The organism is Mycolicibacter engbaekii, assembly GCF_002101585.1.
Lineage (GTDB): Bacteria > Actinomycetota > Actinomycetes > Mycobacteriales > Mycobacteriaceae > Mycobacterium > Mycobacterium engbaekii.
The window spans coordinates 56,614-113,267 of the sequence record NZ_LQOT01000031.1 but is presented as its reverse complement, the minus strand read 5'-3'; the positions used below and the strand labels follow the sequence as shown (position 1 = coordinate 113,267).

Sequence of the window (56,654 nt, the reverse complement as noted above, 5' to 3'; positions counted from 1 at the left end):
GCGCGGCGAACAACGCTGTGTCGTTGGGGAATTCACGAACTTTCGGCAGCGCGCAGCGCCCCACCGCGGTAGGCGCGGGGAAACCCGCAACCCGGCCGACGGTCAGCCCGGTGCAATGCCGCACGACCGCGCTCAGGTTGGAGTCGTCCCAGGCCAGGGCCGTCGCCTCGGTCACGGCCAGCGTCGGCTTGTCCTCCGCGCTCATGGCGTAGTCGCCCACCGCGAGTCCCTCGGGCAGCGCCCCCGCCAATGCCCAGTAGACCCCCCGGTCAGAGCGTGCCACGGAGTCGGGGGCGAAGATCGCCAGGAACCGGCCGGTGAAACCCGGCACGACGGTCAGCTCGCCGGCGTCCAGTCCTGGAACCGGGTCGGCGACGGCCTCGATGCGCACTGCGGCGCCGGTGCTGCGCAGGGCGCTGGCATACAGGTGTGCCAGGACCTGCGCCTGCGGATCCGGGGCCATGCCCACGGTCAGCGGCGACGGGGCCGGGTGAGCGCCGCAACCGGCGATCAGCAACGCCGCCCATCCCAGCGCCCAGCGGCGCAGGTGATGTCCGAGCGGCCTGCGCACGGTGAACTCAGGAGACGGTGTCGGCGGCTGCCGCGACAGCGGCCGCAACGGCCGGCTCGACTCGGGGATCCAGCGGGCTGGGCACGATACGGTCCGGGGCCAGTTCGTCGGCGACAACCGAGAAAATCGCTTCTGCGGCAGCCAACTTCATCGCCTCGGTGATCCGGCGCGCACCGGCGTCCAGCGCACCACGGAACACTCCGGGGAAGGCCAGCACATTGTTGATCTGGTTGGGGAAGTCGCTGCGTCCGGTCGCCACCACCGCCGCATACTTGGCCGCCAGGTCGGGGTGGATCTCCGGGTCGGGATTGGACAGGGCGAACACCACGCCGCCCGGTGCCATCGATGCGATCAGCTCCTCGGGCACCACGCCCCCGGACGCGCCGAGGAAGACGTCGGCGCCGGCCAGTGCCTCGGCGAGACCACCGGTGACGCCCCGCGGGTTGGTCCGCTGCGCCAGCTCGAGCTTGACCTCGTTCATCCCCGAGCGCTCCGGATGCAGCACGCCCTGCGAGTCCAGCACGATCATGTCCGTGACGCCCCGGGAGAGCAGGATGTTCGCGCAGGCAACGCCCGCGGCACCCGCACCGGAGACCACCACCCGCAGCGACGCGATCTCACGGTCGACCACCTTGGCCGCCCCCAGCAGGGCCGCCAATGCCACGATCGCGGTGCCGTGCTGGTCGTCGTGCATCACCGGGCAGTCCAGCGCCTCGATCACCCGGCGCTCGATCTCGAAGCAGCGCGGAGCGGAGATGTCCTCCAGATTGACCGCCCCGAACGACGGACGCAGCCGCACCAGGGTTTCGACGATCTCGTCGGGATCCTTGGTGTCCAACACGATCGGGATGGAGTCCAGGCCGGCGAACGTCTTGAACAACGCCGCCTTGCCCTCCATCACCGGCAGCGCCGCCGACGGTCCGAGGTCTCCCAGCCCGAGCACCGAGGTGCCGTCGCTGACCACCGCCACCAGCCGGTGCGCCCAGGTGTACCGAGCCGCCAGTGTGTGGTCGGCGGCAATGGCCCGGCTTACCTGCGCCACACCGGGGGTGTAGGCGATCGACAGCGCACGCTGGCTGTCCAGCGGCGACTTGAGTTCGACGGAGATCTTCCCACCCGTGTGGGCTTCGAAGATCTCTTCGTCTCCGATCACGATCGGCGAGCTGTTCATCGCTAGGTTCTCAGGCATCGATAGTCCAGGGTACTGCGCTGCATTTGCGTTCTTTCTTTCGGCCGCGGCGGCCGATGCACCGCAGTTTCCAACAACGCCTTACGAGTCAGCGCCTCAGATCAGACCCAGCGAGGTGACCGCTTCGCGCTCGTCGGCCAGCTCAGCGGTGGAGGCGTCGATCCGGCTGCGGGAGAAGTCGTCGATCTCCAGACCCTGCACGATGCTCCAGTCGCCACCGGAGGTGGTGACCGGGAACGAGGAGATCAGGCCCTCGGGCACACCGTAGGAGCCGTCGGAGACCACCGCCATCGACACCCAGTCACCGTCCGGGGTGCCCAGCAGCCAGTCCCGGGCCGCGTCGACGGTGGCCGATGCCGCCGAGGCGGCCGACGACGCACCGCGCGCGTCGATGATCGCCGCACCGCGCTTGGCGACGGTCGGGATGAAGTCGTTCTCGATCCAGGCCTGGTCGCCGACCACCTCGGCGGCGTTACGCCCGCCGACCTCGGCGTGGAAGATGTCGGGGTACTGGCTCGCCGAGTGGTTACCCCAGATCGTCATCTTCTTGACGTCGGTGACCTTGGCGCCGGTCTTGGCGGCCAACTGCGAGATCGCCCGGTTGTGGTCCAGACGGGTCAGCGCCGAGAAGCGCTCCTTGGGGATGTCGGGCGCGTTGGTCATCGCGATCAGCGCGTTGGTGTTGGCCGGATTGCCCGTGACCCCGACCCGGATGTCGGAGGCCGCAACCGCGTTGAGCGCCTTGCCCTGCGCGGTGAAGATGGCACCGTTGGCCTCCAGCAGGTCGCTGCGCTCCATGCCCGGTCCACGCGGGCGGGCGCCGACCAGCAGCGCCAGATTGGCGCCGTCGAAGATCTTGTTCGCGTCCGAGCCGATCTGCACACCCGACAGCAGCGGGAACGCACAGTCGTCGAGCTCCATGACGACGCCCTCAAGCGCCTTGAGCGCCGGCTCGATCTCCAGCAGGCGCAGTTCGATCGGCCGGTCGGGGCCCAGCAGCGAGCCACTGGCCAGGCGGAAAAGCAGGCTGTATCCGATCTGGCCGGCGGCGCCGGTGACGGCGACCTTGAGTGGGGTTGTGCTCACGTCAAGCGCTCCTCGAACGTTCGGCTGGTCTGGCGTTGGTCCGGGTCGAAACTAGCGCACCGGCGCCGTCACCGAAACTCCGGGACCCCGCCGATGAACCCCGCTCACCGCGCAGGTCGATGCCGGGCGCGTAGCATTTGACCGGCACCTGCGCCGGAGGGAGAGCCGCCATGACGGCGTTGCACGACCCGACACCTCGAGTGCTGGTGGACTGCGGTGTTTACGCCGACGGCAAGCGAGTCCCGGGCCGGTTCACCCCCGCCGGCGCCCGGGCCAAGGTGCGTGAAATCGAGGCCGACGGCCGCGACGCGTTCGTGTGGGTCGGTCTGCACGAGCCGGGCCAGGCCCAGATGCAGGGCGTGGCCGCGACCTTCGAACTGCACCCGCTGTCGGTCGAGGACGCCGTTCAGGCACACCAGCGGCCGAAGCTGGAGCGCTACGACGACAGCCTGTTCCTGGCACTCAAGACCGTCAACTACGTCGCGCACGAATCGGCGGTGGTGCCCCGGGAGATCGTCGAGACCGGCGAGATCATGATGTTTGTCGGCAAGAACTTCGTGGTCACCGTCCGGCACGGCGAACACAGCAGCCTGACCGACGTGCGCAGGCGGATGGAAGCCGATCCCGAGCAGATGCGGCTGGGGCCGTTTGCGGTGATGCACGCCATCGCCGACTACGTGGTGGACCGCTATGTCGAGGTGACTGCCCGCATGGAGAGCGACATCGATCTGATCGAGGAGGCCGCGTTCGCACCGGGCACCCGTACCGATGTCGAACCGATCTACCAGATCAAACGCGAAGTGGTCGAGCTGCGGCGGGCGGTGGCGCCGCTGTCCGGGCCGTTCGAGCGGTTGCAGAACGAGTGCCGGGACCTGATCTCCAAAGAGGTGCGGCGGTATCTGCGCGACGTCGCCGATCATCAGACGCGCGCCGCCGAGCAGATCGCCGGCTACAACGAGTTGCTCAGCTCGCTGGTGCAGGCCGCGCTCGCGCGGGTGGGCATGCAGCAGAACACCGACATGCGCAAGATGTCGGCGTGGGCGGGCATCATCGCCGTCCCGACCATGATCGCCGGCATCTACGGGATGAATTTCGACTACATGCCGGCCCTGCACTGGGCATTCAGCTATCCGGTTGTGGTGGCCGGCATGTGCGCGATCTCCGCGGTGCTCTACCGCGCGTTCCGCCGCAACGGCTGGCTGTGAGCTAAGGGGCGGAGGCGCGACGGTCCGGGTCGAACACGTCCACGCCGTCCGCGCGCCAGGCCTCCCGCATCGCCTCAGCGCCCTTGAGCCGCACCCAGGCGGCCTCCGTCGCGGTGATCGGGGTGGCCGTAAGAAACCGCACCGGTTCCCGCGGGGGCTCCAGCGCGAGCTCGGCGATGTCGCTGTCGCCGAGCAGCACGGCGGTGAACGGCGCCGGGCCCGCAGGTCCGGTCCACAACGGCCCCCCGAGGTCGATCAGCGCGTCGGGCGCCAGCACCACCCCTTCGACCACCGGCGCCGCGGCCACGGCCGCGATGCTGCGGGCCAGGCCGGCATCGGACGCCGAAGCACGCAGGTGCACAACGATTTCTGCGCGCGGGCCGTGCACCGGGTCGGCAAGCATATGGCCGGGGTCCCCCATGGGGTGGCGCGAGCAACCCGCCGAGACGTAATGCACCATCCGGTCGGGTCCGGGCCCGAACCGCAACACCTCGATGGGCTCGACACCCAGAAATGTCACCCGGGCGACGTCCGGCTCACCGGCGGCACCGGCCGCGGCGAAGTGCTGCTGTACGTGCTGACGCACCCGATCCAGGTCGTGGGTCACCGGGGGTTCACCGCCCGGCGGGTGCGACGCTGAGGTTCACCCCGGTCTTGGCGTCGAACGCGACCGCCTTGTCCGGCAGCAGGGCCAGTTCGATCGGCTGCCCGCCGACGGCCTTCGACGCCGAGGGGACCCGGGCCACCAGGCTGCCTTCGGCCGGCGCTCCGGCGGACTCGTTCGGCGTGAAGTACAGGTACTTGTCCGCACCCAGCGATTCCACCAGGTCGACGCGGGCCGTGAAGGTCACCGCGTTGCGCCGCCCGGCATCGTCGAGCAGCGCAGCATCCACCAGGTGCTCGGGGCGCACCCCGATGACGACCTCCCCGCCCTGCGGAGCGGGATGCGCAGCGATCGTCTGACGAGTCGCCGCATCGAGCGGGACTTCGCCGAACGGCAGGCGGGCACCGGTGGCGGTCAGGGTGCCGGGAAAGAAGTTCATCGCCGGCGAGCCGACGAACCCGGCGACGAACAGATTGACGGGACGCTCGTAGAGCTCGGCGGGGGTCCCGATCTGCTGGGCGACACCGCCCTGCATCACCACCACCCGGTCCCCGAGCGTCATCGCCTCGGTCTGGTCGTGCGTGACGTAGACGGTCGTGATGCCCAGCCGGCGCTGCAACCGCGCGATCTCGCTTCGCATCTGTACGCGCAGCTTCGCGTCGAGGTTCGACAGCGGCTCGTCCATCAGAAATGCCTTGGGGTGCCGGACGATCGCCCGGCCCATGGCGACCCGCTGACGCTGGCCGCCGGACAGCTGCGACGGCTTGCGGTCCAGCAGGTCGGTCAGGTCGAGGATCTTGGCCACGTCGGCGACCTTCTCGGCGATCTGCGACTTCTTCATCTTGGCCAGGGTCAGCGGGAAGGCGATGTTGCCCCGCACCGTCATGTGCGGGTAAAGGGCGTAGGACTGGAACACCATGGCGATGTCGCGGTCCTTGGGGGCACGCTCGTTGACGCGCTCGCCACCGATGCGCAGCTCCCCCGAAGTGATCTCCTCCAGGCCGGCGATCATGTTCAGGGTGGTCGATTTTCCGCAGCCCGAGGGTCCGACCAAAATGATGAACTCGCCGTCGGCGATGCTCAGCGACAGGTCGTTGACCGCCACCGCACCATCGGGGTAGCTCTTGGTGACGTGTGACAGTTCGATCTCGGCCATCCCGCTATCCCTTCACCGCGCCGGAGGTCAGTCCCGCCACGATCCGTCGTTGGAAGATTAGAACAAAGGCGATGATCGGCACGGTGATCACCATCGCTCCCGCCGCGATCGATCCGGTGGGCTCCTCGAATTGCGAACTGCCGGTGAAGTTGGCGATGGCCACGGGCGCGGTGACCGAGGCTTTCGTGGCCGTCAGCGACAACGCCAGCAGCAGATCGTTCCACGCGAAGATGAACACCAGAATGGCAGCGGTGACGATGCCCGGCGCCGCCAGCGGCGCGATCACCTTGCGGAACGCCTGCCCCGGCGTGGCGCCGTCCATCTTGGCGGCCTTCTCCAGATCCCACGGGATCTCGGCGAAGAACGCCGACAGCGTGTAGATCGCCAGCGGCAGCGCAAACGTGATGTAGGGGATGATCAGGCCCAGCCAGGTGTCGAACAGCCCGGTAGCGCGTTCGATGTTGAAAATCGGTGTCACCAGGGAAATCTGGGGAAACATCGCGATCAGCAGGGCCGCCCCCACCAGCACCCGCTTACCGGGGAAGTCCAGGCGAGCCACCGCGTAGGCGGCCATCGCCCCGATGACCACCGCGATCACCGTGGTGATCAGGCCGATGCCCACCGAGTTGATCAGCGCCGAACCGAAGACGTCACCGGCAAAGATCCCGCGGTAGTTGTCCAGCGTCACCGACGAGGGAATGAACCTGCCGTCCTTGACCGTTGAGGTCGGCTTGAGCGACAGCGACAGAATCCACAACACCGGGACCAGTGCATAGACCAGCACGGCCAGGTCGATGATGACCCATGCGGTTCGGCGCCGAAGACCGGTCATCGCTGGTCCGATCCCGGCGCCGCGGCGCCGAACACCTTGACGAACACGAACGCGATCAGCGCCACGCAGATGAAGATCAACACCGAGATCGCCGACCCCAATCCCACGTTGAATCCTTTGAAGAGGTTGTCGTAGCCCAGGATCGACACCGAGCCGGTGTTGTTGGAGCCGTTGGTGAGCACGTAGATGTTGTCGAAGATCCGAAACGCGTCCAGGGTGCGAAACAGCACCGCCACCAAGATCGCGGGTTTCATGATCGGCAACGTGACCGAGACCAGGCGCCGCCACGGGCCGGCGCCGTCCACCTGCGCGGCCTTGAGCAGGTCCTCGGGCACCAGCGCCAGCCCGGCCAACAGCAGCAGGGCCATGAACGGCGTCGTCTTCCACACCTCGGCCAGCACCACGATGCCCAGCGAGGGCAACTGCTGGGTCAACGGCGCGCTTCCGGTGGGCAGCAGGTCGGCCAGATACCCCGTGCCCGGCGTCCAGGCGTAATACCAGCTGTAGGCGGCGGCGACCGTGACGATGCCGTAGGGCACCAGCACCGCGGTGCGCACCATGCCCTTGGCGAACAGACTGCGGTGCATCACCAGCGCCAGCGCCAGGCCGAACACGAACTCGAAGGCCACCGAGACCACGGTGATCCCCAGGGTCACCGCGAACGCGGTCCACCAGTAGGAGTCGGTCAAGGTGGTCTGGTAGTTGGCCAGGCCGACGAACGCGGTGTCCTCCGGGGTGGCCAGGTTGTAGCGCTGCAGGCTCAGCCAGATCGCGTAGCCGATGGGGTACGCCGTCACCGCCAGCATCAGGATCACCGCCGGGGCGACCAGCAACACCGCCAGCCGGCGCTGCGAACGGACGTCGTCGACCCGCGTCACGGGATCAGCCCCTTGCCGTCGATGGCCTTCTGCACCTGCACGGCCAGCTCGTCGGCGGTGCGTTCGGGGTCGATGACGCTGATCGGCGCCAGCGTCGCCGATATCCGGGTCGACACCGCCTGATACACCGGGGTCGCCGGGCGCACCGCCGCGTCGGTGAGCTGCTGGCGGATCACATTGTGTTGCGGATATTTCTCCTGGAACTGCGGGTCGTCGTACACCGAGGCGCGCACCGCGGGCAGGCCGCCCTCGATCGCGAGATATTTCTGGTTGGCCGGATTGCGCAGGCAGCGCACCGCTTCGAAGGCCTCGGCGCGATGCCGGGTGGTCCGGGCCACCGCCAGGTTCAGCCCGCCGAGCGTCACCTTGGCCGGGTGGCCTTCCCGCACAGCCGGATACGGCGCGAAGCCCAGCACCGAACGACTGGCGTCGTAGGCGAGCCGATACTGCTCCTCGGTGGGTTTGAACGCGCCGCCCTCGACGCTGCCGGCCAGCTCCGGGCGCCCCTGCAACGGCAGGAAACCCACCCCGCCTTTGACCGCGTTCTCCAGCATCGACGGCAGCACGAACGGCCAGTTGACCTCCAGCGCCGCCCGGCCCTGCTCGAAAGCCAGCCGGGCGGTGGCCTCATCGGTCTGGGTGATCGACGGGTCGGCCCCGGGCGCGGTCGCCACCGCCTTCATGACCCGCAGCGCGGCCACGGTGGCGGCCCGGTGTTCGTCGGTGTCGACGAGGGTGACGGCCTTGCCGTCATCGCTGAGGACCCGGCCGCCGGCGCTTTGCAGCAGGGTGTTGAACCACACCACCAGGCCCTCGTACTGCTTGGCCTGCACCGCGATCCAGCTGGGCCCGCCCGCGGCGTGCAAGCGGGTTGCCTCGGCCACCATCTGGTCCCAGGTGGCCGGCGCGGACGCCATCAGATCCGGCCGGTACCAGAGCAACTGGGTGTTGGTAACGATGGGCGCGGCGTAGAGCCGCTCATGCCACCGGGCGCTTGCGAGCGGACCCGGCAGGGTGTCCGCGACGGCGTCGGCTTCGGCTTTGCCGGCCGGGTCGTCCGACAGCGGCAAGGCCCAGCCGGCCTCGGCGAATTCGGCCGTCCACACCACATCGAGGCCCATCACGTCCAGGGTGCGGTCGTTGCCGGTGAGCCGCCGGGCCAGTTGCAGGCGCTGATCGTCGGCGGCGCGCGGCAGACTGAACTGCTGCACCCGGTACCGGCCGCCGGCCTGTGCGGTGCAGCGCGCCGCGATGACGCGAAAGGTCGCGGTGTCGTTGGCGGGGGTGTAGACGCTGATCACCGGGACACCGGCGGACGAGTCCGGCGATCCGCAGGACGATCCCGCCGACGCCACGGTCAGCGCGATCAGCCCGGCCGCGCCCAGCCGGCCCACGCGACCGCGCCGACTCCCCACGCCACCCGCCTCCCGTTGCCGATCCGTGCCACGACGGTAAGGCCGTCCGCGGGCGCTACGCAAACACCGCAGCGCTACAGCGTCAGCTTCGCCAGCAGATCCCGGCCCTGCTCGGCGCTCTGCGGGTCGCACAGCACGTCATAGCGTCCCGCGACCAGCTGCATGGTGGAGCTGAAGTCCCTTGTACCCCGGGCCATCGCGTAGGGCACCGAGGAGGTGATCAGGCCGAAGAACACCCCGGCGATCAGACCCGTCACCAGCGCCTGGGTCGGGTTGGCGCTGAAGATTCCCAGCACCAGGCCGATGAACAGACCCAGCCAGGCGCCGCTCAGCACCCCGCCGCCGAGCACCTTGGGCCAGGTGAGCCGGCCGGTGACCCGCTCGACCTGCATGAGGTCGACGCCGACGATGGTCACCTGGTGGACGGGGAACTCCTGATCGGACAAGTAGTCCACCGCTCGCTGCGCCTCGGCGTAGGTCGGGTACGACCCGATCGGCCAGCCTTTCGGCGGCGTCGGCAGCCGGGCCGGATCACGACGAGCGGGCGCTCCGGCCGCGCCGAGCGGATCGGGACGCTGTCCAGGCTGGAAGGGGCTGGTCATGGGAATTCTCTCTCCTCGCCCCGAGAAGCGGCTGTCGGACGACAAGCCGGTCGCGGCGCATCGGCTAGGTTGAACAGCATGACAGCTCCCGGCGGGGATTCTGAACAGAATCCACGAGGCAATCCCGACCAGCCCTGGGCCAACCCGGGTGCTACCGGGCCCGATCAGGGCGGCTGGGCTTACCCGTCGGGCTTCGAGGGCTATCCCCCCGGCCCGGTGTACCCCGCGCCCGGATTCCCGCCGCCTCCGGCCGGTGGCGGCTTCCCGCCACCCCCGCCTACCAGCGGATATCCGGCTGGCCCACCGCCCGGCAACTACCTGCCGCCCGGCGGTTATCTGCCTCCTCCGCCGCCCGCTCCGGGCGAGTACCCGGGACCCGGCGGTCCGATCGGCTACCCGCCGCCGGGCTACACCCCGGGTTACCCGCCGGCGGGTTATGGCGCGCCGTATTCCGGCGGCTACCCCCTGCCGGGCCAGGCGCAGAAGACCAACGTCCTGGCCGTCACCTCCCTGGTGCTGGCCCTGCTCGGACTGGTGTTCTGGCCGCTGGCCCTGGCCGGGTTCATCGTGGGAGTCGTCGCGCTGAACCAGATCAAGTCGACCGGTGAGGGCGGGCACGGCCTGGCGGTGGCCGGCACCTCGATCGCCGGCGTGGCGATGATGCTCTCGTTGATCCTGGCGATGATCGCCCTGAACTAGCCCGACGGCGGCGTGAACGGCGGCGCCTCGCGGCGCATCCCGGCCGCGCGGCCCTTGCCCGCCACCACCAACGCCATTTTGCGGCTGGCCTCGTCGAGCATCTCGTCACCGAGCATCACCGCGCCGCGGGCTCCACCGGCGTGCGAGGTGTGCCACGCGTAGGCCTCCAGAATCAGCTCGGCGTGGTCGTATTCGGCCTGCCGCGGACTGAAGATCTCGTTGCCCGCTGCGATCTGGTCGGGATGCAGCACCCATTTGCCGTCGAAGCCGAGAGCGGCCGAGCGGCCCGCAACCCGCCGGAATGCCTCGACGTCACGGACTTTCAGATACGGCCCGTCGACGGCGGCGATCCCGTGCGCGCGCGCCGCCACCAGAATCGTCATCAGCACATGGTGGTAGGCGTCGCCCTCGGTGTAGCCCTCGGGCTGTTCGCCGACCTCCAGGGTCCGGGTGTTGAGGCTGGCCATCAGGTCGGCCGGTCCGAGCACCAAGGCCTGCACCCGGGGCGCTGCGGCAATCGCGTTGATGTTGGTCAGACCGCGGGCGTCCTCGATCTGGGCGTCGATGCCGATCTGGCCGACCGGCAGACCGTGGACGGTCTCCAGCTGGGTGAGCAGCAGATCCAGCGCCTGCACGTGCGAGGCATCCGACACCTTGGGCAGCACGACGACATCCAGCCGGGTACCGGCGGCACCGACCGCCGAGACCACCTCGATCAGGTCGGCATGGGTCCACGGCGTGGTCCAGTCGTTGACCCGAACGCCCAGCAACGGCGCCGTCCAGTTCGTCTCCGTCAGCGCTTCGGCCACCAGGGTGCGGGCCTGGTCTTTGGCCGCTGGGGCGACCGCGTCCTCCAGATCGAGAAAGACCTGGTCGGCCTGCAGACCCTTGGCTTTGTCGATCATCTTCTGGCTGCTGCCCGGTACGGACAGGCAGGTACGGCGGGGGCGATACGCGTTGGTCACCTAAATACTCCTACCCTTTCAATCATGGCGTCGAGCAACAGGGTTTATGCAGCGCGGCTCGCGCGGATGGTGGTACTGGGCCCGTTCGGCGAATCCGTCGGGCGGGTCCGCGATGTGGTGGTCAGTCTCAGCATCGTTCGCCAGCAACCCCGTGTCCTGGGTCTCGTCGTCGAATTGCCTACCCGCAGAAGGATATTCGTACCAATTCTACGGGTCGCCTCGATCGAACCCAACGCCGTCACCCTCAACACCGGAACCGTCTCGCTGCGCAAGTTCAACCAGCGTCCCGGTGAGGCGCTGGTGCTCGGACAGGTGCTGGACACCAAGGTCCGGGTCAACGACCCCGAGCTGCCGGAACTGGCCGGCGTCGATGTCGCGATCACCGACTTGGCGATCGAGCAGAGCCGCACGCGGGACTGGCTGGTGACGCGGGTGGCGGTGCGCCACTCCCGGCGGCTGGGCCGCCGCGGCGCGGTGCACATCGTGGACTGGCACAACGTGCAGGGCCTGACCCCGTCGGCGCTGGCGATGCCCGGGCAGGAAGTGGCGCAGCTGCTGGCGCAGTTCGAGGGCTGGCGGCCGATCGAAGTCGCCGACGCCATCCGCGAGCTGCCGCCCAAGCGCCGCTACGAGGTGTTCAACGCACTGGACAACGCCCGCCTGGCCGACATCCTGCAGGAGCTGCCCGAAGAACGGCAGGCCGTCGTGCTCGCCCAACTCGGCACCGATCGGGCCGCCGACGTGCTGGAGGAGATGGACCCCGACGACGCCGCGGACCTGCTCGGCGTCATGAACCCGACCGAGGCCGAGACGCTGCTGGCGCGGATGGACCCCGATGACTCCAATCCGGTGCGCCGCCTGCTGGAGCACTCCCCGGACACCGCGGGCGGTCTGATGACCTCCAACCCGGTGGTGCTGACCGCCGACACCTCGGTCGCCGAGGCACTGGCCCGGGTGCGCGATCCCGACCTGACCCCGGCGCTGTCGTCGCTGGTGTTCGTGACGCGAGCACCCACCGCCACCCCGACCGGCCGCTACCTGGGTTCTGTCCCGCTGCAGCAACTGCTGCGGGTCCCCCCGGCCGAACTCATCGGCGGCTTCGTCGACTCTGATCTGCCGGCCTTGAACCCCGAGGTGTCGTTGGCCGAGCTGACCCGCTACTTCGCGGCCTACAACCTGGTCTGCGGCCCCGTGCTCGACGAACAGAACCACCTACTGGGCGCGGTGACGGTCGACGACGTGCTCGACCACCTGCTGCCCGCCGATTGGCGCGAAACGCCCGAGCCGGACCTTGGACCGAAACTCGCCGGGAGGCCGTCGTGACCGACCGCTCGTCATCGCAGCGTCTCTCCACTCCCCGCACCTCACGGCTGCCCAGCTTCCAGCTCGATCCCGACGCGCTGGGCCGCTTCACCGAGTCGGTGGCGCGGTTCTTCGGCACCGGGCGCTACCTGGCCATCCAGACCCTGATCGTGGTGGCCTGGATCCTGCTGAACGTCTACGCGCTGCGCCTGCAGTGGGACCCCTACCCGTTCATCCTGCTCAACCTGGCATTTTCCACGCAGGCCGCCTACGCCGCGCCGCTGATCCTGCTGGCCCAGAACCGGCAGGAGAACCGCGATCGGGTCAGCCTGGATGAGGACCGCCGGCGCGCCGCCCAGACCAAAGCCGACACCGAGTACCTGGCCCGGGAACTGGCGTCGCTGCGATTGGCGGTCGGCGAGGTGGCAACCCGCGACTACCTGCACCACGAACTCGAGCGGCTGCGGGAACTGCTCGAAGCGCTGCGCCCGGCGCCCGACCCCGGCGCGCCGTAGCCGGTGCCCGGGGTGGTCCGCCTGTGGACGCGGACCATATAACGGTCACCAGCAGGACCGACGTTCGGTATGGTGACCTAGTTCACGAAGCGCGAGCGGTATCACCACAGCGAAATTAGGGACGGTCGAGTGCTAAAAGGGGGCGACGCCGGGGAACGCGTGTCCCGTGGCGCCAAAGTGCGCCGGGCCGCGCGTGCGGCCCTGCGGCCGGCGTTCGGCCTGATGTTCATCACCCCGCTGGTGTTCGCCGGCGCCGTGGGCGCCACACCCCGCTCCCCCTCGACCTCGCTACCGCTGCGCAACACCGCGGTCACCCCGCTGGCAGCGTCGGTGAACACCCCGTCGACCGGACGCTCGTCGGGGCCCGCCGTCGTCGCGGTGCACCGCCCGCCGGCGGCCCTGCGCGTGGCCGCCGGAGCCCCGTCGGCGCCGCCGGCGGCCGTCGTCTACGCACCCGGCACCCTCGGAATCCCCCAGACCGCATTGGCGGCCTACCGCAACGCCGAACACCAGATGTCGGTCGCCGCACCCGAGTGCGGGGTCAGCTGGAACCTGCTCGCCGGGATCGGGCGCATCGAGTCCGGCCACGCCAACGGCGGGGCCACCGACGCCCGGGGCAATGTGCTGCAGCCGATCTACGGGCCGGTGCTGGACGGCACCCTGCCCGGCAACGAAATCATCGTGGCCAGCAGCGCGCCCGGCCGGGTGGTCTACGCCCGCGCCTTGGGACCGATGCAGTTCCTGCCCGGAACCTGGTCGCGCTATGCCGCCGACGGCGACGGCGACGGCCGTGCGGACCCCCAGAACATCTACGACGCGACATTGGCGGCCGCCCGGTATCTGTGCAGTGGCGGGCTGAACCTGCGCGAGCAGTCGCAGGTTCTGACCGCCATCCTGCGCTACAACAATTCGATGGCCTACGCGGAGAACGTGATGGGCTGGGCGGCGGCCTACGCCACCGGAGTGGCGCCGGTCGACCTGCCGCCGATCGTCGGGCCGGCCCCGCCGATCGCCGACCTGCACCTCGAGCACCTGGAACACCCCGAGGGGCTCGGGCCGGAATCGCTGGCCCTGCACGGCATGTCGCATTTCGAACACACCACGGGCTCCGCGCTGATCGACCTGGGTCAGCCGAGCATGGAGACGCAGCTGGCAAACCTGCCCTGGCTCCAGCCGTGGATGACCGCCCCCGAGCAGCAGCAGCTGCCGCGTCCCTCGGCGGCCTGCCGGATGATCTGCCTGGAGCCGCAGGCAGCGCCGGCCCCGGCGGCCGCGCCGGCCCCGCCCAACGGCCTGCCCCCGTTCCCGTTCGCGCCCCCGGAAGCCCCACCGGCCGCGCCCGCGCCGATGCCGCCCTATGCGGTGGCACCGTTGCCGCCGGATTCCCCGGATCAGCCGGCCCCGGCACCGCCGGCTCCGGTGTTCCCCGGCACCCCGCCGGGTGGGCCCCAGGCATTGCCGCCGGCCTGACCGACAGCGCAGGCCGGCACCTCGCCGCACTGCCTTAGACTCGGTTGCGATGCCCGAGAACCACGATGACACCGCAGCCCTGCACGACGCGATCTACGCAGCGTTGGGCACCGTGCTCGACCCCGACATCCGGCGTCCGATCACCGATCTGGGCATGGTCAAGAGCATCGAGATCGCGGCCGACCACAGCGTCCACGTCACGATCTACCTGACCATCGCCGGCTGTCCGATGAAGTCCGAGATCACCAACATGGTGACCGCGGCGATCAACGACGTGCCCGGCACCGGCCCGGTGACGGTCAGCCTGGATGTCTTCAGCGACGAGCAGCGCGCCGAGTTGCGCAAGCAGTTACGCGGCGACGCACACGAGCCGGTCATTCCCTTCGCGCAACCGGGTTCGCTGACCAAGGTCTACGCGATCGCCTCGGGGAAGGGCGGGGTGGGCAAGTCCAGTGTCACCGTCAACCTCGCGGTTGCGCTGGCCGAACGTGGTCTGGCGGTCGGGGTGGTCGACGCCGACATCTACGGCCACTCGGTGCCCCGGATGATGGGCGTCACCGCCCTGCCGACGCAGGTCGACTCGATGATCATGCCGCCGATCGGCTACGGCGTGAAGGTGATCTCGATCGCGATGTTCACCCAGGGCAACACGCCGGTGGTGTGGCGTGGCCCGATGCTGCACCGGGCCCTGCAGCAGTTCCTCGCCGATGTCTACTGGGGCGACCTGGACGTGCTGTTGCTGGATCTGCCGCCGGGCACCGGCGACATCGCCATCTCGGTGGCCCAGCTGGTGCCCTCCGCCGAGATTCTGGTGGTGACCACCCCGCAGCAGGCGGCCGCGGAGGTCGCCGAGCGGGCCGGGGCGATCGCCCTGCAGACCCGCCAGCAAGTGGTCGGGGTGGTGGAGAACATGGCCGGGCTGGCCATGCCCGACGGGTCCACCATGCACCTGTTCGGCGAGGGCGGCGGCGATCGGGTCGCCGAGCGGCTGACCCGGGCCATGGGCCGCGAGGTGCCCCTGCTGGGCCAGGTGCCGATCGACAGCGAGATGGTGACCGGCGGCGACTCCGGCTCCCCGGTGGTGCTGTCGCCGGACTCCCCGGCGGGCCGGGAGCTGCGCCGGGTCGCCGATCAGCTGGCCACCCGCCGGCGCGGGCTGGTGGGCATGTCGCTGGGTTTGGACACCGGGGGCGCGCGGCGCTGATCCGGTCTCTGATCGGCCCTGAGCTGCTACCGGCCTAGGTGGCGTCGGTGTCGAAGGGCGCCGGCGCACCCGGGTCGGGAACCATCGCCGGTGCCGGCGGCGCCGGGCGTGGCTCGGCGGCCAGCGCACCGACGGCGGTGAACAGCGAGTCGTCCCCGTCGAGCAAATGCCGGGTCAGTGCGGTGCGGGGTGTCATGCCGCGCAGTTTCTGCAGTTCGCTCAGCGGTGCCCGCAGGTCGTCGAACTCCGGCCCGATCTCCTCGCGCAGTTGCTCGGTGGCGTTGGTGACGTAGTCGCGGGCCTGGCGCAGTGCGCCGGCGGTCCAGCGGATGGCTCCGGGGAGCCGCTCGGGTCCCAGGATCACCAGCCCGAGCACCACCAGGACCAGCATCTCGCCCCAGCCGACATTGGCGAACATGACGCCGGGCCGCTAACCGTCGGGGGTGGGGGTCACCATCAGCGTCACATGGCGCCCGTCGCGAACCACCTCGACGGGCGATTCCTTGCCGATGGTCAGGTTGCGGACCGCCACGACGAATTCGTTGGCGTCGGCGACGGTACGGTCGCCGATCTTGACCACCACGTCGTTCTCCAGCATGCCGCCCTTCTCCGCGGCGCTGCCCACCTTGACGTTGGCGATCTGCGCACCGGAGGCGATCGCGTTGCTGACCGAGCGAGCGCTCACCCCCAGCGTGGGGTGCACGATCTTGCCGTCCCGGATCAGCGCCTCGGCCACGATCTTCATCTCGTTGACCGGGATCGCGAATCCCAGCCCGCTGGCGCTGTCGGACAACGACTTTCCGGCGGTGTTGATGCCGACCAGCTGGGCGTCCATGTCGATCAGCGCACCGCCGGAGTTACCGTGGTTGATCGAGGCGTCGGTCTGGACCGCGTCGATGACGGTGTCGGTGTCGGAGTCGTCGCCCGAGAGCGGCACCGGCCGGTGCAGGGCGCTGATGATGCCGTGGGTGACGGTGCTGCGCAGGCCCAGTGGTGCGCCGGCCGCGATCACCTCGTCGCCCACCCGCACTTTGTCGGAGTCGCCGAGCCGGGCCACCGACAGGTTGTCGACGTTGTCGACCTTGAGCACGGCCAGGTCGGTCTTGGGGTCGCGGCCGACCAGGTTGGCCAGGACCTCTTTGCCGTCGTTGAACACCACGGTGGTCTTGAACTTGCTGGGGTTGTTGGCGGCTTCGGAGATGACGTGGTTGTTGGTGACGATGTAGCCCTTGCCGTCGATGACCACGCCGGATCCCTGCATGCCCTGGTCGTCGCTGACCGACTCGATGGTCACCACCGAATTCGCGATGGCTTCGGCCACCTTGGCGAACCGTCCGGCCGGCTCTTCGACGTTGCCCTTGGTCGACAGCGTCACCTTGGAGGTGGTGAAGGCCTCGACCACCTGCGCGGTCGTGCGTCCGACCCAGCCACCGACGATGCCGATGGCCAGCGCGATCGCGCCCAGAACGGCCAGCGCGCGGTAGGAGACCCGCTCACCGAACAGCACGTCGCGAACGCCGAGGCGGTCCCCGGAGTCGCCGGGCGCCCGGGGTGCGGGCGGGACCACGGCGGGCCCGCCCAGCGCCGCACCGGCGGCGGGGTCGCGCCAGGGGTCTTCGGTGGCCTCGGAGCCCGGTTTGCCGTTTCGGCCCAGCGCTCCGGCGTCGGCGGGATGACGCTGCAATGACGGGCCGGTGCCGTAGGGCCGGCCGAAGGCCTCTTTGAGCACGGGGTCCGGCGGCAGGTCACGCGGGACGTACTCGCCCTGCTCGCGGTACTTCTTGGGCCGTACCTCCGCGGGCGTGAAGGAGCCGCGTACGCCGTCGGGCCGCCCGAAGGCCTTCTTGGACGCAGTGTCCACCGGGGGACGGTAGACGGGGCGCGGCGCCAAGCGGTTGCCGCCGGCGTTCTCGTTGTTGGAGCTCACCTAATCCTCTTCCGGTTCCACCCCTGGGTCGCTTCCAGGCTCCGCGAGCACAGCGTCACCTGGCGCTGGCGCCGCTCCGGAACCACCTTACCGGCGTTTACGGCGTTCTCGGGGTTTGCCGTCCTCGAGCCGGGCGGGCAGCGGCCTCGTCGGCTCGTCCGCAGGGCAGTCGGCCGGCGCCTCGGGGATCTGGGCCAACAGGCCCAACAGCGCCGAGGGGATCCGGATCGGGTGTGAGTCGCGCAGGGCGGAACGCGCCCGGCCCTGGTATTCCACCTCGGCCGCGCAGTCGGGGCACAGCGACAGGTGGTGAGCCGCACGCAGGTGGGCGTTCATCCGCAGCTCGCCGTCGACGTAGGCGGCGATCGCTTCGCTGCACAGGTGTTCGGTGGAGCTGAACTGCCGCGGGGCGCCGACCGGCGCGTCGCTCTGCGAGGCGAATTGCGCGGGTAGCCAGGAGAACGCGCGACGGAAGAGACCTCCGCGGTCCGTCACACCGGACTCCTCTCCGATCGCCACCATCACTCAGCCGGGCTTGAATAAAGACCCTTTAAGAATGTAGCGCGATACCGCCGGCAGACGCCGAAACCCGCCGGTGCAGGCCGGACTCAGCGGGCCGCGGTGCCGCCGAACGCTTCGGCGTCACGCTGACCGGCGCGCGCGGCCAGATAGTCGCGCAGAGCCTGGCGGCCCCGGTGGATGCGGCTGCGCACGGTGCCCAGCTTCACCCCGAGGGTGGCGCCGACCTCTTCGTAGGACAGGCCTTCGATGTCGCACAGCACCACCGCGGCGCGGAATTCCGGCGCCAGCGAGTCCAGCGCCGCCTGCAGGTCGGGATCGAGCCGCGCGTCGTGGTAGATCTGCTCGGGGTCGGGCTGGTCGGCCGGCACCCGGTCGTAATCCTCGGGCAGCGCCTCCATCCGGACACGTCCCCGTCGCCGCACCATGTCCAGGAACAGGTTGGTGGTGATGCGGTGCAGCCAGCCTTCGAAGGTCCCGGGCTGGTAGTTGTGCACCGAACGGAACACCCGGATGAAGGTCTCCTGGGTGAGGTCCTCGGCGTCGTGCTGATTTCCGGACAGCCGGTAGGCCAGCCGGTAGACGCGGTCGGCGTGCTGGCGCACCAGTTCGTCCCAGGACGGCATCGCCGCTACATCGCCGGTTGCGTCGAACACCGCGGTTCCCTGCGGGGCCGCTGACCCCTGGACCCAGTCGGTGCCGGCGTAGCGGTCCGAGTGAGTGGTCGGGTGCGACATGGCGACCGGGGGCAGCAATGTGGTTATGGCGACGTCCTCCAGATCAGGGCCGCAGTCAGGCGACGGCAGCGTACTGTCGCGGTCAACGTGCAACGGGCCCCTCGTATTCCCAGCGTCTCGAGGCCGGTTCATACCTCGTTCCATGCCGATACCGTTGCCTATCGCGGTATGCCAGCTCTGTGCTGTGTCTGAACGCCGACTGTGAACCTGTGTTCGAATGCGTCACGCCGTGCGGATATGCGCCCAGATAACAGTTCGGACACGGGGCAATCCCCGGGCGTGTCGGGCAGGCGCCGGTGCGTGCCCCCGCCGCGCTTTGTCCTACGCTGCGGACATGGCCAGCACCGACGACACTCCCGCGGAACCGCCGCGCAGTCGCGCCGAGGCGCTCTTGTCGCACGCCGAGGAGTCGATGACCGAGGATGCGGTGCTGGCAGCTGCCCGGGATCGGGCCGCGGAGCTCGGTGTCGGGTCGATCAGTGCCGCCGTGGGCGCGCTGCTGAGTCTGCTGACCAAACTCAGCGCCGGCCGGGCGGTGGTCGAAGTAGGCACTGGCGCCGGGGTGAGCGGCCTATGGCTGTTGTCGGGCATGGGCGAAGACGGGGTGCTGACCACCATCGACATCGAGCCCGAGCATCAGCGCATCGCCAAGCAGGCGTTCAGCGAGGCCGGGATCGGGCCGGGCCGGACCCGCTTCATCGGCGGCCGCGCCCAAGAGGTGCTGACCCGGCTGGCCGACGAGTCCTACGACTTGGTGTTCGTCGACGCCGAGCCGATTGACCAGCCCGGCTACGTGCTGGAAGCCGTGCGGTTGCTGCGGTCCGGCGGCGTCGTCGTGCTGCACCGGGCGGCCCTGGGCGGCCGGGCCGGAGACCCCAGCGCCAACGACGCCGAGGTGACCGCGGTACGCGAAGCGGCCCGGCTGATCGCCGTCGACGAGCGGCTGACCCCGGCGCTGATACCGCTGGGCGACGGACTGCTGGCCGCCGTCCGCGACTGACCGGCGCCCGCCTGCTGCGGGGTGCACCCGCATTCTCCGAGACAACTATCGCCATCCGATGCTTGACGCGCGACTGAACGCGCGTTTAGCGTATTGAACATGCGTTCAGCGGACCTGACGGCCGCGGCGAGAATCCGCGACGCGGCCATCGAACAGTTCGGACGGCACGGCTTCGGCGTGAGCATCCGGGCTGTCGCTGAGGCTGCCGGGGTGAGCGCCCCGCTCGTCATCCACCATTTCCGGTCCAAGCACGGCCTGCGCCAAGCCTGCGACGCCTACGTCGCCGAAGTGATCCGCACCGGAAAGTCCGAGGCGATGCGCTCCGCAGACCCCGCGACCTGGTTCGCCCAGATGGCCGAAATCGAGTCCTACGCACCCCTGATGGCCTACCTGGCCCGCAGCATGCAGTCCGGAGGAGAACTGGCAAACGCGTTGTGGCGGCAGATGATCGACAACACCGAGAGCTATCTCGACGAAGGCGTCCGGGCCCGGACCCTCAAACCCAGTCGCGACCCGAAGGCCCGGGCCCGCTACCTGGCGATCACCGGCGGAGGCGCATTCCTGCTCTATCTGCAGATGCACGAGAACCCGGCCGATCTGCGCGCGGTGCTGCGCGACTACGCCCGCGAGATGGTGCTGCCCGCCCTCGAGCTCTACACCGACGGGCTGCTGGCCGACCGCACCATGTACGACGCCTTCCTGGAAGCCGAGCAAGGAGGAACCACCGATGCGCAATGAGAACAGCTGGACGGCAATCGAAGTCCGGGGACTGGAGAAGAGATTCGGACGGGTCACCGCGCTCGACGGACTGGATCTGAGCGTGCAGGCCGGGGAGGTGCACGGTTTCCTCGGCCCGAACGGCGCCGGAAAATCCACCACGATCCGCATCCTGCTGGGCCTGGCCAGAGCCGATGGCGGCACCGTGCGACTGCTCGGTGGCGACCCATGGACCGACGCGGTCGAACTGCACCGCCAGATCGCCTACGTACCAGGCGATGTCACCCTGTGGCCGACATTGACCGGCGGCGAGATCATCGATCTGCTGGCCCGGATGCGCGGCGGCATCGACCAACGCCGCCGCGACGAGCTGATCGAACGCTTCGACCTGGATCCGAGCAAGAAAGCGCGCACCTACTCCAAGGGCAACCGCCAGAAGGTCTCCCTGATCTCCGCGTTCGCCTCGCATGCCCGGCTGCTGGTGCTCGACGAACCCAGCAGCGGCCTCGACCCGTTGATGGAAAACGTGTTCCAGCAGTGCGTTACCGAGGCGAACCGGCGCGGCGCCACCGTGCTGCTGTCCAGCCACATCCTGGCCGAGACCGAGGCCCTGTGTCACCGGGTCACGATCATCCGCGCCGGACGCGCGGTCGAGAGCGGTTCACTGGACGCCCTGCGGCACTTGCGCCGCACCTCCATCGCGGCCGATCTGATGCGCGACCCCGGCGACCTGACGCGCATCCCGGGCGTAGCCGACGTGCACTACACCGGCACCGTGCTGCATGCCCAGGTCGACAGCGCCAGCCTCGGGGAACTGATCGCGGTGCTCGGCGCCGCCGGAGTGCGCAGCCTCACCAGCCGGCCCCCCACCCTTGAGGAACTGTTCCTGCGCCACTACGACACGGTGCGAGCATGACTGCCCTGGCCGTGCCGCCGGCAATCCCGGCGCCCCGCCGGGACCGTCTCGCTCTGGCCGGCACGCTCGGGTTGCTGCGCCTGTCCCTGCGCCGCGACCGCATCGTGTTGCCCCTGTGGGTGCTGCTGCTGTCGCTGCCACTGGCGGGCGTCTACATCGCGAGCGTCCAGGCGATCTATCCCACTGCGGCCGAACGCGCCGGCCTGGCCGCGACCATCATGGCCAGCCCGGCCCAGCGTGCCGTGTACGGGCAGGTCTACAACGACTCCCTGGGCGCGGTGGGCATCTGGAAGGCCGGAATCTTCCACCTGCTCATCGGGATCGCGGTGATCCTCACCGTGATCCGGCACACCCGCGCCGACGAAGAGGCCGGCCGCACCGAGTTGATCGACTCCACCGCCGTGGGCCGTCATGCCGGACTGACCAGCGCACTGCTGCTGGCGGCGGGCGCATCGCTGACCACCGGCGCCATCGGTACCGCGGGCCTGCTGACCACCGACGTGCCCGCCGCGGGATCGTGGGCGTTCGGGGCGGCGCTGGCCTGCTCCGGACTGGTGTTCACCGCGGTGGCCGCCGTCGCCGCCCAACTGTCGCCCAGCGCCCGGTTCGCCCGCGGCGCCGCTTTCGGCGTGCTCGCCGGGGCATTCACGCTGCGGGCCTTAGGCGATGCCGGATCGGGAGCGCTGTCCTGGCTGTCGCCACTGGGTTGGTCGCTGCAGGTACGGCCCTACGCCGGTGACCGCTGGTGGGTGCTGGTGCTGCCCCTGGCGACGGCAGCCGCACTGACCGCGCTGGCCTACCGGCTGGCCGCCCGCCGTGATGTCGGCGCCGGTCTGCTTGCCGAACGCCCCGGTCCAGGCACGGCAGCGCCGGCCCTGAGTGGGGCGTTCGGGCTGGCGTGGCGGCTGGACCGCGGCGCGCTGCTGCTGTGGACCACCGGCCTGGCGCTCTACGGGCTGCTCGTGGGCAGCGTGGTGCACGGGATCGGCGACGAGGTGGGCAACGACCGCGCCCGCGACATCGTGGTGCGACTGGGCGGCACCACGGTGCTCGAACACGCGTTCGTGGCGGTGGCGTTCACCATGTTGGGCATGGTCGCCGCCGCTTTTGCGGTGTCGCTGGCGCTGCGGCCACGCCAGGAGGAGACCACCGGCCGAGCCGAGACCCTGCTGGCCGGATCGTTGTCGCGTTCGCGGTGGCTGGCAAGCCACGTGGCGGTGGCCCTGGCCGGTTCGGGGATCGCACTGTTGGTCGCCGGACTGGTGGCCGGAATCGTCTACGCAACGGCGGCCGGTGACTCCGGCGGGCAGTTGCCCCTCGCGGTGGGCAGCGCCGCGGTTCAGCTGCCGGCGGTCTGGTTGCCCGCGGCGATGGCGGTCGCCGCGTATGGGATCGTCCCGCGCCTGGCGCCCGCCGCCTGGGCGGTTCTGATCGGCTTCATCGCGCTGTATCTGCTGGGCACCATCTCGGGGCTGCCGCAGCGGGTACTCGACCTCGAACCGTTCGCCCACATCCCGCTGGTCGGCGCCGGCCCCGAGGGCACCTTCAGCGCGGTGCCGCTGGTCGTTCTGCTGGCGCTCGACATCGGCCTGATCACGTTGGGCCTATGGGGGCTGCGCCGCCGTGACCTGACCCCCTAGGAGGACCGCCATGAACGCCGTCGGCAAGGGCCTGCTTTCGGCATCGCTGGGCCTGCTGGTCTTCGGGTTGCTGCTGTTCGTCCCGGCCGGGACACTGCACTACTGGCAGGCCTGGGTGTTCCTGGCCGTGTTTGCGACCGCCACCTGGATTCCCAGCCTGTACCTGCTGCGCACCAATCCGGCGGCCCTGGATCGGCGGATGCGGTTCGGTCCGCGGGCCGAGACCCGGCCGCGGCAACGGCTCGTCATCAGCGCGATCTTCATCTGCTTTCCGGCCCTGTTCGTCGTGAGCGCACTGGATCACCGCCTCGGGTGGTCGACGGTCCCGAGGGCGGTCTGCCTGCTCGGCGACGCCCTGGTGGCCGCCGGGCTGGGGCTGGCCATGGTGGTGATCGTCCAGAACGGCTACGCGGCGGCCAACGTCGCCGTTGAGGCGGGACAACCGCTGGTCTCCACGGGCCTGTATGCGGTGGTGCGCCACCCGATGTATGGGGGCAACGTGCTGCTGATGGCCGGAACACCGCTGGCCCTGGGCTCCTACTGGGGGCTGGCCTTTCTGCTGCCGGGCGTTGCTCTGCTGGCCGTGCGCCTCCTCGACGAGGAGCGCATGCTGACCGAGCAACTCCCCGGCTACCGCGAGTACACCGCCCGGGTGCGGTACCGCCTGGTGCCGTACCTCTGGTGAGACGGCGCGCCGGAGCCCCGCCGCTCCGGATGCCGCAGCGGCGCGAGTGGCTTACAGTTCCCTAAGCAGACACTGTTAATTCCTACTCGGGGAGATTGGCGAACCCATGCGCGTACTCAGGCGGGGCACCGACAGCGGCGCTGCGGGCCGCACCCTCATCCCGGCCCGGATGGCCGCCGCCGCGGCGGGCGCCGTAGTGGTGGGCCTGCACCCGCTGCTGACCGCCGCTCCCGCCCAGGCGGACTGGGATTGGCTGTTCGACGTCGCCGAACCGGCCGCGGTGGCCGGAAGCGCGGCCGACGGGTTCGATCTGGGCAGCCTGATGGCGCTGGTGCAGTCCTTCACCGAGCAGCTTGATCCGGCCACCAACCAGTTGTTCTCCGACGTCATCGACGCGGTGCTGGCCGTGCCCGGCGCCAACCAGTTCGACACCGCCGAGTGGCTGAACCAGTTCATCTACGCCCCGTTGCACGAAGGCCTGCAGCAGTGGCTTGCCAGCCCGTTCGGCGAGCTCAGCCTGGGCCTGATCAACGCCCCGTTCGTCGCGCTGTTCGGTCGCGACCTGATCGGCGACGGCATCGACGGGTTCGACGGCGTCAACACCAGCCTGCTGGGCCAGTGGGGCTGGTTCGGCGACGCCGGGGACGGCGGATTCCTCTTCGGCGACGGCGGCGCCGGGATCGCGGGCATCGACGGCGTCGGCGGGGCCGGCGGCGATGCGGGCTTCTTCGGCAACGGTGGAGCCGGCGGGCTGGGCGGCGAAGGGGCGGCCGGCGGCGACGGCGGGGCCGGCGGCTGGTTCATGGGGGTGGGCGGCACCGGCGGCACCGGTGGCGCGGGCGAGACCGGCGGTACCGGCGGCACCGGCGGCGTGGGCATCGGCTTCCTGCTCGGCACCGGCGGCACCGGCGGAACCGGCGGCGACGGCGACATCGGCGGCGACGGCGGCGTGGGCGGCGCCGGGGCCTGGTGGCTGGGCCGCGGCGGCGACGGCGGCCTCGGCGGGCAGGGCGGCGACGAAGCCGAGAGCGGCGGCGACGGTGGCGCGGGCGGCGCGGGCGGCGTGTTGTTCGGCCGCGGCGGCGACGGCGGCCTCGGCGGGCAGGGCGGCGCCGGCGGCCTGGGCGGTGCGGGCGGCTTCCTGGGGGCTGCGGGCATCAGCGCGGCCCCCTACGTCCAGCACACTCAGTGGGTGACCTACGACGGCGGCACCAGCCTGCGGGTCTATCCCACCGGCACCGGCCGCACCGAGGCCGGCGAGCTCGGCACCCTGCGTCAGGGCGAGCAGGCCTGGTCGGAGGTGGTCAAACGCAACCCGGAGGCCAACACCGCCGGGATGCGCGCCCAGTTCCTGTGCCACTGGCAGTTCGTGGAGTTCATCCAGCCCGGCAAGACCAGCTGGAATCTGGAGCCGTGGCGCCCGGACGTGAGCACGCTGGACCTGCTCGCCAATGGCTGCAACCCCGGCGGCGCCGAGGAGCCGTTCTAAGTCCCGGCGGCGGCCGCTAGATCCAGATGCCCTTTCCGACGGCAACCACGCCGCCGGCGCTGATGGAGAAGCGTTCCCGGTCCTTCTGCAGGTCGACACCGATCATCTCGCCGGGCCCCACCACGACGTTCTTGTCCAGGATGGCGTGGCGCACCACCGCGCCGCGGCCCACCCGCACGCCGGGCATCAGCACGCTGTCCTCGACGATCGCTCCGTCGTCGATCACCACGTTCGACGACAACACCGAATTGCGCACCGATCCCGCGGAGATGACGCTGCCCGCACCCACCACCGACTCCTGAGCGGAGCCGCCGTTGACGAACTTCGCCGGCGCCAGGTTCTCGGTGGCGCCGTGAATCGGCCAGCGGGTGTTGTACAGGTTGAAGACCGGATGCGCCGAGACCAGGTCCATGTGTGCGTCGTAGAACGCGTCCAGGGTTCCCACATCACGCCAGTAGCCCCGGTCGCGCTCGGTGGCGCCGGGCACCTCGTTGTCGGAGAAGTCGTAGACCGCGGCCATCCCGTCGGCCACCAGGCGCGGCATGATGTCGCCACCCATGTCGTGGTCGGAGTGGTCGTCGTCGGCGTCGGCGCGGATCGCATCGATGAGCACCTTGGTGGTGAAGACGTAGTTACCCATCGAGACGAACGTGCTGTCAGGATCCCCGGGGGTGCCGGGCGGGTTCGCGGGCTTCTCCAGGAAACCGCGGACCCGCCCGGATTCGTCGGCGTCGATGCAGCCGAACGACGACGCCTCGGCGCGCGGAACCCGTACGCCGGCGACGGTCGCCCCGGCCCCACTGTCGATGTGGAAGCGCACCATCTGCTCGGGGTCCATCCGGTAGACGTGGTCGGCTCCAAAAACCACGATGTAGTCCGGATCCTCGTCGAAGATCAGATTGAGCGACTGGTAGATGGCGTCGGCAGACCCGGTGTACCAGCGCGGCCCCAGCCGCTGCTGGGCCGGCACCGGGGTGATGTACTCCCCCGCCAGGCCGCTCAATCGCCAATTCTGCGAGATGTGACGGTCCAGTGAATGCGACTTGTACTGCGTCAGAACACAGATCCGCAAGTAGCGCGCATTGACCAGATTGGACAGCACAAAGTCGATCAACCGATAGGCGCCCCCGAAAGGGACCGCCGGCTTCGCCCGGTCCGCGGTCAAGGGGTGCAGCCGCTTACCCTCACCACCGGCCAGGACGATGCCCAGGACGTGCGGCACTTCCCTCATGGCCACAAACCTATCGGCCCCTTCGAAGCCCTGCCAGGTTGACCGCACGATTGACGACGGTTCTTTACAAAGGGCGGGCCGCCGCTCACGGGTCGATCCGCCGCGCAGCCGCCGACCGGCGCCCGCTACCGTGCGGGTTATGCGGGTGGCGATGCTGACGCGGGAATACCCGCCGGAGATCTACGGCGGCGCGGGCGTCCACGTCACCAACCTGGTCGAAGCGCTGCGGCGGCTGTGCCATGTCGACGTGCACTGCATCGGGGCGCCGCGGCCCGGTGCGCACGCCCATCAGCCCGATCCCGCACTGCGCGATGCCAATCCGGCGCTGGGCACGCTGTCGGCCGACCTGACGATGGTCGACGCCGTCAGCACCGCCGATGTCGCGCACTCCCATACCTGGTACACCGCCCTGGCGGGCCGGCTGGCCGCGCTGCTGCACGACATCCCGCATGTGCTCACCGCGCATTCCCTGGAACCGCTGCGCCCCTGGAAGGCCGAGCAGCTGGGCGGCGGCTACCGGGTCTCGACCTGGGTCGAGAAGGAGGCGACGACGGCCGCGGACGCGGTCATCGCGGTCAGCTCGGCCATGCGTGAGGATCTGCTGCGGGTCTACCCGACGCTGCGGCCGGACCGCGTGCACGTGATCTACAGCGGCATCGACACCGACGTGTGGCGCCCGCAGCCGGTCGGACCCGATTCGCTGCCGGCCGAACTCGGTGTGGACCCCGACCGGCCCATGGTGGCTTTCGTCGGGCGGATCACCCGGCAGAAGGGCGTGGCCCACCTGGTGGCCGCCGCCCACCGGTTCGACCCGGAGGCGCAGCTGGTGCTGTGTGCGGGCGCCCCTGACACGCCCGAGATCGCCGCGGAGGTCAGTGCCGCCGTGGCCGAGCTGGCCGCCACCCGCAGCGGGGTGTTCTGGGTGCAGGAAACGCTGCCTGCCCGACAGATTCGCGAACTGCTCTGCGCGGCAACCGTTTTTGTGTGCCCGTCGGTCTACGAACCGTTGGGCATCGTCAATCTGGAGGCCATGGCCTGCGGCACAGCGGTGGTCGCCTCGGATGTCGGGGGTATCCCGGAGGTGGTCTCCGACGGCGTGACCGGCACCCTGGTGCACTACGACGGCGCCGACCCCGACGGCTATCACGCCGACCTGGCCACCGCCGTCAACGCGCTGGTGACCGACCCCGAACGCGCCCAGCGTTACGGCGACGCCGGGCGGCGCCGCTGCGAGGAGGTCTTCTCCTGGGCGCGCGTAGCCGAGCAGACACTGGCCGTCTACCGGGCGGCGGGCTGCTAGCGCCACCGAGCCAAGCCGAAGCCGGTTCGCCCACACGGCGAACCGCCTCGCCTGATCTGTTAGCTGGTGACCGCTTTGAGCTCGTCGCCGAGCGCGGCGGCCTCATCGGGAGTCAACTCGACGACCAGTCGTCCACCGCCCTCAAGCGGTACTCGCATCACGATGCCACGCCCCTCTTTGGTCGCTTCCAACGGACCGTCACCGGTCCGGGGCTTCATCGCCGCCATCGAGTGCTCCCTCCAGGTACCAGCCCGCAGGCCGTGCCCATGTTCCGCGCCGGGTGTGCACGGCAGCCGCAGCATCCGGCGTCGAACTGCAAATTCACTCTGCCATTCTCCCCTATCGAAGACGGCGCGTGCACAAGACCCGATTCCGAAGTGCATTTTAGTGGATCTAAACGCTTGCCGGTGGCACCCAACATGCCCGGACGTGGTCGTCCACCATGCCGGTGGCCTGCATCAGCGCATACGCGGTGGTGGGTCCCACGAATCGGAAGCCGCGCCGCTTCAATTCGCGTGCCATCGCCGTCGATTCCGGGGTGACCGCCGGAATTTCCGACAAGTCGGCCGGCCGTGGCCGTGCCGGCGGCGCGAACGACCACAGCAGGTCCACCAGCTCGGTCGATCCCAGGGCAATGGTCGCCCGCGCGTTGGCGATCGTCGCCTCGATCTTGGCCCGGTTGCGCACGATGCCGGCGTCGTCCAGCAGCCGGGCCACGTCGGCGTCGGTGAACCGCGCGATGGCCTCCACGTCGAAATCGGCGAACGCACGCCGGAAGTTCTCCCGCTTGCGCAGAATCACCAGCCACGACAGTCCGCTCTGGAAGGCTTCCAGGCTGATCCGCTCGAACAGCGCCGTCGGCTCGCGCACCGGGCGGCCCCACTCCTGATCGTGGTAATCGCGGTAGAGCTGCGACCCGATGTCGACCCAGCCGCAGCGGACCCGGTCGTCGTCGGGCACCGCGCTCAACGTGGCTCCGGCGCGTTCGCACCGGCCGCCTGCGCCGCGGCAAGCTGACCGCGCAGTTGGTCGAGCTCGGCGCCGAGGCGTTCCAGCACCCAGTCGACTTCGGCAGTGTTGTAACCCCGCAGCACCTGGGAGAACTTCACCGCCTCGACATCGGCGCCGGTGACGCCCGATGCCGGCAGCATGGTGGCCGTCGTCGCCCGCGGCAGCGGGGGCAGCGGTTCACCGCGGCCGAACAGCGTGCTCGCGACGCCGAACAGCAACAGCGCGATCAGCACGAGTACAACGAGGTAGAGCAACACCAGTGTCACGGCATCGATAGTGCCTCATCGGCGACCGGCGTTGCCGGCGATTCCCCTCAGGTCAGCGCTGGCGCAGGGTGTTCATCGGCGGCCGGTCCACCAGCGACAGCGGCGTGGTCTGCGGCAGGTAGTCCATACCGTCCGGGCCGTCGGCGAAGAACTGGGTCAGTCCCACCCCGGAGTCCGGGACGCCGCAGCGCGACAGCAAGGTGGCGACGACTTGGCGGCTCATCACGGCCAATTCCGCCAACGGGCGGTTGCGATGGGCCCGCACACCCAGGTTGACCTGGGCAATCGCCTCCAAGCCCAGCCGATCGTAGGTGTCGATCAAAAGGCCGATCTCCACCCCGTAGCCGGGGGCGAACGGAACCGATGCCAGCAGCTCGCGAGTGCCCGCGTACTCCCCGCCCAACGGTTGCAGCACCGCGCCCAGGTCGGGCCGCAGCGCGGTCAGCAGCGGTCGGGCCACCAGTTCGGTGACCCGGCCCCCGCCGGTGGCGTCCTCGGTGCCGTTGACCTTCAGCGGCCGCCGGTAGAAGCCCTTGACCAGGTGGACCCCGTCAGCGGTGAGCAGCGGCCCGACCAGGTGCGGCACGAACATCGGGTCGGGATCGATCAGGTCGGAGTCCACGAACACCACGATGTCGCCGCTGGTGGCGGCCAGCGACCGCCACAGGGCCTCCCCCTTGCCGGGCTGCGGGGGCACTTCGGGAACGGCCTGTTCGCGGCTGACGACGCGAGCGCCGGCGGCGATAGACCGGATCTCGGTGTCGTCGGTGGAACCGGAGTCCAGCACGATCAGTTCGTCGACCAGGTTGTCGACCAGCGGGGTGATGCTGTCGATGACCGACTCGATGGTCGCCTGCTCGTTGAGGGCCGGCAGCACCACCGAGATGCTGCGACCCGTCTCGGCCTTGGCCGCCAGCAGCTCAGCCACCGTCCACTGCGGCCGCGTCCAGGTACGCCCGGACATCCGGGTGTCGCCCGGCGCTGAGACCAGCTCGGTCATATGCGCCACTCCTGAGCATCGTGTCGCGCTGCGGCGCCGGCGGTCATGCCAATCCCCTTACTGTGCGGGTCGGGGCCCGGACACCCTGGATCGATGCCACCATCTCCAGGACGCGCCGGGTAGGCCCGACCTCGTGCACCCGAAACATCCGGGCTCCGGCGGCCGCCGCCCATGCGGTGGCCGCCAACGTTCCGTCGAGACGCTCGGTGAGACCCACACCAAGAGTCTCCCCGATGAAGTCTTTGTTGGAGAGCGCCATCAGCACCGGCCATCCGGTACCGACCAAGTCCTCCGTGTGTCGCAGCAACGCTAGCCCGTGGAAGGTGTTCTTGCCGAAATCGTGGGTGGGATCGATCACAATCCGCTCGCGGGCCACCCCGGCCGCCACCGCTGCCTCGGCGGCCGCGGTGACCTCGTCGATCACCGCTGTCACCACCCCGTCGACCCGCGTGCCGTAGCTGACCCGGAAGGGGCGGGTGCGCGGTTGGGCCCCGCCGGTGTGGGAGCAGACCAGCCCCGCCCCGAATTCGGCGGCCACCGCCGGCAGGCCGGGGTCGATCCCGCCCCAGGTGTCGTTGATCAGGTCGGCACCGGCCGCACAGGCGCGTTTGGCCACCTCCGCCCGCCAGGTGTCCACGCTGATCAGCTGGTCGGGGTAGGCGCCGCGCAGCCACTCGATGAACGGGACCACCCGGGCGGTCTCGGCGGCGGCGTCCACGGGCTGGCCCGGTCCGGCTTTGACTCCGCCGACATCGATGACATCGGCGCCCTCGGCGACGGCGCGGTGCACCGCGTCTTTGGCCGCCTCGTCGGTGAACGTGGCGCCCGCGTCGTAGAAAGAGTCCGGCGTGCGGTTGACGATCGCCATGATGAGCGCACGATCGGCCGCCACCGGGCGTCCGCAGAAATAGGTGTGCACCTGTCTATGGTGCCCGGTGGGGCTTGGCCCCTCCTCGGTCAGCCCTGCGGTCGCTTGCCGGCCGCCACTTCGCCGGGGTAGTCGGCGTAGTAGGGGACGTAGCCCTCGCTGCGCCCGGCGAGCACGTACAGCGGGTCCTCGATGTCTCCGCCGCCGTAGCCCTGCTCGCGCAGTTCGACCTTGCGGCTCTTGAACGTGGTGGTGTGGGCCAGCGACGGGACCACCCGCACGAACAGCGGCACCGCATAGGAGGGCAGCTGGTCATAGAGCAACGCGGCCAGCCCCGGTCCGTCGAACTGGGCGCCGTCGCGCAGTTTGACCGCTGCCATCCCGGCGCGGCCACCGGTGCCGGGCACCTCCACGCCGTAGACGGCGCACTCCTCGATCGCCTCGTCGGCGCCCAGCGCCGCCTCGACCTGCGTGGTGGCGACGTTCTCGCCTTTCCACCGGAAGGTGTCGCCGAGCCGGTCGACGAAAGCGGCGTGCCCCATCCCCTGGGGGCGCATCAGGTCGCCGGTGTTGAACCAGCAGTCGCCGTCGCGGAAGGCGTCGCGCACCAGCTTCTTCTCGTTGGCCTCCGGGTCGGTGTAGCCGTCGAAGGGTGAGAATCGGTTCACCGGGCTCAGCAACAGCCCGGGCTGTCCCGCCGGCACCCGCTGCACGCGGCCGTCGTCGCCGCGCAGCGGCAGTCCGGTGTCGGCGTCGTAGTGCACGTAGGCCAGGCGCAGTGGGTACACGCCCGTGCTGCGGGGCACGTTGAACACGTTGAGGAACGCGCTGTTGCTCTCGCTGGCGGCGTAGAACTCGCAGACCCGCTTGATGCCGAAACGTTGGGTGAACTCGTCCCAGATCTCCGGCCGCAGTCCGTTGCCGGCGATCACCCGCACCTTGTGGGCCCGGTCGGTCGGCTTCGGGGGCTGGTTGAGCAGGTACCGGCACAGCTCGCCGATGTAGACGAACGCGGTGGCGTCTACGGCGATCACCTCGTCCCAGAACCGCGAGGCCGAGAACGAGCGGCCCAGGGCCAGGGTGGCACCGGCGTTGAGCACCGAGGACACCGCGACGGTCAGCGCGTTGTTGTGGTAGAGCGGCAGGCAGCAGTACAGGGTGTCGCTGCCGCGCAGCCGCAGCCCGATGGCGCCGAATGTCGCCAGGGCGCGCAACCAGCGGTAGTGCGTCATCACGCTGGCCTTGGGGTAACCGGTGGTGCCGGAGGTGAAGATGTAGAACGCGGTGTCCTTGGCCAGTACCGCGTTGACCGAGGCGGGGTTGCCGTCCGGTGCGGTGGCGGCCAGCCGCCGGAATTCCTCGATGGTCACCGGCTCGTCGGGGGCGCCGCTGTCCTTGACGGCGTCGACCAGGTCGGTCTCCGCGACCAGCAGGGCGGACTTCAGCACCCCCAGACTGTGGGCGAGCACATCGCCGCGCTGGTGGTAGTTGAGCATGCCGGCGACCCCGCCGCATTTGGCGACGGCCAGCATCATCAGCACCGCGTCGGGGCTGTTGCGCAGCATGATCCCCACGACATCGCCGTGGCCGACGCCGCGCGCGGCCAGTACCGCGGCGTAGCGGTTGACTGTCTCGTTGGCTTCGCGGTAGGTCAGTCGCTGGTCGGCGAACCGGATGAACACGCGGTCGCCCCATTGGGCCGCGCGGTCCTGGAAGACCTTGCCGATCGACGCCTTGGAGGTGGGCCGGGCCCGCAGTCCGGTCCACAGCCCGCGAAGGATGGTCGGCGCGTCGGCCAGCAGGTGCGGTGTGCGGGCCACCACGTCGAACAGCCCCACCCGGGTGACGGTGCCGGAGTCGTGGTCGGACACGTTATCGCCTCAATTCGCGGTCGGTGGGGTCGACTGACGAAGCAGCAGCCTAATCGGTACCGGCGGTACCGGGTGAACAGGCATCGAGCGCCGCCTCTACGTCATCGAACACCAGCAGCCGGCGCATCGCCTGCGGGTTGACGAACCCCGCGTCGACCAGACCGGCCAGCCACGTCCAGAGCCCGGCGTAGTGCCCGTCGGGATCGAGCACCACCACCGCCTTGTCGTGCATCCCCAGATACCCCGCAGTCCAGGTCTCGAAGAGTTCTTCGAGCGTGCCGATGCCGCCGGGCAGGGTCAGGAACACGTCCGCCCGGTCGTCCATCACCTGTTTGCGCTCACGCATGGTCTCGGTGACGATCAACTCGTCGGCGTCGACATCGGCCACCTCGCGGTGCAGCAGCGCCTTGGGGATCACCCCGACCGTCGGTCCCCCGTGCTCGCGGGCGGCCACGGCGAGCGCACCCATCGCCGAGACGTTGCCGCCTCCCCACACCAACGTCCAGCCGCGTCGGGCGATCGCCGCACCGACCTCGGCGGCCAGCGCCAGCAGCGCCGGATCGCGCGGGCCGGACGCGCAGTAAACGCACACCGCCCATTGCCTCGACCGCACAACCGAAAGGCTATCGGGCGCTGGGCTCAGACCGTAAACTCTGCGGCGATGCCGATCCGCTGGAACGTCCCCGAGCATTCGGCCGCCTTGCAGCAGATCATCGCCGCGCTGGACGACGGGGCCCGGGCCGGTGCGGTGGTGCTCGGTCCGGACGGGTGCGGCAAGTCGACCCTGGCCCGACTGGCCGCCGAAGACTACGCGCAGCGCCACCCCGGCACCCGGGTCCGCTGGGTGATCGGCACTCCCACCGAGCGCGGCGTACCGCTGGGCGCGTTCAGCCATCTGGTCGAGGTGTCCGAGATCGGCAAACCCGCCGCACTGCTGCGCGCGGCCCGGGCATCGCTGGCCGACGGCGACGGCGAGCTGGTGCTGGTGATCGACGACGCTCACCAGCTCGATCTGTTGTCGGCCACGCTGGTCTACCAACTGGCGTTGACCGGCTCGGCCCGGATGATCGTCACCGGCCGCGCCGACGCCTCTCCCGCGGCCCCGATCACCGCGCTGTGGAGCGACAACCTGTTGCCCCGGATCGACATCCCGGCCGGCGATGCGGACACGGCCGGCCAGGATATCGACGCCTTCGTGGCGGGGCTGCCCGCCGGTGCGCGTGCGGTGCTGGACTACCTGGCGGTCTGCGAGCCGCTGGCCTTGGTCGACCTGGAGAACCTCACCAGCGCCGAGGCGGTCCGCCAAGCCGAGGAACTCGGCGCCGTGGAGACCCGCGTCCGCGGCGGCCACGGACGCGACCCCGTCGTCTACACCGCGCACCCGCTGTTCGCCCGGCGGGCGCTCGCCGCACTGGGCGATGCCGGCGCCCGCGCGCGGCGCACCCAGGTGGTCGGTGTGCTGACCACGTCGCCCTGCCGCCACGTCGGTGAGCAGCTGCGGCTGGCGGCGCTGGCCGCCGACAGTGACGCCCCGCAGACCGTCGCGCAGATGGTGGATGCGGCCGAACAGGCGATGCGGCTGGGCGATCCCCGGCTGGGCGAGAAATTGGCCCGTCAGGCACTGGAGCACTCGGGCGGGCTGCCGGCACGGTTGGCCCTAGCGCATGCGCTGGGCTGGCAGGGCCGCGGCCGCGACGCCGACGAGGTGCTGGCGGCGGTCGACCCGGCCACGCTGAACGAACCGGACCTGATGGCCTGGGCGCTGCCGCGGGCCGCCAATCAGTTCTTCATGCTGGGCGAACCGGAACGCGCGACCGCGTTTCTGGCCGCCACGCGGGGCCGGGTCAGCGGCCCGCGCCCACGCGACACCCTCGATGCGCTCGGCGCCACCTTCGCGATGAACGCCGGAAACATCGGCCGCGCCGTCGAGTTGGCCACGACGGTCCTGGCCGATCCCGCCGCCGACGACATGGCGGTGGCCTGGGCGGGTAGCGCCGCCGCGCTGTGCGCGGCGCGGGCCGGCCGATTCGACGACGTCGGACCGCTGGCGGCCCGCGCGCTGGGCGCCGAGCATCCCGGCGTGCTGCGGTTCACCGTGGGACTGGCCGAGATCACCACGCTGCTGATGGCCGATCGCCTTGCCGAGGCCCGTGAGCTGGCCTGGCAGTTCACCGATTTCGCCGAGCTGACCCAACCCGGCCGGGCCGTCGGCGAGGTCCTGGTGGCGGTCGTGCTGATCGCGGCCGATGAGTTCGCGGACGCGGCGGCGCTACTGGCGCCGGCCGCGGCCACCCTGGACCGCACCGGGTATTCGTGGGGACCGCTGGCGCTGACGTTGCTGGCCACCGCGCTGGCCCGCCAATCCGACATCGCCGGCGCCGCAAAGGCGTTGCGGCGGGCCGAGTCCCGGCACGGCACCAAATCGGCGCTGTTCGCCCCGGAGTTGGGCATGGCGCGTGCCTGGCAGCGGGCCGGCATGCGCGATCAGCACGGCGCGATCGCGGCCGCCCGGGAAGGCGCCCGGATGGCGCAACGCTCCGGGCAGTCCGCGGTTGCGCTGCAGGCCTGGGATGTCGCCGCCCGGCTCGGCGATGCCCGGGCCGCCGATCCGCTGGCCCGGCTGTGCGGCGAAGTCGACTGCGCGTTCGGCCGCGCGGCGCTGGAGCGGGTCAGGCGCTGAGGTAGCCGCGCAGCATCGCGGCCACGGTGCTGATCTGGTCCACCGGCACCCGCTCGTCGACCCGGTGCGCCAGGTTCGGGTCGCCCGGACCGTAGTTGACCGCGGGAATGCCGCGGGCGGCGAACCGGGACACGTCGGTCCAGCCGTATTTGGCCCGCACCCGCCCGCCGGCGGCGGCCACCAGCGCCGCGGCGGCGGGCGCGGTCAGCCCGGGCAGGGCGCCGGCCGCCGAATCGGTCTGCTCGACGCCGACATCGAGGCCGTCGAACACCTCGCGGACATGGGCCAGCGCCTGTTCGGGGGTGCGGTCCGGCGCGAAGCGGAAGTTCACCGTGACGGCCGCCGCGTCTGGGATGACGTTGCCGGCCACCCCGCCGTCGATGCGCACCGCGGACAGCCCCTCGCGGTAGACGCAGCCGTCGATGTCCACGCTGCGCGCCTGGTAGGCGGCGAGCCGGTCCAGCACCGCCCCGAGTTTGTGGATGGCGTTGTCGCCCAGCCAGGAGCGCGCCGAATGCGCCCGGGTGCCTGTGGCGCTGACCACCACCCGCAGCGTGCCCTGGCAGCCGGCTTCGATGTAGCCGCCGGTCGGCTCGCCGAGGATCGCGACATCGCCGGTCAGCCAGTCCGGCAGGTTGCGTTCGATTCGGCCCAGCCCGTTGGCGGCGGCCTCGATCTCCTCGCAGTCGTAGAACACGCAGGTCAGATCATGCGCATGTGCGGTGATGGTGGCGGCCAGGTGCAGGAAGACGGCGACACCGCCCTTCATGTCGACAGTGCCGCAACCGTGCAGCACGTCCCCCTCGTCGTCGGTGGTGGTCCGCCGGCTGGGCAGGTTGCCGGCCACCGGGACGGTGTCCAGATGCCCGGCCAGCAGCACGCGTGTCGGCCGCCCCAGCTGGGTGCGGGCCAGCACCGCGTTGCCGTCCCGGATGATCTCGAAGCCCGCCGAGCGGGGAGTCTGCTCGCGCAGGGCGACCTCGACCTCGTCGGCGATTCGCGCTTCATGCCGCGACTCGCTGGGAATGTCCACCAGTGCCGCGGTCAGGGAAATCGGGTCGGAGTGCAGGTCCAGCACGCACTCAGACTAACCGGCGCGCTTCCCCCGCGAGCAGACGCAGAATCGCACGGGCAATCGCCTCAACGTGCGATTCTGCGTCTGCTCGCGGAAAAGGTAGCCTGACCGGCGTGACTGGAGCTTCGGGTGTCGGAATCGCAACGCTGGCCGCAGACGGATCGGTGCTCGACACCTGGTTCCCCGCACCGGAGTTGGGCGGCTCGGGCGCGCCCGGAACCATCCGGCTCGGCGCCGGCGAGGTGCCCGCCGACCTGGCCGGTCTTATCGGCCGTGACGAGGACCGCGGTACCGAGACGGTCGCGGTGCGCACGGTGATCGCGTCGCTGGACGACACCGCCGTCGACGCCTACGACGCCTACCTGCGCCTGCACCTGTTGTCGCACCGACTGGTGGTGCCGCACGGGCTCAACGCCGGCGGCCTGTTCGGGGTGCTGACCAACGTGGTGTGGACCAACTACGGCCCGTGCGCCGTGGAGGGCTTCGAGTCCACCCGCGCCCGGTTGCGCCGGCGCGGCCCGGTGACCGTCTACGGGGTGGACAAGTTCCCCCGCATGGTCGACTACGTGCTGCCGTCGGGCGTGCGGATCGCCGACGCCGACCGGGTGCGCCTGGGTGCGCACCTGGCGTCGGGGACGACGGTGATGCACGAAGGTTTCGTCAACTTCAACGCCGGCACGCTGGGCGCCTCGATGGTGGAGGGCCGCATCTCGGCGGGCGTGGTGGTCGGCGACGGCTCCGACGTCGGCGGCGGCGCGTCGATCATGGGAACGCTGTCCGGCGGTGGCACGCAGGTCATCTCGATCGGCAAGCGCTGCCTGCTGGGAGCCAACGCCGGGCTGGGGATCCCGCTGGGCGACGACTGTGTGGTCGAGGCCGGCCTGTATGTCACCGCGGGAACCAAGGTCACGCTGCCCGACGGCACCATCACCAAGGCCCGTGAGCTGGCCGGGGGGAACAACCTGCTGTTCCGCCGCAACTCTCAGACCGGCGCGGTCGAGGTGGTGGCCCGCGACGGTCAGGGCATCGCGCTCAACGCCGACCTGCACGCCAACTAGGCGCGCCGGCTACAGCATCGCCCTGCTGATCTTGTCGCTGTCTTTGCCGATCGTCTTGCAGTAAGCACTGACCGCGATCTGCGTTCCGGAAAGCTCCAGGTTCGACGGCTCGCCGCCCTTGGCGTCCTTGAGCATCTTGGACACTTCCGAGCGCTGCTTCTCGTCGGTGTGGCCGTTGAACTCTCCGCAGGTGGTGTCACCACCTTTGTTGATGACCTTGTCCACCGCCGAGCATCCACCGAGCAGGACCGTCCCGCAGGCAAGGACGGCCACCGCGGCGAGACTGAATCGCTTCGGAGGGTTCACGGGACCGCCCTTCTGGTTTCGATTCGCGCCAGCCTACGTCAGCAGCGCCTTCTTGAGTACCTTTCCCATCGCATTGCGGGGCAGGGCATCGACGATCCGCACCTCCCGCGGCCGCTTGTGCACCGACAGTTGTTGAGCCACATAGTCGATCAGTTCATCAGGCCGGGCGGCACCGTCCGGCGAGGGCACCACGAACGCGACGATCCGCTGCCCCAGATCGTCGTCGGGCAGGCCGACGACGGCCACTTCGGACACCGCGGGATGACCGAGCAACGCGGTCTCGATCTCCCCGGCCCCGACCCGGAAGCCGCCGGTCTTGATCAGGTCGACCGATTCGCGGCCCACGATCCGGTGCATGCCGTCGGCGTCGATCACCGCCACATCCCCGGTGCGGTACCACCCGTCGGCGTCGAAGGCCGCCGCCGTGGCTTCGGGCCGGTTGAGGTATCCCTCGAACAGCGTCGGTCCGCGCACCGACAGCCGCCCGATCGTGGCACCGTCGTGCGGCACCGGGCCGCCGTCGTCGGCGACGAGCTTGGTCTGCACCCCGTGCAACGGCAGACCGACCCATCCGGGCCGGCGCTCACCGTCGACCCGGGTGCTCACGGTGATCAGCGACTCGGTGGCGCCGTAACGCTCGATCGGCGCGTGGCCGGTCCGGGCGACCAGTGCGTCGAACACCGGGACCGGCAGCGCCGCGCTGCCCGAGACCAACAGCCGCGCCGGCCGCAGCGCCGCAGCGGCTCCGGCGTCGGCCACCACCCGCGACCACACGGTGGGCACCCCGAAATACAGTGTGCCGCCCGCGGCGGCGTAGGCCTGCGGCGACGGTTTGCCGGTGTGCACGAAGCGGTTGCCCACCCGCAGGGATCCCAGCAGGCCCAGCACCAGTCCGTGCACGTGGTACATCGGCAGGCCGTGCACCAAGACATCATCCGGGCTCCACTGCCACGCCTGCGCCAGCGCGTCGAGGTCCGCCGCGAGCGCGCGCCGACTCAACTGGACGCCTTTGGGCGGGCCCGTGGTGCCGGAGGTGTAGATGATCAGCGCGGTGTCGTCTTCCGGCGGTTCGGCCGGCCGCTGCGGCGATCCGGCACGGGCCGCGAAGTGCGGCAGACCGGCGAGGTCGTCGGGCCGCTCCCCCAGCCAGGCCTGCGCCCCCGAATCGCGCAGCATGTGCTGGCGCTCGGCGGCGCCGACGTCGGCGGGAACCGGCACCACCTGCACCCCGGCGAGCAGGCATCCGGCGACCGCCAGCACCGTCTGCGCCGTCGGGGTGGCCGACACCGCGACCCGCGACACCCCGGCAAGGTCTGCGAGCACCGCGGCTCCGGCCCCGCTCAACTCCGCGCGGCTCAGTAAGGTGTTGTCGATACGCACCGCATCGGCGATGTCCGAGGCGTTCGAGCCGTCGTCGGCCAGCGAGGTCAGCAGCATTCGGGGGACGTTACCCCCGTCGGTGTCGCGGGCCCGGCCGACCGCTCGAAAGGCGGCCGACCGCCGTAAGTGGTATCAACGAATCAGCTCCTGCAATTCGTGGACGACTCCTCAACGAGAGGGACTTCATGCACGACGAGTCCGGCCAGCGGCGCGGAACCCATCGCAGTCAGCGGTTACCCCGGAACCAGCAGCGGGAACGAGTGCTGCGGTTGGTGGGAGCGGCCAGCGGCGCCGTCGACGCCGCCGAGCTCGCCGAACGGATGCACCTGCACGTCACCACCGTTCGGTTCCACCTGGACGCGTTGTGCGAAGACGGGGCGGTCGCACGGACCCGGATCAAACGGGACGGCGTCGGACGCCCCCGCACCGGTTACGTGGCGGTGCGGGACCGGCTGGACTACCGCAGCCTCGCCGAGATCCTGGCGATGGAGCTGGGCGAGACCGTTGAGGAGCGCCGGGTACGCGCCGAGCGGGCGGGTCGGCGCTGGGCGGACCGCATTCTGGACTCGCACGACCCCACGACGAACGGATCGGGTCCGGCCACGGGCATCGGCGACTGCGCCGAGCGGATCACCGGAATCTTTGCGCGCATGGGCTTCGGTGCCGAACTCGCGGCGCCGGCGCCCGGCGCTGACGGCGACCCGGGCCACCGCACGATCCTGCTCTCCGGATGCCCGGTTCGCGACATGGCCCAGTCGCATCCCGAGGTCAGCTGCGCCATGCACCTGGGCCTGCTGCGGGGGCTGCTCAACGCCGAGGGCGCTCCCGGCGGCAGCGCGCAGTTGGAGCCGTTCGTCGAGCCCGAGATGTGCATCGCCAGGGTGCGCAGCAGCTGAGCGCCGCGGGCCTCAGCGGCCCGCGTAGGCGACGGCCACCTGCCCCGCCAGGCGCGCATTGGCCAGTACCAGAGCGACATTGGCGTCCACCGATGCGCCCTGAGTTGCCTGGTGAAAGTGCTCGAGGAGAAACGGCGTGACGTCTTTGCCGCGGACGCCCTGCGCCTCGGCGGCGGCCAGCCCCTCGGCCAGCACCCGATCGTGTAGCGCGCGGTCGAGTTCGGCCTCGCGGGCGATCGGGTTCGCCAGCACCAGGCCGTAGCCTTCGGTGCCCAGCCGGCTTCGGGCGTGCAGCACAGCGGCCACCTGCTCGGGATCGCCCACCTGCCAGTCGATCCGGTGGCCGGAGTCGGCCAGGTAGAAGGCCGGAAACCGGTCGGTCCGGTAGCCGATCACGCCCACACCCAGCGTCTCCAGCCGCTCCAGGGTGGCGCCGATGTCCAGTAGCGACTTCACCCCCGAGCACACCACCAGCACCGGGGTGCGCGACAGCGCCGTCAGGTCCGCCGATTCGTCCCAGTTCTCCCGCGCCCCGCGATGCACGCCGCCGAGTCCGCCGGTGGCGAACACGGTGATGCCGGCCGCGGCGGCCAGATGGGCGGTCGCGGCGACCGTGGTCGCCCCGTCGCCGCCCGCGGCGGCAAGCATGGCCAGCTCGCGGACGCTGACCTTCACCGCGGTGCCGGATGTGGCGATGCGGTACAGCGCCTCGTCGTCGAGACCGATGTGGGGCTCGCCGCCCACCATCGCGATGGTTGCCGGCACCGCCCCGCCGGCCCGCACCGCGTTCTCGATCTCGCGGGCGATGCGCAGGTTGTCCGGGCGCGGCAGTCCGTGGGTGATGATGGTGCTCTCCAGCGCCACGACCGCGCGCCCGGCGGCCAGCGCCTCGGCGACTTCGGGATCGATGAGCACTGCCCCACCCTATTGCGCGCCGGGTCTCGGCGCCCGAGCCTGTCGCAGCGCACTGGTAGCCTGCCCGCCAACCGGCAGAGCCAGGGAGGCGGCGTGGGCGATCGGCAACACCGGCGGCCGGGGTGGGCGGCTGCCCTGGCAGCCGCGGGGGTGGTGCTGCTGCTCGGGCCGGCCGTGGCCTCCGCCGAGCCGGTCGCCGACACCGCGGACGGTCCCGCCGCGCTGACCCTGCTCGCGGCCCTGCCGATCAAGGGGCGGGCTCCCAAGACCGGGTATCACCGCGCACAGTTCGGGCCGGCCTGGAGCGACGACGTGACGGTTCCCTACGGCCACAACGGTTGCGATACCCGCAACGACATCCTGCGCCGGGATCTGACCGACACCGAGATCAAGCCGGGCACCAACGGGTGTGTGGTGCTCGCGGGTGTTTTGACCGATCCCTACAGCGGTGCGGTGGTCGCCTTCCAGCGGGGCAGGGAGACCTCCCGGGCGGTGCAGGTCGACCACGTCGTGGCCCTGTCGGACGCCTGGCAGAAGGGGGCCCAGCAGTGGGACGAGGTCACCCGGCGCAACTTCGCCAATGATCCGCTGAACCTGCAGGCCACCAGCGGGCCGGTCAACGAACAGAAGGGCGACGGCGACGCGGCGACCTGGTTGCCGCCCAACAGGTCCTACCGGTGCGTGTACGTCTCGCGGATCGTCGCGGTCAAGTCCGGCTACGGCCTGTGGGTCACCCAGGCCGAACATGATGCCATCGAGCGGATCCTCACCGCCGACTGCGTGACCGGGCCCGGCTAACTCAGCCGTGCCGCCGCGGCGGCGATCCGCTCGTCGGTGGCGGTGAGCGCCACCCGCACGTGCTGCGCGCCGGCCGGCCCGTAGAACTCGCCGGGCGCCACCAGAATGCCGCGCTGGGCGAGCCACTCGACGCTGCTGCGGCAGGGCTCGCCGCGGGTCGCCCACAAGTAGAGCCCGCCCTGGGACAGCTCGACGGTGAACCCGGCCGCCTGGATCGCCGGCAGCAGCATCGCACGGCGGCGCGCGTACCGCTCGCGCTGCTCATGTTCGTGTGCGTCGTCGTCGAGCGCAGCGACCATGGCCGCCTGGATCGGGGTGGGCACCATCATCCCGGCGTGTTTGCGCACCGCCAGCAATTCGGCCACCACCGCGGCGTCCCCGGCGACGAATCCGGCCCGGTACCCCGCCAGCGAGGAGGTCTTCGACAGCGAATGCACCGCCAGCAGGCCGCGGTGGTCGCCGTCGCAGACCGCCGGGTGCAGCACCGACCGCGGTTCGGCGTCCCACCCCAGGCCCAGGTAGCACTCGTCGGAGACCACCAGCACGTCGTGTTCGCGGGCCCAGTCGACCACGGCTCGCAACTCTTTTTCGCCCAGGATCGCCCCGGTCGGGTTGCTCGGCGAATTCAGGTACACCAGGGCCGGCGGCGGTCCGTCGCGCAGCTGCGGGGCATCGCTGCGCACCCACCGCGCACCGGCCAGCCGGGCACCCACTTCATAGGTCGGGTAGGCCAGCTCGGGGACCACGACCACCTGCTGCTCGCCGAGGCCGAGCAGGGTCGGCAGCCAGGCGATCAGCTCTTTGGTGCCGATCACCGGCAGCACCGCCGATTCGGTGAGCCCGGTGATGCCGTAGCGACGGTGCAGGGCGCCGGCCGCCGCCGTGCGCAGGGCCGCGGTGCCGGCGGTGGTGGGATAGCCCGGCGCCGACGAGGCGGCCGCCAGGGCGTCGCGGATGACGTCGGCCACCGGGTCGACCGGGGTGCCGACGGACAGGTCGACGATGCCGTCGGGGTGGGATCTGGCCAGCGCGGTCGCCTCGGCCAGGGTGTCCCACGGGAAGGTGGGCAAGGCGGCCGACCTGCCGCCGGTGACGGGGCTCACGAGGCTGCGGCGACGCACGGTGGATTCATCGGTTTCTGATAGTAGAGGCCCCCGGTGGGCGGCAGCCACCAGCAGGTCCCCGGCCCGCCGCAGGCCCGCTATGCACACAGTTGCACTGCAACTAGTTGCATATGGGCGTTCTGCCTGCCTAAGCTCGGTCGCGTGGCGCTTCCCCACGCGATCCTGGTGTCGCTGAACGAGCAGTCCGGCTCGGGCTATGAACTCGCGCACCGCTTCGACCGCTCGATCGGCTACTTCTGGAGCGCCACCCACCAGCAGATCTACCGGACCCTGCGCGCCATGGAGGCCGACGGCTGGGTGCAGGTCACCGAGGTCGCCCAACGGGGCCGCCCGGACAAGAAGGTCTACACCGTCGCCGAGGCCGGCCGCGCCGAACTGGCCCGCTGGATCGCTGCGCCGCTGGCCGGGCGCGGAAGCTCGGTGGTCGACAACCGGCTGCGCGAACTGGCGGTCAAGCTCCGCGGAGCCGGTGCCGGTGACCTCGCCGCGGTGCGCGAGCAGGCCGCGGACCTGCGCGCCGAACGTGCGCAGCGCCTGGACGTCTACCGCGCGCTGGAGAAGAAGCAATTCCCCGATCCCGGCTCGCTGACCGGCACCGCACTGCATCAGTACCTGGTTCTGCGCGGCGGTATCCGGGCCGAGGAAAGCGCGATCGACTGGCTCGACGAAGTCGGCGCGGCACTGCGGGCAGACAGGCACTGAGGCGAAGGGGCAGCGTGACAACACAATCCACCAACCCGTACCCGATCTTGATGACCCCGCTGGACCTGGGCTTCACCACCCTGTCCAACCGGGTGGTCATGGGCTCGATGCACACCGGCTTGGAAGACCGCGCCGCCGACACCGGAAAGCTGGCCGAGTACTTCGCCGCGCGGGCCCGCGGCGGGGTGGGACTGATCATCACCGGCGGCTACGCCCCGAACCGGTCGGGCTGGCTGCTGCCGTTCGCCTCGGCCATGACCACCCGGGCCGACGCCCGGCGCCATCGCCGCATCACCGATGCCGTGCACGACGCCGGCGGGAAGATCGCGCTGCAGATCCTGCACGCGGGCCGCTATGCCTACCACCCGTTTTCGGTCAGCGCCTCGAGCATCAAGGCACCGATCAACCCCTTCCGGCCACGGGCGTTGTCCACCCGCGGAGTCGAGTCGACCATCGCCGACTTCGCCCGCGCCGCGGAACTGGCCCGCGAGGCCGGCTACGACGGTGTGGAGATCATGGGCAGCGAAGGCTATCTGCTGAACCAGTTCCTGGCCCCGCGCACCAACCGGCGCACCGACGGCTACGGCGGTACGGCCGCCAACCGGCGCCGCCTGCCGGTGCAGATCGTGCGGCGCACCCGCGCGGCGGTGGGCGACGACTTCATCATCTGCTACCGGATGTCGATGGCCGATTACGTCGAGGACGGCCAGAGCTGGGAGGAGATCCTCGCGCTGGCAACCGAAGTCGAGGCCGCCGGCGCCACCTTGATCAACTCCGGCTTCGGCTGGCACGAGGCGCGGGTGCCGACCATCGTGACGTCGGTGCCCAACAACGCCTTCGTCGACATCAGCAGCGCGGTCGCCGACCACGTGAGGATCCCGGTGGTGGCTTCCAACCGGATCAACATGCCGCAGGCGGCCGAACAGATCCTCGCGCAGACCTCGGTGCGCCTGATCTCGATGGCCCGCCCGATGCTGGCGGATCCGGATTGGGTGACCAAAGCCGCCGCCGGCCGGGCCGGCGAGATCAATACCTGCATCGCATGCAATCAGGCCTGCCTGGACCACGCCTTCGTGCACAAGAAGGTCTCCTGCCTGGTCAACCCCCGCGCCGGTCACGAGACCACGCTGGTGCTCGGCCCCGCGCGGCGGCGCCGGCGTATCGCGGTGGTGGGCGCCGGGCCGGCCGGGTTGGCGACGGCGGTGTCGGCCGGCGAGCGCGGCCACGAGGTGACGCTGTTCGAGGCGAACGCCTTCCTCGGCGGCCAATTCGACTTGGCCAGGCGGATTCCGGGCAAGGAGGAGTTCGCCGAGACCATCCGCTACTACACCACCATGCTGGACAGGTACGCGGTGACGGTGCACCTGGGCCGCCGCGCCCAGGCCCAGGAGTTGACCGGCTTCGACGAGGTGGTGCTGGCCACCGGGGTCACCCCGCGGGTTCCGGCGATCCCGGGCATCGAGCACCCGATGGTGATGACCTACGCCCAGGCGATCGCGGGCCGGCCGGTGGGCCGTTCGGTGGCGGTGGTGGGTGCCGGCGGGATCGGTTTCGACGTCAGTGAATTCCTGGTCCTGGACTCACCGGAGTCCGCTGCGGGCCTGCACCTCAAAGAGTGGAAAGCCGAATGGGGTGCGGCCGACCCCTGGGAGGCCCGGGGCGCGCTGATCGCGCCGGACCCGGTCCCGCCGGCCCGCGAGGTCTACCTGCTGGCCCGCACCGCCGGCCCCCAGGGCCGCACCTTGGGCAAGACCAGCGGCTGGGTGCACCGCGCCTCGCTGAAGGCCAAGAACGTCCGCCAGCTCTCCGGGGTGAACTACCACCGCATCGACGACGACGGGCTGCACATCAGCTTCGGCCCGAAGAAGGCCCGCCCGCAGGTCCTGGCCGTGGACAACGTGGTGATCTGCGCCGGGCAGGAATCGGTGCGCGACCTCGAGGACGGCTTGCGGGAGCGCGGCGTGACGCCGCACCTGATCGGCGGGGCGAAGCTGGCCGCCGAGCTCGACGCCAAGCGCGCCATCCGGCAGGGCACCGAGCTGGCCGCCCGCCTTTAGGCGGTCTCGGCCCGGGACGGCACCGGCGCGTAGTCGGTGGTGCGCTGGCGCGCCGGGCGGCCGATCCCCTCGGCGATGGCCGTCAGCTCCGCGATGGTTTTGGCCGACCCGTGCTCGGAGCCCGCCATCCGGGAGATGGTCTCCTCCATCAGGGTGCCGCCCAGGTCGTTGGCTCCGCCGTTGAGCATCACCTGCGTGCGCTCCGCACCCAGCTTGACCCAGCTGGTCTGAATGTTGGCGATGCGACCGTGCAACATGATGCGCGCCAAGGCGTGCACGGCGCGGTTGTCGCGGTGACTGGGACCGGGCCGCGACCCGCCCGCCAGATACAGCGGCGAACTCTGGTGTACGAACGGAAGCGGCACGAACTCGGTGAAACCCCCGGTGCGGTCCTGGATGCCGCGCAGCACCCGCAGGTGTCCGATCCAGTGCCGCGGGGAATCGATGTGGCCGTACATCATGGTCGAGCTGGACCGCAGTCCCACCTCGTGCGCGGTGCTGACCACCTCGACCCACGTCGAGGTCGGCAGCTTGCCCTTGGTCAGCACCCAGCGGATCTCGTCGTCGAGGATTTCGGCGGCGGTGCCCGGAATGCTGCCCAGCCCCGCCTCGCGCAGGCTGGTCAACCACTCCCGGACGCTCAAGCCGCTCTTGGAGACCCCGTTGGTGATCTCCATCGGCGAGAACGCGTGCACGTGCATCGACGGCACTCGCGCTTTGACCGCGCGGACCAGGTCGGCGTAACCGGTGACCGGCAGCTCCGGGTCGATCCCGCCCTGCATACAGACCTCGGTCGCGCCGGCCAGGTAGGCCTCGTAGGCGCGTTCGCCGACCTCGGCATTGGACAGCGAGAAGGCGTCGGCGTCGCCTTTGCGCTGGGCGAATGCGCAGAATCGGCAGCCGACGTAACAGATGTTGGTGAAGTTGATGTTGCGGTTGACCACGTAGGTCACGTCATCGCCGACGGTGTCGCGCCGCAGGGCGTCGGCCAAGGCGGCAACCGCATCCAGGGCGGGACCGTCGGCGGTGGCCAGCGCCAGATACTCGGCGTCGGTGCAGCCGGCGGGGTCGCGTTCGGCTGACCGCAGCGCCGCCAGCACATCGGTGTCGACGCGCTCGGGCGCCCGGGCCGCCAGCTGGTGGATCTGCTCGCGGATGGACTCCCAGTCCCCGAACGCGCTGCCCAGATCGCTGCGCGTCGCGGTGGCCCGGCCGTCGATGTCGATCGCGGTGTGCAGATCCACCCGGCCGGCGGACTGCACTTCGTCGGGTTCCTGCCAGGCCAGTCCCATCGGGTTGACGTCGCGTGCCCAGCCGGTGTCCGGGTCGGCCAGCGCAGCGACGTGCGGGCGCACCCGCGGGTCGATCCACGCCGCACCGGCCAGGACGTAGTCGGGCTGGGCGGTGAGCCGCTGCACCAGGTCATAGCCGGCCTGCCGCGTGATCTGCGCCAGGTCGTCCAGGGCCGGCCAGGGCCGCTCCGGATTGACGTGGTCGGGGGTCAGAGGCGACACCCCGCCCCAGTCGTCGACACCGGCGCCGATCAGCGCCAGGCATTCGTCGGCCGACACCAGGTTCGGTGGCGCCTGCACCCGCATCTTGGGGCCCAGCACCAGTCGGGTCGTTGCCACGGTGGCCAGGAAGTCTTCGAAACCCGCGTCGGGCGTCGCCGCCATAGCGGTGTGCTCCTTGGCCCGGAAGTTCTGCACGATGACTTCTTGAATGTGCCCGAATTCCTTGTGCACCTTGCGGATCGCGTGCAGGGTGTCGGCCCGCTCGGCGAGCGTCTCGCCGATGCCGACCAACAGGCCGGTGGTGAACGGGATGGACAGCCGTCCCGCGTCGGCCAGCGCACGCAGGCGCACCACCGGATCCTTGTCCGGACTGCCGTAGTGCGCCAGGCCCTTGGTCTCGAACAGCCGCCGGGAGGTGGTCTCGAGCATCATGCCCATCGACGGAGCCACCGGCTTGAGCCGCGACATCTCCGACCAGCTCATCACGCCGGGGTTGAGGTGCGGCAGGAGCCCGGTCTCCTCCAGCACCAGGATGGCCATCGCCCGCAGATAGGCCAGCGTGCTGTCATAGCCGCGCTCGTCGAGCCACTGTCGCGCTTCGGGCCAGCGTTCCTCGGGCCGGTCGCCCAGGGTGAACAGCGCCTCCTTGCAGCCCAACTCGGCACCGCGGCGGGCGATGTCGAGAATCTCGTCGGGTCCCAGATACATCTGCTTGCCCTGGGCCCGCAGCACCCCAGGAACCGTGACGAAGGTGCAGTAGTGGCAGGTGTCGCGGCACAGATGGGTGACCGGGATGAAAACCTTGCGCGAGTAGCTGACCGGAAGCCGTCCACCCGGCCCGCGCCGGCCTCCCGACACCAGGCCGGCGTCGCGGACCCGGGCGGCACTGGCGCACAGGTCCACCAGATCGCTGCCGCGAGCGGTCAGGGCTATCGCGGTTTCCTCGACATTGAGCAGCACGCCGTCGCGGGCTCGTCGCAGGACGCGGCGCAGGGCCGACGGGTTCGTCATCCGCGCGTCACCCGCATCCGGAATCTCGCGCATGCCATAACCGCCACAGTAGCCGCCGTCATCGGCGTCCCGGTGAGCGCACACCGGGCCCGGCGGTCCGCCGGGATCACCTGGCCGTCGACGGTGCGGGCTGGCGGCACCGCCACAGCAGCCATCCCGCCGGCGCGCTGCCCAACACGATCATCAGCAGCACGCCGTAGGCCATCACACCCCGGTCGGCGAAGATGAGGTCATCTCCCGGACCGCCCAGGGTCATCAGCGCGATCGTCAGCAACCACGCCCACAGCGGCAGCACGGCCAGGCGCAGCGAGGGCGTGCACCGCAGCGCCACCCACACCAGACCGGCGTTGACCAGTCCCCCGATCACAGCGCTGAGCGGAAAGGGAACGGAACCGATGTGGGCGGGCAGCAGCAGTGCGGTGGCCACGGCGCAGAGCGCTCCGTCAACGGCCAGCAGGGCCAGCACGACGAAGGTGAACGCCGGACTGTCGGTAGGCGTCGCGGGCTCGGTGGGCGACGCGCCTCGGCTCAAGTCGGGATGCTGTCCAGCTGGCTGACCATTGAACCGACCATCCACTGGAAGCTGTCCAGCCACCACTGCCAGTGCTCCAAGTTGGGGTCCAGATCGGGATCCATGCCTACGCCTGCCTCTGCGTCGGGTGACTTGCTCAGCAGGAGCTTACCCGGTGCGGGTGGCCGCCGAACTCAAGTCCCGCCAGCAGATCGGTCTCCCATCCCCTGGCGTCGCGCGGGCCGGCCGCGCCGGCGGCCAGCACGTAGTGCTCGCTGTCCAGGACCGGCTGGATCACGTTGTTCGACAGCGCGAACGCGCGACCGGTCGGACCGACGGTGATCTGGGTGGCGTGGGCGGCCATGGCCGCCACTTTGGCGGCGCGCGACTCCGGAGCCTCGATCACCGCGTCGATCCGGTCGTCGGCGTAGTCCCCCACGGCGTCGGAGAAATCGTCGGCCCCCGGCGTCCAGTGCGGCAGGCGGTCGTCGTCGCGCAGCCGGCGCAACGCGGCCCTTCTGGCGCTGCCGGCCGTCACCGTCCAGTAGAACTTCGGCGTCGCCCAGCCCGGGTCGCCGGCGTCGGCCTGCGCTGCGGCCAGCGCCGCGGTGGTGACGCGATGGGCATGGATGTGGTCGGGGTGGCCGTAGCCGCCGTGCGGGTCGTAGCCGACCACCACATGCGGGCGGACCTTCCGGATCAGGGCCGTCAGCGCCCCGACGGTCTCGGTGTCGTCGGCGTCGATGAACCGCTGGTGACGCCGGGCGGGGGTGCCCGTCATCCCCGAGTCGCGCCAGCGCCCGGCACCGCCGAGAAATTGCGGCGGACCGACTCCCAGCGCCCGCAGCGCCGCGGTCAGCTCACCGATGCGGTAGCCGCCCAACTGGTCGGCCCGGTCCACCGTCAGGTGCGCCCAACGGTCCCCGATGACCTCCCCTTCCTCCCCGAGCGTGCAGGTCACCACATGAACCTGGGCGCCGCGGGCGGCGTAGTGGGCGATGGTGGCGCCGGTCGTCAGCGTTTCGTCATCGGGATGGGCATGCACGAACACCAGCCGGGGAATCCGATCGGACACGCCGAAACCCTACCGCCGCACGAGCAAATGAACCGCCGGCCCTGGCGGCCGCTCAGAACATGCCGGCGATCAGGCCCTCCCAGTCGATGCTGCCCAGCAGCAGCGCCAGGTTGTCGGCCTGCAGGGCCTCGATGATCTCGTTGAACTCCTCCGAACCCATCGCAAACAGCGCGTCCCAGTCCGGCTCGGTCAGGTCGAAGTTGCCCAGCAGGATCGGGCGGGTGTCGTAGCTGATGCCCATCATGGAGTTGAACATCTCCTGGTTCTGCGCCAGCACCGAGTTGTTGATGCTGAAGATCCAGTTGACGGCTTCGTAGAGTTCGGGGCTGTCGCCGAACAGCCGGTCGGCGGCGGCCTGCTGCGCGGCGACGAGGGCGAGGTTGAACTCCAGCTGCGTCGTGGTGATGAGGGCGTTCAGCGCCTGCTGCGTCTCCGGGACGACGTTGAGGAACATGCTGAACCCGGCCATCATGTTGGCGGCGACGTTGTTGGCGGCCTGCTCGGCCACACCGTTGAACGTTCCGGCACCCGGGATTTCGACACCCCCGATGTATGCGGCGAACGGCGACCCGAGCAGCAGAGTCTGCGGGTCGAAATTGCCGCCGGCCAGCTCGGTCAGCAGCGTTTCGTCCAGGTCGGCGGTGCTCATCGCCGTGCCGACACCCCACGCGTCGTCACCGCTTCCATAGAGCATCGAGCCCAGGTCGATGAACTGGCCGTCGTCGCCGTCGCCGCTGCCGACGATGTCGGGGCGGACGTGGTTGTCGATGATCTCGAGTCCCGGGCCGACGTCGACGTTCGCTGCCGCCAGGTCGATGTCGCGGATCTGCTGATCGGGCAGGACCGGTGTCAGGGAGGTGAGCACTCCCACCAGGCCGCCGACACACAGAGCTGCAGCCGCCACTGAGAGGCAGCGGTGAGCGAGTTGTTCCATACCCAAACCCCCTCCGACGTTTCCCGCGCAGGTTGCTTAATCTTACCCAAGAATTGGCTGTGCACAAGTCGTTAGGTAGGCCGGTTTTCCGGGGCCGAAGCATGCCGCCGACGCGGCGCCGACCGGCCTGAGCAGGCATGACGGTTTAAACCGGACCAGCCGGGGGAATTCAGGGCAGTTTTACCCAGTTGCCGGCTTCGCCGACGATTCCCACGGGCACCGCGCCGGTCAGGCTGACGTTGGTCACGCTGGGACCGACGGCGACGATGGTGGTGTCCTGCAGAATCGGCAACACCGTCGCCATGTTCCACAGCCGTGGTTCGACCGAGGCGATCACCTCGCCGATGGGTTTGCCTCCGTCGAGGGCCGCGTCGATCTCATCCTGGATGGCGTGATCGCACACCCCGGTGATGTTGGACGGCGCCTGCACCAGCGTGCCCGGCGCCGGCGTGCGCGGCGGCGGGGTTGTTGAGCTGGGCGCGGCCGGTCCGGCGGCCGGCGCCGGGGAACGCGGTGCCGCCGTCCCCGACGGCGCCGGCACCGGGCTGCCCGAGGTGGGCACCGCGGTGGGGGCCAGCGCGCCGCAGCCGTAACGCGACGCCAGCAGCGTCGCCAGATCGCCACCGGCCTGCTGCCAGCCCACGATCGCGTCCACCTGGTGGGTGACCAGCGCCTCGCGATAGAGCTTCACCGGGTCCAGGGCCAGCACGGTGGCGGCGACGCCGACGTTGCGCAACTGGTCGGCGGCGGTGTTCGCCACCGCCAGTGAGGTCGGGTCGTTGGCCGCCACCCCGATGACCAGCGACAGCTGTTCGCCGTCCCTGCTGATGCGTCCCCGGGTGATCTCCGGCGCCTGCGGCAGGGTGCTGGCCGCCCCGGCGGGGGGAACCAGCGCCGACGGCGGCGCGTCCTTCTCGACCCGGTAGCCGGCCGCCTGCAGCAACGCCAGCGCCGCCGATTCCGACATGGCCGGTGGCGCGGTGGGCACGTAGCCGGGATCGCTGGGCGTCCGGACCTGGGCCTGGTCCAAGGTCACGGTGTTGTCGCTGCCGGCCCCCACCGTGGCCAGCAGGCCGACATCGAGCAGACCCAGAATGGCCCGGCGAACCCGGACGTCGGCCAGCTTGGGTTCCCCCGCCCGCAGCGCCAGCTGCATCACCCGGGGGGCGACCAGCCGGGTGGTCTGTACGCCGGGAATCACCGACAGCTGCGCGAACACCGCCGCGCCGCCGTGCACCTGCGCGACCTGGGTGTCGCCGTTGCGGATGGAGTCGGCCAGCGCCGCGGCCGACCCGGCGCGACGGAACAGGACCAGGTCCGGCTTGGCCGGCGGGCCCCAGTAGCGGTCATTGCGGGCCAGCAGTATCGCGTCGCGCTGCGGGTCGATGTTCTCCACCCGGAACTGTCCGCCGGTCACCGGCAGTGCCCGGGCCAGGCCCGCCGGGAAACCGCCGGGCACGTCTTTGACGATGTGCGCCGGCAGGATGTTGTTGAACAGCTCCCGCCAGGCGGGATAGGGCTTGGAGAAGGTGACCACCACCTGCTTGCCGCCCTCGACGGAGTGCACCCCGGTGATCAGGTCATAGCCCGCCGGGTCGACGACGCCGGGCTGGCTGACCATCTGCTGCCACAGGTACCAGAAGTCGTCGGCGGCGATCGGCGCGTTGTCGGTCCAGGATGCCTCCGGGCGGATCCGGTAAGTCACCGTGAACGGCGCTTCGGCGGTCACCTGGGCCGACACCAACAGGTTCTGATCCATCTCCCAGCGCGACCCGGTGGGCGTGGCGGGGTCCGGGACCGGCCGGAACGTACTGGGCAACACCAGGGCGCTGACCGCGGCGGTGACCGCCGACAGGTCCGAACGCAGGTGGGGGTTGAAGCCCGCCCCGATGGAGTCGATGCCCATGATGATCTGGCTGATCCGCGGCGGCGGGGGCGCCGTGCTCTTCGTCGTCTCCGTGCTCTGCGGTGCGGGCGGCGGATTGACCGTGCACGCCGAGGTGGCCTGGGTGAGCACCAGCGTCGTCGTCAGAGCCAGGGCGCCCGCCGTGACACGGCTGCGGCGGGCTGGTCTCGGCACGGACATCAGGGTATCCGGGTGGCGATGACGGCGCGAAGACCGTCGGACAGCGCGCCCACCCGGCGCGGCGGCCCTAGAGATTCTTGGCCCGGGCGCGACTGCGAGCCCGCAGCGTCGAGTCCAGTTCGACCTTGCGGACGCGGATGACCTCCGGGGTGACCTCCACGCACTCATCGGCGGCGCAGAACTCCATCGCCTGCTCCAGGTCGAGTTCGATCGGCCGGGCCAGCGTCTCCATCACGTCGGCCGTCGAGGAGCGCATGTTGGTCAGCTTCTTCTCTTTGGTGACGTTGATGTCGAGGTCTTCGGCCCGCGGGTTGATGCCCACCACCATGCCCTGGTAGGTGTCCTGGCCCGGCTCGACGAAGAACTGCCCGCGGTCGGCCAGTTGGATCAGCGCGAACGGTGTGATGGTCCCGGCCCGGTCGGAGACCAGGGATCCGGTGTGGCGGGCGCGGATTTCGCCGGCCCACGGCTGGTAGCCCTCGAACACCGCGTTGGCGATGCCGGTGCCGCGGGTCTCGGTGAGGAAGTCGGTGCGCCAGCCGATCAGGCCACGGCTGGGGATGATGAACTCCATTCGCACCCACCCGGTGGTGTGGTTGGCCATCTCGGTCATCCGCCCCTTGCGAGCGGCCGCCAGCTGGGTGATGGCGCCCACGTATTCCTCCGGGCAGTCGACGGTCAGGTGCTCGAAGGGTTCGTGCACTTTGCCGTCGATCTTGCGGGTCACCACCTGCGGCTTGCCGACGGTCAGCTCGAAGCCCTCCCGGCGCATCTGCTCGACGAGGATGGCCAGCGCCAGTTCGCCACGGCCCTGCACCTCCCAGGCGTCCGGGCGGCCGACGTCGACGACCCGGATCGAGACGTTGCCGATCAGTTCGGTGTCCAGCCGGGACTTCACCATGCGCGCGGTCAGCTTGTGACCGGAGACCTTGCCCGCCAGCGGCGAGGTGTTGGTGCCGATGGTCACCGAGATCGCCGGCTCGTCGACGGTGATACGCGGCAGGGCGCGGGGCGCGGCGAGGTCGGCGAGGGTGTCGCCGATCATGATGTCGCCGATCCCGGCGATGGCGACGATGTCGCCGGCGGACGCCTCGTCGGTGGGAGTGCGTTCGACGCCCACGGTGACCAGCAGCTCGGTGATCTTGGCCGTGGTGGTCACCTCTTCGCCGTCGACTTCGCGCATCCAGGCGACCTGCTGGCCCTTGCGGATGCGGCCGTTGTACACCCGGATCAGGGCCAGCCGGCCCAGGAACGCCGAGGCGTCGAGGTTGGTGACCAGCGCCTGCAGCGGCGCCTCCGGGTCACCCGACGGCGGCGGCACGTGCTCGAGCAGCACGTCGAACAGGGGGTCGAGGTTGTCACCGTCGGGGATCGAGCCGTCGGCGGGCGCGGTGGTACTGGCCACGCCGGCACGACCGGATGCGTACAGCGTCGGCAGCCCCAGGGCGTGCTCGGCAGCGGCCTGCGCCTCGTCGTCGAGGTCGCTGGCCACATCCAGCAGCAGATCGTGGCTGGCCTCGACCACCTCGGCGATGCGGGCGTCGGGCCGGTCGGTCTTGTTGACCACCAGGATGACCGGCAGGTGCGCGGCCAGGGCCTTGCGCAGCACGAACCGGGTCTGCGGCAGCGGCCCCTCGGATGCGTCGACCAGCAGAACCACACCGTCGACCATCGACAGCCCGCGCTCCACCTCGCCGCCGAAGTCGGCGTGGCCGGGGGTGTCGATCACGTTGATGACGGTGACCGACCCGTCGGCATGGTGACGATGCACGGCCGTGTTCTTGGCCAGGATCGTGATGCCCTTTTCCCGCTCCAGGTCACCGGAGTCCATCACCCGCTCTTGGGCCTCACCGCGCTCGGCGGCGAGTGCACCGGACTGGCGGAGCATGGCGTCGACCAGAGTCGTCTTGCCGTGGTCTACGTGCGCGACGATGGCGACGTTACGAAAGTTCACCGGGCGATTCTGCCAGCGCACCCTGTCAATCGCGAAAAGGTGAAACCGATGTCACAGTCCCAGGGGGGACTCCGCGGAGAACCTCTCGAGCTCTTTGAGGTGCAGTTCGGTGAGCGCCTGCAGGCACTGGGCGGCCGTTTCGGTGAGCTGCAGCCGGATCACCCGCTGATCTTCGCTGTCGCGTACCCGGGTGACCAGACCGGCGCTTTCAGCCCGCTGGATCAGCTCGCCGGCACTGTGATGCCGCAGCAACAGGTACTCGGCGATGTCGCCCACCGTCGGTCCCCGCGGGTCGCTGTGGCCCCGTACCGCCAGCAGCAATTGGTGCTGCGCCGGGGTGAGCCCAGCCGCCTGGGCCTGGTCGGCACTCCACCGCTCGAACCGGCGCAGCCGCGTGCGGAAGGCAAGCAGCCGGGAGTAGACCTCGTCAGGCAGGGGCACGCCCGTCACCTTATTCGGATTCGCTACGTCGTGCCCGCCGCGCCGTTGCGCACCAGCTGATCCGGGCAGTACACCTGCGCGGCGATCCCCACGAACTGGGCTCCGTGCTCGGTTGTCAGGCCGGGATTGCGGGACTTGAGACCCTCGAGCACCTGCGGGCTGGGCTTACCTTCGGCGATCAGCTCGCACACCAGTTTCGCGGTGACGATCACTTGATCGGCATTGGTGTAGGTGATCCCGGCCGCCTGCAGAGAGGTCAACAGGGCGGAGTCGGCGTCCCCGGGTTCGGCATACGCCGGCGCCGCCAGACACACCCCGCCGATCACGGTCATCAGCGCCGTGCGAATCCTCACCAGCCCCTCCTCTGCGGTCGTGAACCCATGGGTTGATTCCTCCTTGCTGCGTCGCGGCTGCGGTAGACGATGTAGGGCCGAAACAGGTAGCCGAACGGCGCGCTGAACGCGTGCACCAGCCGGGTGAACGGCCAGAGCGCGAACAGGGCCAGCGCGATCATCACGTGGATCTGGAAGTACAGCGGCGCCGCCAGCATCAGGTCGCCCCGCGGGTGCAGCGTGAGGATCGACCGGAACCAGACCGACACGGTCTCCCGGTAATCGTGGTCTTCGCCGTAGGCTGTGGTGCCCATCAGGGTGCAGCACATGCCGGCCACCAGAGCGCAGACCAGCACCGCGTACATGAGTTTGTCGTTGACGCTGGTGGCCTTGAACACCGAACGCTCGGTGCGGCGGCGGTAGATCAGCAGGCCGACGCCGACCAGGGTCGCAAGGCCGGCCGGAATCCCCAGAATCATCGCTTGTACATGGTAAAGGCGATCGCTCATCCCCGCAGCGCGAGTCCACGACTCCGGCACCAGCAGGCCCATGACGTGACCGGCGATCACCACAAAGCTTCCGAAGTGGAACATCGGGCTGCCGATGCGCAGCAGTTTGGACTCGTAGAGCTGCGACGACCGCGTGGTCCAGCCGAACTTGTCGTAGCGGTACCGCCACCAGGTGGCCACCCCGGCGACGGCCAGCACGAAATAGGGACCGATGTCCCACCACAGCTCCGCGTCGCTGATCAGGGTCATCGGGCCGGCACCGTGGGCATTCCGAGCGAGACGGCCGCCGTGTACGGCTGCAGTCCGACGGCTTCGGCCGGCGGTCCGGACTCCATCAGCGCACGCACCTGCTGCACCTCCTGATCGGTTGCCTCCGGCAGCGTCTGGCAGACCGCGCCCACGGCGAAGGCATACCGCGATCCCGCC

The 56,654-nt window shown here is 70.2% G+C and carries 55 protein-coding genes and 1 pseudogene (2 of these 56 only partly in view); 19 read left to right on the top strand and 37 right to left on the bottom strand.

Going from position 1 to position 56,654, the window contains the following annotated elements; genetic code table 11:
• From AWC02_RS09075 to AWC02_RS09065, 3 genes are all read right to left on the bottom strand, one after another.
• A protein-coding gene (locus AWC02_RS09075; RefSeq protein WP_419179225.1) for a glycine betaine ABC transporter substrate-binding protein crosses the window boundary here: on the bottom strand, positions 1–571 show its 5' portion. It extends 287 nt beyond the left edge of the window; only the first 571 of its 858 coding nucleotides appear in the window; it begins with the start codon at positions 569–571; its stop codon lies off the left edge, out of view.
• Between the two features lie 7 nt (positions 572–578).
• A complete protein-coding gene (locus AWC02_RS09070; protein WP_085128441.1) occupies positions 579–1,760 on the bottom strand; it encodes an NAD(P)-dependent malic enzyme in 1,182 nt (393 codons plus the stop codon).
• 96 nt (positions 1,761–1,856) lie between these two features.
• Positions 1,857–2,846 carry a malate dehydrogenase gene (locus AWC02_RS09065; protein ID WP_085128440.1) on the bottom strand — a complete coding sequence of 330 codons (990 nt, stop codon included), beginning with the start codon at positions 2,844–2,846 and terminating at the stop codon, positions 1,857–1,859.
• A 170-nt stretch (positions 2,847–3,016) separates the two neighbouring features.
• Here AWC02_RS09065 and corA point away from each other — a divergent pair, with 170 nt between their 5' ends.
• A complete protein-coding gene (gene corA, locus AWC02_RS09060) occupies positions 3,017–4,051 on the top strand; it encodes a magnesium/cobalt transporter CorA (protein ID WP_085128439.1) in 1,035 nt (344 codons plus the stop codon).
• 1 nt (position 4,052) lies between these two features.
• On the opposite strand, the gene AWC02_RS09055 is transcribed toward corA, so the two are convergent.
• From AWC02_RS09055 to AWC02_RS09030, 6 genes are all read right to left on the bottom strand, one after another.
• Positions 4,053–4,658, bottom strand: a complete 606-nt coding sequence (locus AWC02_RS09055; RefSeq protein ID WP_085128438.1) for a suppressor of fused domain protein — start codon at positions 4,656–4,658, stop codon at positions 4,053–4,055.
• Between the two features lie 7 nt (positions 4,659–4,665).
• Positions 4,666–5,811 carry an ABC transporter ATP-binding protein gene (locus AWC02_RS09050; RefSeq protein ID WP_085128437.1) on the bottom strand — a complete coding sequence of 382 codons (1,146 nt, stop codon included), beginning with the start codon at positions 5,809–5,811 and terminating at the stop codon, positions 4,666–4,668.
• 4 nt (positions 5,812–5,815) lie between these two features.
• On the bottom strand, positions 5,816–6,643 hold the full coding sequence (locus tag AWC02_RS09045; protein ID WP_085128436.1) for a carbohydrate ABC transporter permease: 828 nt from the start codon (positions 6,641–6,643) through the stop codon (positions 5,816–5,818).
• Positions 6,640–7,521, bottom strand: a complete 882-nt coding sequence (locus tag AWC02_RS09040; protein ID WP_085128435.1) for a carbohydrate ABC transporter permease — start codon at positions 7,519–7,521, stop codon at positions 6,640–6,642. Before AWC02_RS09040 ends, AWC02_RS09045 begins: the two co-directional genes overlap by 4 nt.
• Positions 7,518–8,936 carry an ABC transporter substrate-binding protein gene (locus tag AWC02_RS09035; RefSeq protein WP_085128434.1) on the bottom strand — a complete coding sequence of 473 codons (1,419 nt, stop codon included), beginning with the start codon at positions 8,934–8,936 and terminating at the stop codon, positions 7,518–7,520. Before AWC02_RS09035 ends, AWC02_RS09040 begins: the two co-directional genes overlap by 4 nt.
• Positions 8,937–9,010: 74 nt before the next feature.
• Entirely contained in the window at positions 9,011–9,538 is a 528-nt protein-coding gene (locus tag AWC02_RS09030) for a YflT domain-containing protein (RefSeq protein ID WP_046321733.1), read from the bottom strand.
• Positions 9,539–9,616: 78 nt separating this feature from the next.
• Between AWC02_RS09030 and AWC02_RS09025 the strand changes: the two genes are divergently transcribed.
• Entirely contained in the window at positions 9,617–10,237 is a 621-nt protein-coding gene (locus AWC02_RS09025) for a DUF4190 domain-containing protein (protein ID WP_085128433.1), read from the top strand.
• Here AWC02_RS09025 and AWC02_RS09020 read toward each other — a convergent pair.
• The gene (locus tag AWC02_RS09020; protein WP_085128432.1) at positions 10,234–11,202 is read right to left on the bottom strand and encodes an HpcH/HpaI aldolase/citrate lyase family protein; all 969 of its coding nucleotides are present in this window, start codon (positions 11,200–11,202) and stop codon (positions 10,234–10,236) included. The genes AWC02_RS09025 and AWC02_RS09020 overlap by 4 nt on opposite strands.
• 24 nt (positions 11,203–11,226) lie before the next feature.
• Between AWC02_RS09020 and AWC02_RS09015 the strand changes: the two genes are divergently transcribed.
• From AWC02_RS09015 to AWC02_RS09000, 4 genes are all read left to right on the top strand, one after another.
• Positions 11,227–12,525: a magnesium transporter MgtE N-terminal domain-containing protein gene (locus AWC02_RS09015; RefSeq protein WP_085128431.1), complete on the top strand. Its 1,299-nt coding sequence runs from the start codon at positions 11,227–11,229 to the stop codon at positions 12,523–12,525.
• A complete protein-coding gene (locus tag AWC02_RS09010) occupies positions 12,522–13,019 on the top strand; it encodes a DUF1003 domain-containing protein (protein ID WP_085128430.1) in 498 nt (165 codons plus the stop codon). Before AWC02_RS09015 ends, AWC02_RS09010 begins: the two co-directional genes overlap by 4 nt.
• A 129-nt stretch (positions 13,020–13,148) precedes the next feature.
• Entirely contained in the window at positions 13,149–14,489 is a 1,341-nt protein-coding gene (locus AWC02_RS09005) for a lytic transglycosylase domain-containing protein (RefSeq protein ID WP_419179224.1), read from the top strand.
• 49 nt (positions 14,490–14,538) lie between these two features.
• Positions 14,539–15,693, top strand: a complete 1,155-nt coding sequence (locus AWC02_RS09000) for an Mrp/NBP35 family ATP-binding protein (protein WP_085128429.1) — start codon at positions 14,539–14,541, stop codon at positions 15,691–15,693.
• A 34-nt stretch (positions 15,694–15,727) separates the two neighbouring features.
• Here the strand turns inward: AWC02_RS09000 and tatB are convergent, their stop codons facing one another.
• The 4 genes from tatB to sigE all read right to left on the bottom strand — a co-directional run bounded on the left by tatB (position 15,728) and on the right by sigE (position 19,008).
• Positions 15,728–16,111, bottom strand: coding sequence for a Sec-independent protein translocase protein TatB (tatB, locus tag AWC02_RS08995; protein WP_085128428.1), 384 nt, complete (start codon positions 16,109–16,111; stop codon positions 15,728–15,730).
• A gap of 12 nt (positions 16,112–16,123) precedes the next feature.
• On the bottom strand, positions 16,124–17,620 hold the full coding sequence (htrA, locus tag AWC02_RS08990; RefSeq protein ID WP_085128427.1) for a serine protease HtrA: 1,497 nt from the start codon (positions 17,618–17,620) through the stop codon (positions 16,124–16,126).
• 87 nt (positions 17,621–17,707) lie between these two features.
• A complete protein-coding gene (gene rseA / locus AWC02_RS08985) occupies positions 17,708–18,142 on the bottom strand; it encodes an anti-sigma E factor RseA (protein ID WP_165757874.1) in 435 nt (144 codons plus the stop codon).
• A gap of 86 nt (positions 18,143–18,228) precedes the next feature.
• Positions 18,229–19,008 (bottom strand): RNA polymerase sigma factor SigE, encoded by a 780-nt coding sequence (gene sigE / locus AWC02_RS08980; RefSeq protein WP_419179223.1) that lies wholly within the window; start codon positions 19,006–19,008, stop codon positions 18,229–18,231.
• Positions 19,009–19,210: 202 nt separating this feature from the next.
• Here sigE and AWC02_RS08975 point away from each other — a divergent pair, with 202 nt between their 5' ends.
• From AWC02_RS08975 to AWC02_RS23015, 6 genes are all read left to right on the top strand, one after another.
• Positions 19,211–19,876: an O-methyltransferase gene (locus AWC02_RS08975; RefSeq protein ID WP_085128425.1), complete on the top strand. Its 666-nt coding sequence runs from the start codon at positions 19,211–19,213 to the stop codon at positions 19,874–19,876.
• A 99-nt stretch (positions 19,877–19,975) separates the two neighbouring features.
• Entirely contained in the window at positions 19,976–20,614 is a 639-nt protein-coding gene (locus AWC02_RS08970) for a TetR/AcrR family transcriptional regulator (RefSeq protein ID WP_085128424.1), read from the top strand.
• The gene (locus AWC02_RS08965; RefSeq protein WP_085128423.1) at positions 20,604–21,509 is read left to right on the top strand and encodes an ABC transporter ATP-binding protein; all 906 of its coding nucleotides are present in this window, start codon (positions 20,604–20,606) and stop codon (positions 21,507–21,509) included. The genes AWC02_RS08970 and AWC02_RS08965 overlap by 11 nt, the downstream gene beginning before the upstream one ends.
• Positions 21,506–23,149 (top strand): ABC transporter permease, encoded by a 1,644-nt coding sequence (locus tag AWC02_RS08960; RefSeq protein ID WP_109560938.1) that lies wholly within the window; start codon positions 21,506–21,508, stop codon positions 23,147–23,149. The genes AWC02_RS08965 and AWC02_RS08960 overlap by 4 nt, the downstream gene beginning before the upstream one ends.
• A gap of 10 nt (positions 23,150–23,159) precedes the next feature.
• Entirely contained in the window at positions 23,160–23,834 is a 675-nt protein-coding gene (locus AWC02_RS08955) for a methyltransferase family protein (RefSeq protein WP_085128422.1), read from the top strand.
• Positions 23,835–23,940: 106 nt separating this feature from the next.
• Positions 23,941–25,323 carry a DUF2599 domain-containing protein gene (locus AWC02_RS23015; RefSeq protein WP_109560937.1) on the top strand — a complete coding sequence of 461 codons (1,383 nt, stop codon included), beginning with the start codon at positions 23,941–23,943 and terminating at the stop codon, positions 25,321–25,323.
• A 16-nt stretch (positions 25,324–25,339) separates the two neighbouring features.
• Here AWC02_RS23015 and glgC read toward each other — a convergent pair whose 3' ends face one another.
• Positions 25,340–26,554 carry a glucose-1-phosphate adenylyltransferase gene (glgC, locus tag AWC02_RS08945; RefSeq protein WP_046320366.1) on the bottom strand — a complete coding sequence of 405 codons (1,215 nt, stop codon included), beginning with the start codon at positions 26,552–26,554 and terminating at the stop codon, positions 25,340–25,342.
• A 139-nt stretch (positions 26,555–26,693) separates the two neighbouring features.
• On the opposite strand from glgC, the gene glgA reads away from it, so the two are divergent.
• Positions 26,694–27,854 carry a glycogen synthase gene (glgA, locus tag AWC02_RS08940; RefSeq protein ID WP_085128421.1) on the top strand — a complete coding sequence of 387 codons (1,161 nt, stop codon included), beginning with the start codon at positions 26,694–26,696 and terminating at the stop codon, positions 27,852–27,854.
• A gap of 59 nt (positions 27,855–27,913) precedes the next feature.
• Here glgA and AWC02_RS08935 read toward each other — a convergent pair whose 3' ends face one another.
• From AWC02_RS08935 to AWC02_RS08905, 7 genes are all read right to left on the bottom strand, one after another.
• Positions 27,914–28,081, bottom strand: coding sequence for a DUF3117 domain-containing protein (locus AWC02_RS08935; RefSeq protein ID WP_003885506.1), 168 nt, complete (start codon positions 28,079–28,081; stop codon positions 27,914–27,916).
• Positions 28,082–28,247: 166 nt separating this feature from the next.
• Positions 28,248–28,823, bottom strand: coding sequence for a DNA-3-methyladenine glycosylase I (locus AWC02_RS08930; protein WP_109560936.1), 576 nt, complete (start codon positions 28,821–28,823; stop codon positions 28,248–28,250).
• Positions 28,820–29,131, bottom strand: coding sequence for a DivIVA domain-containing protein (locus tag AWC02_RS08925; protein WP_085128419.1), 312 nt, complete (start codon positions 29,129–29,131; stop codon positions 28,820–28,822). The genes AWC02_RS08930 and AWC02_RS08925 overlap by 4 nt, the downstream gene beginning before the upstream one ends.
• 52 nt (positions 29,132–29,183) lie before the next feature.
• A complete protein-coding gene (locus AWC02_RS08920) occupies positions 29,184–30,131 on the bottom strand; it encodes a glucosyl-3-phosphoglycerate synthase (protein WP_046320373.1) in 948 nt (315 codons plus the stop codon).
• Positions 30,132–30,174: 43 nt separating this feature from the next.
• The gene (folP, locus tag AWC02_RS08915) at positions 30,175–30,999 is read right to left on the bottom strand and encodes a dihydropteroate synthase (protein ID WP_237160402.1); all 825 of its coding nucleotides are present in this window, start codon (positions 30,997–30,999) and stop codon (positions 30,175–30,177) included.
• Positions 31,000–31,088: 89 nt separating this feature from the next.
• On the bottom strand, positions 31,089–32,870 hold the full coding sequence (gene fadD6, locus AWC02_RS08910) for a long-chain-acyl-CoA synthetase FadD6 (protein WP_085128417.1): 1,782 nt from the start codon (positions 32,868–32,870) through the stop codon (positions 31,089–31,091).
• Between the two features lie 49 nt (positions 32,871–32,919).
• Positions 32,920–33,483, bottom strand: coding sequence for an LOG family protein (locus AWC02_RS08905; RefSeq protein WP_237160398.1), 564 nt, complete (start codon positions 33,481–33,483; stop codon positions 32,920–32,922).
• A 48-nt stretch (positions 33,484–33,531) separates the two neighbouring features.
• Here AWC02_RS08905 and AWC02_RS08900 point away from each other — a divergent pair, with 48 nt between their 5' ends.
• Positions 33,532–35,550, top strand: coding sequence for an AAA family ATPase (locus AWC02_RS08900; RefSeq protein WP_085128416.1), 2,019 nt, complete (start codon positions 33,532–33,534; stop codon positions 35,548–35,550).
• Here AWC02_RS08900 and dapE read toward each other — a convergent pair.
• Positions 35,540–36,628 carry a succinyl-diaminopimelate desuccinylase gene (gene dapE, locus AWC02_RS08895; protein ID WP_085128415.1) on the bottom strand — a complete coding sequence of 363 codons (1,089 nt, stop codon included), beginning with the start codon at positions 36,626–36,628 and terminating at the stop codon, positions 35,540–35,542. The genes AWC02_RS08900 and dapE overlap by 11 nt on opposite strands.
• Before the next feature lie 101 nt (positions 36,629–36,729).
• Here dapE and dapD point away from each other — a divergent pair, with 101 nt between their 5' ends.
• Positions 36,730–37,683 carry a 2,3,4,5-tetrahydropyridine-2,6-dicarboxylate N-succinyltransferase gene (gene dapD, locus AWC02_RS08890; RefSeq protein WP_109560945.1) on the top strand — a complete coding sequence of 318 codons (954 nt, stop codon included), beginning with the start codon at positions 36,730–36,732 and terminating at the stop codon, positions 37,681–37,683.
• Between the two features lie 9 nt (positions 37,684–37,692).
• Here the strand turns inward: dapD and AWC02_RS08885 are convergent, their stop codons facing one another.
• Positions 37,693–37,989, bottom strand: coding sequence for a hypothetical protein (locus tag AWC02_RS08885; RefSeq protein WP_085128413.1), 297 nt, complete (start codon positions 37,987–37,989; stop codon positions 37,693–37,695).
• 33 nt (positions 37,990–38,022) lie between these two features.
• Complete coding sequence (locus tag AWC02_RS08880) at positions 38,023–39,426, bottom strand: acyl-CoA synthetase (protein WP_085128412.1); 1,404 nt, start codon at positions 39,424–39,426, stop codon at positions 38,023–38,025.
• A gap of 128 nt (positions 39,427–39,554) precedes the next feature.
• Between AWC02_RS08880 and AWC02_RS08875 the strand changes: the two genes are divergently transcribed.
• Positions 39,555–40,265, top strand: coding sequence for a helix-turn-helix transcriptional regulator (locus tag AWC02_RS08875; RefSeq protein ID WP_085128411.1), 711 nt, complete (start codon positions 39,555–39,557; stop codon positions 40,263–40,265).
• Positions 40,266–40,277: 12 nt separating this feature from the next.
• Here AWC02_RS08875 and AWC02_RS08870 read toward each other — a convergent pair whose 3' ends face one another.
• Positions 40,278–41,180, bottom strand: coding sequence for a pseudouridine-5'-phosphate glycosidase (locus AWC02_RS08870; RefSeq protein ID WP_085128410.1), 903 nt, complete (start codon positions 41,178–41,180; stop codon positions 40,278–40,280).
• A gap of 156 nt (positions 41,181–41,336) precedes the next feature.
• On the opposite strand from AWC02_RS08870, the pseudogene AWC02_RS08865 reads away from it, so the two are divergent.
• A pseudogene (locus tag AWC02_RS08865) lies at positions 41,337–41,972 on the top strand (HNH endonuclease family protein); the annotation flags it as partial.
• A 2-nt stretch (positions 41,973–41,974) separates the two neighbouring features.
• On the opposite strand, the gene dapC reads toward AWC02_RS08865, so the two are convergent.
• The gene (gene dapC, locus AWC02_RS08860) at positions 41,975–43,081 is read right to left on the bottom strand and encodes a succinyldiaminopimelate transaminase (protein WP_085128409.1); all 1,107 of its coding nucleotides are present in this window, start codon (positions 43,079–43,081) and stop codon (positions 41,975–41,977) included.
• A gap of 162 nt (positions 43,082–43,243) precedes the next feature.
• On the opposite strand from dapC, the gene AWC02_RS08855 reads away from it, so the two are divergent.
• Complete coding sequence (locus AWC02_RS08855) at positions 43,244–43,804, top strand: PadR family transcriptional regulator (RefSeq protein ID WP_085128408.1); 561 nt, start codon at positions 43,244–43,246, stop codon at positions 43,802–43,804.
• A 50-nt stretch (positions 43,805–43,854) separates the two neighbouring features.
• The gene (locus tag AWC02_RS08850; RefSeq protein ID WP_085128407.1) at positions 43,855–45,861 is read left to right on the top strand and encodes an oxidoreductase; all 2,007 of its coding nucleotides are present in this window, start codon (positions 43,855–43,857) and stop codon (positions 45,859–45,861) included.
• On the opposite strand, the gene AWC02_RS08845 is transcribed toward AWC02_RS08850, so the two are convergent.
• The 10 genes from AWC02_RS08845 to narJ all read right to left on the bottom strand — a co-directional run.
• Complete coding sequence (locus AWC02_RS08845) at positions 45,858–48,419, bottom strand: bifunctional FO biosynthesis protein CofGH (protein ID WP_207568024.1); 2,562 nt, start codon at positions 48,417–48,419, stop codon at positions 45,858–45,860. The two genes, AWC02_RS08850 and AWC02_RS08845, sit on opposite strands and share 4 nt — an antisense overlap.
• Before the next feature lie 73 nt (positions 48,420–48,492).
• A complete protein-coding gene (locus AWC02_RS08840) occupies positions 48,493–48,918 on the bottom strand; it encodes a hypothetical protein (protein ID WP_085128406.1) in 426 nt (141 codons plus the stop codon).
• Between the two features lie 136 nt (positions 48,919–49,054).
• Positions 49,055–49,972 carry an N-acetyl-1-D-myo-inositol-2-amino-2-deoxy-alpha-D-glucopyranoside deacetylase gene (gene mshB / locus AWC02_RS08835; RefSeq protein ID WP_085128405.1) on the bottom strand — a complete coding sequence of 306 codons (918 nt, stop codon included), beginning with the start codon at positions 49,970–49,972 and terminating at the stop codon, positions 49,055–49,057.
• Positions 49,973–50,024: 52 nt separating this feature from the next.
• Complete coding sequence (locus AWC02_RS08830; RefSeq protein WP_133055614.1) at positions 50,025–50,876, bottom strand: hypothetical protein; 852 nt, start codon at positions 50,874–50,876, stop codon at positions 50,025–50,027.
• A gap of 199 nt (positions 50,877–51,075) precedes the next feature.
• Positions 51,076–52,992 carry an ABC transporter family substrate-binding protein gene (locus AWC02_RS08825; protein ID WP_085128403.1) on the bottom strand — a complete coding sequence of 639 codons (1,917 nt, stop codon included), beginning with the start codon at positions 52,990–52,992 and terminating at the stop codon, positions 51,076–51,078.
• Positions 52,993–53,059: 67 nt separating this feature from the next.
• Positions 53,060–54,946 (bottom strand): translational GTPase TypA, encoded by a 1,887-nt coding sequence (gene typA, locus AWC02_RS08820; protein ID WP_085128402.1) that lies wholly within the window; start codon positions 54,944–54,946, stop codon positions 53,060–53,062.
• A 51-nt stretch (positions 54,947–54,997) separates the two neighbouring features.
• On the bottom strand, positions 54,998–55,387 hold the full coding sequence (locus AWC02_RS08815) for a MarR family winged helix-turn-helix transcriptional regulator (protein ID WP_085137078.1): 390 nt from the start codon (positions 55,385–55,387) through the stop codon (positions 54,998–55,000).
• Positions 55,388–55,410: 23 nt separating this feature from the next.
• Positions 55,411–55,740, bottom strand: a complete 330-nt coding sequence (locus AWC02_RS08810) for a DUF732 domain-containing protein (RefSeq protein ID WP_085128400.1) — start codon at positions 55,738–55,740, stop codon at positions 55,411–55,413.
• Positions 55,737–56,477, bottom strand: coding sequence for a respiratory nitrate reductase subunit gamma (narI, locus tag AWC02_RS08805; RefSeq protein ID WP_237160397.1), 741 nt, complete (start codon positions 56,475–56,477; stop codon positions 55,737–55,739). The genes AWC02_RS08810 and narI overlap by 4 nt, the downstream gene beginning before the upstream one ends.
• Positions 56,474–56,654: the final stretch of a nitrate reductase molybdenum cofactor assembly chaperone gene (gene narJ / locus AWC02_RS08800; RefSeq protein WP_085128399.1), read on the bottom strand. 482 nt of this gene lie beyond the right edge of the window; the window shows 181 of its 663 coding nt (coding positions 483–663); its start codon lies off the right edge, out of view — the gene reads right to left on this strand; the stop codon is at positions 56,474–56,476. Before narJ ends, narI begins: the two co-directional genes overlap by 4 nt.

Bases quoted from the DNA above. Each gene is read 5' to 3' on its own strand.
- AWC02_RS09070 (WP_085128441.1), bottom strand. From the start codon at position 1,760: ATGCCTGAGAACCTAGCGATGAACAGCTCGCCGATCGTGATCGGAGAC.
- corA (WP_085128439.1), top strand. From the start codon at position 3,017: ATGACGGCGTTGCACGACCCGACACCTCGAGTGCTGGTGGACTGCGGT.
- AWC02_RS09050 (WP_085128437.1), bottom strand. From the start codon at position 5,811: ATGGCCGAGATCGAACTGTCACACGTCACCAAGAGCTACCCCGATGGT.
- AWC02_RS09045 (WP_085128436.1), bottom strand. From the start codon at position 6,643: ATGACCGGTCTTCGGCGCCGAACCGCATGGGTCATCATCGACCTGGCC.
- AWC02_RS09030 (WP_046321733.1), bottom strand. From the start codon at position 9,538: ATGACCAGCCCCTTCCAGCCTGGACAGCGTCCCGATCCGCTCGGCGCG.
- AWC02_RS09025 (WP_085128433.1), top strand. From the start codon at position 9,617: ATGACAGCTCCCGGCGGGGATTCTGAACAGAATCCACGAGGCAATCCC.
- AWC02_RS09015 (WP_085128431.1), top strand. From the start codon at position 11,227: ATGGCGTCGAGCAACAGGGTTTATGCAGCGCGGCTCGCGCGGATGGTG.
- AWC02_RS09000 (WP_085128429.1), top strand. From the start codon at position 14,539: ATGCCCGAGAACCACGATGACACCGCAGCCCTGCACGACGCGATCTAC.
- tatB (WP_085128428.1), bottom strand. From the start codon at position 16,111: ATGTTCGCCAATGTCGGCTGGGGCGAGATGCTGGTCCTGGTGGTGCTC.
- rseA (WP_165757874.1), bottom strand. From the start codon at position 18,142: ATGGTGGCGATCGGAGAGGAGTCCGGTGTGACGGACCGCGGAGGTCTC.
- sigE (WP_419179223.1), bottom strand. From the start codon at position 19,008: ATGAACCGGCCTCGAGACGCTGGGAATACGAGGGGCCCGTTGCACGTT.
- AWC02_RS08975 (WP_085128425.1), top strand. From the start codon at position 19,211: ATGGCCAGCACCGACGACACTCCCGCGGAACCGCCGCGCAGTCGCGCC.
- AWC02_RS08970 (WP_085128424.1), top strand. From the start codon at position 19,976: ATGCGTTCAGCGGACCTGACGGCCGCGGCGAGAATCCGCGACGCGGCC.
- AWC02_RS08965 (WP_085128423.1), top strand. From the start codon at position 20,604: ATGCGCAATGAGAACAGCTGGACGGCAATCGAAGTCCGGGGACTGGAG.
- AWC02_RS08960 (WP_109560938.1), top strand. From the start codon at position 21,506: ATGACTGCCCTGGCCGTGCCGCCGGCAATCCCGGCGCCCCGCCGGGAC.
- AWC02_RS08955 (WP_085128422.1), top strand. From the start codon at position 23,160: ATGAACGCCGTCGGCAAGGGCCTGCTTTCGGCATCGCTGGGCCTGCTG.
- AWC02_RS23015 (WP_109560937.1), top strand. From the start codon at position 23,941: ATGCGCGTACTCAGGCGGGGCACCGACAGCGGCGCTGCGGGCCGCACC.
- glgC (WP_046320366.1), bottom strand. From the start codon at position 26,554: ATGAGGGAAGTGCCGCACGTCCTGGGCATCGTCCTGGCCGGTGGTGAG.
- glgA (WP_085128421.1), top strand. From the start codon at position 26,694: ATGCGGGTGGCGATGCTGACGCGGGAATACCCGCCGGAGATCTACGGC.
- AWC02_RS08935 (WP_003885506.1), bottom strand. From the start codon at position 28,081: ATGGCGGCGATGAAGCCCCGGACCGGTGACGGTCCGTTGGAAGCGACC.
- AWC02_RS08920 (WP_046320373.1), bottom strand. From the start codon at position 30,131: ATGACCGAGCTGGTCTCAGCGCCGGGCGACACCCGGATGTCCGGGCGT.
- folP (WP_237160402.1), bottom strand. From the start codon at position 30,999: ATGGCGATCGTCAACCGCACGCCGGACTCTTTCTACGACGCGGGCGCC.
- AWC02_RS08900 (WP_085128416.1), top strand. From the start codon at position 33,532: ATGCCGATCCGCTGGAACGTCCCCGAGCATTCGGCCGCCTTGCAGCAG.
- AWC02_RS08880 (WP_085128412.1), bottom strand. From the start codon at position 39,426: ATGCTGCTGACCTCGCTGGCCGACGACGGCTCGAACGCCTCGGACATC.
- AWC02_RS08875 (WP_085128411.1), top strand. From the start codon at position 39,555: ATGCACGACGAGTCCGGCCAGCGGCGCGGAACCCATCGCAGTCAGCGG.
- AWC02_RS08850 (WP_085128407.1), top strand. From the start codon at position 43,855: ATGACCCCGCTGGACCTGGGCTTCACCACCCTGTCCAACCGGGTGGTC.
- AWC02_RS08845 (WP_207568024.1), bottom strand. From the start codon at position 48,419: ATGCGCGAGATTCCGGATGCGGGTGACGCGCGGATGACGAACCCGTCG.
- AWC02_RS08825 (WP_085128403.1), bottom strand. From the start codon at position 52,992: ATGTCCGTGCCGAGACCAGCCCGCCGCAGCCGTGTCACGGCGGGCGCC.
- narI (WP_237160397.1), bottom strand. From the start codon at position 56,477: ATGACCCTGATCAGCGACGCGGAGCTGTGGTGGGACATCGGTCCCTAT.